General features: G+C 68.8%; 50 protein-coding genes, 3 tRNA genes and 1 pseudogene (2 of these 54 cut by a window edge). 16 read left to right on the plus strand and 38 right to left on the minus strand.

Going from position 1 to position 56,214, the window contains the following annotated elements; all coding sequences use genetic code 11:
* The 3 genes in view from K8940_RS15655 to K8940_RS15665 are tightly spaced (at most 5 nt apart) and all read left to right on the plus strand, a layout consistent with a single transcriptional unit that may run on beyond the window.
* On the plus strand, window positions 1-749 hold the 3' portion of the coding sequence (locus tag K8940_RS15655) for an ABC transporter ATP-binding protein (RefSeq protein ID WP_223390951.1). It extends 91 nt beyond the left edge of the window; the window shows 749 of its 840 coding nt (coding positions 92-840); its start codon lies beyond the left edge, outside the window; it ends in the stop codon at window positions 747-749.
* A complete protein-coding gene (locus K8940_RS15660) occupies window positions 749-1,687 on the plus strand; it encodes an MlaD family protein (RefSeq protein WP_223390952.1) in 939 nt (312 codons plus the stop codon). Before K8940_RS15655 ends, K8940_RS15660 begins: the two co-directional genes overlap by 1 nt.
* A gap of 5 nt (window positions 1,688-1,692) precedes the next feature.
* On the plus strand, window positions 1,693-2,334 hold the full coding sequence (locus tag K8940_RS15665; protein WP_223395875.1) for an ABC-type transport auxiliary lipoprotein family protein: 642 nt from the start codon (window positions 1,693-1,695) through the stop codon (window positions 2,332-2,334).
* On the opposite strand, the gene K8940_RS15670 is transcribed toward K8940_RS15665, so the two are convergent.
* Window positions 2,331-3,095, minus strand: coding sequence for an NUDIX hydrolase (locus K8940_RS15670; protein WP_223390953.1), 765 nt, complete (start codon window positions 3,093-3,095; stop codon window positions 2,331-2,333). The genes K8940_RS15665 and K8940_RS15670 overlap by 4 nt on opposite strands.
* Window positions 3,096-3,163: 68 nt before the next feature.
* Window positions 3,164-4,312 carry a pole-localized protein SpbR gene (spbR, locus tag K8940_RS15675; protein ID WP_223390955.1) on the minus strand — a complete coding sequence of 383 codons (1,149 nt, stop codon included), beginning with the start codon at window positions 4,310-4,312 and terminating at the stop codon, window positions 3,164-3,166.
* Window positions 4,313-4,465: 153 nt separating this feature from the next.
* On the opposite strand from spbR, the gene K8940_RS15680 reads away from it, so the two are divergent.
* The 3 genes from K8940_RS15680 to K8940_RS15690 all read left to right on the plus strand — a co-directional run bounded on the left by K8940_RS15680 (window position 4,466) and on the right by K8940_RS15690 (window position 8,203).
* Window positions 4,466-6,259 (plus strand): hybrid sensor histidine kinase/response regulator, encoded by a 1,794-nt coding sequence (locus K8940_RS15680; protein ID WP_223390957.1) that lies wholly within the window; start codon window positions 4,466-4,468, stop codon window positions 6,257-6,259.
* A gap of 237 nt (window positions 6,260-6,496) precedes the next feature.
* Window positions 6,497-6,916, plus strand: a complete 420-nt coding sequence (rnk, locus tag K8940_RS15685; RefSeq protein ID WP_223390959.1) for a nucleoside diphosphate kinase regulator — start codon at window positions 6,497-6,499, stop codon at window positions 6,914-6,916.
* 102 nt (window positions 6,917-7,018) lie between these two features.
* The gene (locus K8940_RS15690) at window positions 7,019-8,203 is read left to right on the plus strand and encodes a CaiB/BaiF CoA transferase family protein (RefSeq protein WP_223390960.1); all 1,185 of its coding nucleotides are present in this window, start codon (window positions 7,019-7,021) and stop codon (window positions 8,201-8,203) included.
* On the opposite strand, the gene K8940_RS15695 is transcribed toward K8940_RS15690, so the two are convergent.
* Window positions 8,190-9,053, minus strand: coding sequence for a transglycosylase SLT domain-containing protein (locus K8940_RS15695; protein WP_223390961.1), 864 nt, complete (start codon window positions 9,051-9,053; stop codon window positions 8,190-8,192). The two genes, K8940_RS15690 and K8940_RS15695, sit on opposite strands and share 14 nt — an antisense overlap.
* 192 nt (window positions 9,054-9,245) lie before the next feature.
* Between K8940_RS15695 and K8940_RS15700 the strand changes: the two genes are divergently transcribed.
* Complete coding sequence (locus tag K8940_RS15700; RefSeq protein WP_223390962.1) at window positions 9,246-9,965, plus strand: TonB family protein; 720 nt, start codon at window positions 9,246-9,248, stop codon at window positions 9,963-9,965.
* Between the two features lie 63 nt (window positions 9,966-10,028).
* Here K8940_RS15700 and K8940_RS15705 read toward each other — a convergent pair whose 3' ends face one another.
* Window positions 10,029-11,192, minus strand: a complete 1,164-nt coding sequence (locus tag K8940_RS15705) for an acyl-CoA dehydrogenase family protein (protein WP_223390963.1) — start codon at window positions 11,190-11,192, stop codon at window positions 10,029-10,031.
* 6 nt (window positions 11,193-11,198) lie between these two features.
* Window positions 11,199-12,236, minus strand: coding sequence for an FAD-dependent oxidoreductase (locus K8940_RS15710; RefSeq protein ID WP_223390964.1), 1,038 nt, complete (start codon window positions 12,234-12,236; stop codon window positions 11,199-11,201).
* Between the two features lie 218 nt (window positions 12,237-12,454).
* Here K8940_RS15710 and K8940_RS15715 point away from each other — a divergent pair, with 218 nt between their 5' ends.
* From K8940_RS15715 to K8940_RS15730, 4 genes are all read left to right on the plus strand, one after another.
* On the plus strand, window positions 12,455-12,862 hold the full coding sequence (locus tag K8940_RS15715; protein ID WP_223390965.1) for a helix-turn-helix domain-containing protein: 408 nt from the start codon (window positions 12,455-12,457) through the stop codon (window positions 12,860-12,862).
* A gap of 307 nt (window positions 12,863-13,169) precedes the next feature.
* Window positions 13,170-16,535, plus strand: a complete 3,366-nt coding sequence (locus tag K8940_RS15720; RefSeq protein WP_223390968.1) for a TonB-dependent receptor domain-containing protein — start codon at window positions 13,170-13,172, stop codon at window positions 16,533-16,535.
* Window positions 16,536-16,658: 123 nt separating this feature from the next.
* The gene (locus K8940_RS15725) at window positions 16,659-17,690 is read left to right on the plus strand and encodes a DNA topoisomerase IB (RefSeq protein WP_223390969.1); all 1,032 of its coding nucleotides are present in this window, start codon (window positions 16,659-16,661) and stop codon (window positions 17,688-17,690) included.
* 15 nt (window positions 17,691-17,705) lie between these two features.
* Window positions 17,706-18,533: a Ku protein gene (locus K8940_RS15730; RefSeq protein ID WP_223390970.1), complete on the plus strand. Its 828-nt coding sequence runs from the start codon at window positions 17,706-17,708 to the stop codon at window positions 18,531-18,533.
* A 52-nt stretch (window positions 18,534-18,585) separates the two neighbouring features.
* Here K8940_RS15730 and ligD read toward each other — a convergent pair whose 3' ends face one another.
* Window positions 18,586-21,258, minus strand: coding sequence for a DNA ligase D (ligD, locus tag K8940_RS15735; protein WP_223390972.1), 2,673 nt, complete (start codon window positions 21,256-21,258; stop codon window positions 18,586-18,588).
* A gap of 5 nt (window positions 21,259-21,263) precedes the next feature.
* Window positions 21,264-21,521: a hypothetical protein gene (locus tag K8940_RS15740; RefSeq protein WP_223390973.1), complete on the minus strand. Its 258-nt coding sequence runs from the start codon at window positions 21,519-21,521 to the stop codon at window positions 21,264-21,266.
* Between the two features lie 483 nt (window positions 21,522-22,004).
* Here K8940_RS15740 and K8940_RS15745 point away from each other — a divergent pair, with 483 nt between their 5' ends.
* The 3 genes from K8940_RS15745 (at window position 22,005) to K8940_RS15755 (ending at window position 25,069) form a co-directional block, all read left to right on the plus strand.
* Window positions 22,005-22,286: an HU family DNA-binding protein gene (locus K8940_RS15745; RefSeq protein ID WP_066682603.1), complete on the plus strand. Its 282-nt coding sequence runs from the start codon at window positions 22,005-22,007 to the stop codon at window positions 22,284-22,286.
* Between the two features lie 123 nt (window positions 22,287-22,409).
* Window positions 22,410-23,639 carry a putative DNA modification/repair radical SAM protein gene (locus tag K8940_RS15750; protein WP_223390975.1) on the plus strand — a complete coding sequence of 410 codons (1,230 nt, stop codon included), beginning with the start codon at window positions 22,410-22,412 and terminating at the stop codon, window positions 23,637-23,639.
* Window positions 23,639-25,069 carry a UdgX family uracil-DNA binding protein gene (locus K8940_RS15755; RefSeq protein ID WP_223390977.1) on the plus strand — a complete coding sequence of 477 codons (1,431 nt, stop codon included), beginning with the start codon at window positions 23,639-23,641 and terminating at the stop codon, window positions 25,067-25,069. Before K8940_RS15750 ends, K8940_RS15755 begins: the two co-directional genes overlap by 1 nt.
* 43 nt (window positions 25,070-25,112) lie before the next feature.
* Here K8940_RS15755 and K8940_RS15760 read toward each other — a convergent pair whose 3' ends face one another.
* From K8940_RS15760 to K8940_RS15860, 21 genes are all read right to left on the minus strand, one after another.
* Window positions 25,113-25,646: a hemerythrin domain-containing protein gene (locus K8940_RS15760; protein ID WP_223390979.1), complete on the minus strand. Its 534-nt coding sequence runs from the start codon at window positions 25,644-25,646 to the stop codon at window positions 25,113-25,115.
* Window positions 25,647-25,774: 128 nt separating this feature from the next.
* Window positions 25,775-25,972: a hypothetical protein gene (locus K8940_RS15765; RefSeq protein ID WP_223390981.1), complete on the minus strand. Its 198-nt coding sequence runs from the start codon at window positions 25,970-25,972 to the stop codon at window positions 25,775-25,777.
* Window positions 25,973-26,024: 52 nt separating this feature from the next.
* Window positions 26,025-27,755, minus strand: a complete 1,731-nt coding sequence (locus K8940_RS15770; protein ID WP_223390984.1) for an ATP-binding protein — start codon at window positions 27,753-27,755, stop codon at window positions 26,025-26,027.
* On the minus strand, window positions 27,752-28,252 hold the full coding sequence (locus K8940_RS15775; RefSeq protein WP_223390985.1) for a YfiR family protein: 501 nt from the start codon (window positions 28,250-28,252) through the stop codon (window positions 27,752-27,754). Before K8940_RS15775 ends, K8940_RS15770 begins: the two co-directional genes overlap by 4 nt.
* 233 nt (window positions 28,253-28,485) lie before the next feature.
* A tRNA-His gene (locus K8940_RS15780) sits at window positions 28,486-28,562 on the minus strand.
* A 162-nt stretch (window positions 28,563-28,724) separates the two neighbouring features.
* The gene (locus K8940_RS15785) at window positions 28,725-29,456 is read right to left on the minus strand and encodes an energy transducer TonB (protein ID WP_223390987.1); all 732 of its coding nucleotides are present in this window, start codon (window positions 29,454-29,456) and stop codon (window positions 28,725-28,727) included.
* A gap of 13 nt (window positions 29,457-29,469) precedes the next feature.
* Complete coding sequence (locus K8940_RS15790; RefSeq protein WP_223390990.1) at window positions 29,470-29,901, minus strand: biopolymer transporter ExbD; 432 nt, start codon at window positions 29,899-29,901, stop codon at window positions 29,470-29,472.
* 5 nt (window positions 29,902-29,906) lie between these two features.
* Complete coding sequence (locus K8940_RS15795; protein WP_223395876.1) at window positions 29,907-30,806, minus strand: MotA/TolQ/ExbB proton channel family protein; 900 nt, start codon at window positions 30,804-30,806, stop codon at window positions 29,907-29,909.
* A gap of 579 nt (window positions 30,807-31,385) precedes the next feature.
* Window positions 31,386-31,461, minus strand: a tRNA-Phe gene (locus K8940_RS15800).
* 98 nt (window positions 31,462-31,559) lie between these two features.
* Complete coding sequence (locus tag K8940_RS15805) at window positions 31,560-31,733, minus strand: DNA gyrase inhibitor YacG (RefSeq protein WP_223390992.1); 174 nt, start codon at window positions 31,731-31,733, stop codon at window positions 31,560-31,562.
* Window positions 31,730-32,776, minus strand: coding sequence for a ribonuclease E/G (locus K8940_RS15810; RefSeq protein WP_223390994.1), 1,047 nt, complete (start codon window positions 32,774-32,776; stop codon window positions 31,730-31,732). The genes K8940_RS15805 and K8940_RS15810 overlap by 4 nt, the downstream gene beginning before the upstream one ends.
* A gap of 10 nt (window positions 32,777-32,786) precedes the next feature.
* Entirely contained in the window at window positions 32,787-33,368 is a 582-nt protein-coding gene (locus K8940_RS15815) for a Maf family protein (RefSeq protein ID WP_223390996.1), read from the minus strand.
* Window positions 33,369-33,375: 7 nt separating this feature from the next.
* Window positions 33,376-33,594 (minus strand): translation initiation factor IF-1, encoded by a 219-nt coding sequence (gene infA / locus K8940_RS15820; RefSeq protein ID WP_004617696.1) that lies wholly within the window; start codon window positions 33,592-33,594, stop codon window positions 33,376-33,378.
* Window positions 33,595-33,690: 96 nt separating this feature from the next.
* Window positions 33,691-34,149, minus strand: coding sequence for an arsenate reductase ArsC (locus K8940_RS15825; RefSeq protein ID WP_223390998.1), 459 nt, complete (start codon window positions 34,147-34,149; stop codon window positions 33,691-33,693).
* A gap of 2 nt (window positions 34,150-34,151) precedes the next feature.
* Window positions 34,152-34,646 (minus strand): UPF0262 family protein, encoded by a 495-nt coding sequence (locus K8940_RS15830; RefSeq protein ID WP_223390999.1) that lies wholly within the window; start codon window positions 34,644-34,646, stop codon window positions 34,152-34,154.
* A 21-nt stretch (window positions 34,647-34,667) separates the two neighbouring features.
* Window positions 34,668-35,954: a histidinol dehydrogenase gene (gene hisD, locus K8940_RS15835; RefSeq protein WP_223391000.1), complete on the minus strand. Its 1,287-nt coding sequence runs from the start codon at window positions 35,952-35,954 to the stop codon at window positions 34,668-34,670.
* A 164-nt stretch (window positions 35,955-36,118) separates the two neighbouring features.
* The gene (locus tag K8940_RS15840; protein ID WP_223391001.1) at window positions 36,119-37,561 is read right to left on the minus strand and encodes an NCS1 family nucleobase:cation symporter-1; all 1,443 of its coding nucleotides are present in this window, start codon (window positions 37,559-37,561) and stop codon (window positions 36,119-36,121) included.
* 224 nt (window positions 37,562-37,785) lie between these two features.
* Complete coding sequence (locus K8940_RS15845) at window positions 37,786-37,959, minus strand: hypothetical protein (RefSeq protein WP_223391003.1); 174 nt, start codon at window positions 37,957-37,959, stop codon at window positions 37,786-37,788.
* 195 nt (window positions 37,960-38,154) lie between these two features.
* Window positions 38,155-38,604 carry a DUF2948 family protein gene (locus K8940_RS15850; protein ID WP_223391004.1) on the minus strand — a complete coding sequence of 150 codons (450 nt, stop codon included), beginning with the start codon at window positions 38,602-38,604 and terminating at the stop codon, window positions 38,155-38,157.
* 2 nt (window positions 38,605-38,606) lie between these two features.
* Window positions 38,607-39,896: a UDP-N-acetylglucosamine 1-carboxyvinyltransferase gene (gene murA, locus K8940_RS15855; protein WP_223391005.1), complete on the minus strand. Its 1,290-nt coding sequence runs from the start codon at window positions 39,894-39,896 to the stop codon at window positions 38,607-38,609.
* 111 nt (window positions 39,897-40,007) lie between these two features.
* Complete coding sequence (locus K8940_RS15860) at window positions 40,008-40,472, minus strand: hypothetical protein (protein ID WP_223391006.1); 465 nt, start codon at window positions 40,470-40,472, stop codon at window positions 40,008-40,010.
* Between the two features lie 90 nt (window positions 40,473-40,562).
* Here K8940_RS15860 and K8940_RS15865 point away from each other — a divergent pair.
* Window positions 40,563-40,637: transfer RNA gene (locus K8940_RS15865), tRNA-Thr, on the plus strand.
* Between the two features lie 196 nt (window positions 40,638-40,833).
* On the opposite strand, the gene K8940_RS15870 is transcribed toward K8940_RS15865, so the two are convergent.
* The 5 genes from K8940_RS15870 to K8940_RS15890 form a co-directional block, all read right to left on the minus strand.
* A complete protein-coding gene (locus tag K8940_RS15870; protein ID WP_223391008.1) occupies window positions 40,834-41,310 on the minus strand; it encodes a hypothetical protein in 477 nt (158 codons plus the stop codon).
* An 18-nt stretch (window positions 41,311-41,328) separates the two neighbouring features.
* Window positions 41,329-43,431, minus strand: a complete 2,103-nt coding sequence (locus K8940_RS15875) for a penicillin acylase family protein (protein WP_223391010.1) — start codon at window positions 43,429-43,431, stop codon at window positions 41,329-41,331.
* A gap of 2 nt (window positions 43,432-43,433) precedes the next feature.
* On the minus strand, window positions 43,434-46,199 hold the full coding sequence (locus K8940_RS15880; protein WP_223391012.1) for a TonB-dependent receptor plug domain-containing protein: 2,766 nt from the start codon (window positions 46,197-46,199) through the stop codon (window positions 43,434-43,436).
* A gap of 88 nt (window positions 46,200-46,287) precedes the next feature.
* Complete coding sequence (locus tag K8940_RS15885) at window positions 46,288-47,286, minus strand: FecR family protein (protein WP_223391014.1); 999 nt, start codon at window positions 47,284-47,286, stop codon at window positions 46,288-46,290.
* Entirely contained in the window at window positions 47,216-47,806 is a 591-nt protein-coding gene (locus tag K8940_RS15890) for an RNA polymerase sigma factor (protein WP_223391017.1), read from the minus strand. The genes K8940_RS15885 and K8940_RS15890 overlap by 71 nt, the downstream gene beginning before the upstream one ends.
* 290 nt (window positions 47,807-48,096) lie before the next feature.
* Between K8940_RS15890 and K8940_RS15895 the strand changes: the two genes are divergently transcribed.
* The gene (locus tag K8940_RS15895) at window positions 48,097-49,392 is read left to right on the plus strand and encodes an MFS transporter (RefSeq protein WP_223391018.1); all 1,296 of its coding nucleotides are present in this window, start codon (window positions 48,097-48,099) and stop codon (window positions 49,390-49,392) included.
* A 170-nt stretch (window positions 49,393-49,562) separates the two neighbouring features.
* Here K8940_RS15895 and K8940_RS15900 read toward each other — a convergent pair.
* The 5 genes and pseudogenes from K8940_RS15900 to K8940_RS15920 form a co-directional block, all read right to left on the minus strand.
* Window positions 49,563-50,446, minus strand: a pseudogene (locus K8940_RS15900) (SDR family NAD(P)-dependent oxidoreductase).
* A gap of 23 nt (window positions 50,447-50,469) precedes the next feature.
* Window positions 50,470-52,104, minus strand: a complete 1,635-nt coding sequence (locus K8940_RS15905; RefSeq protein ID WP_223391020.1) for a carboxylesterase/lipase family protein — start codon at window positions 52,102-52,104, stop codon at window positions 50,470-50,472.
* Window positions 52,101-53,429, minus strand: a complete 1,329-nt coding sequence (locus tag K8940_RS15910; protein WP_411675559.1) for a spinster family MFS transporter — start codon at window positions 53,427-53,429, stop codon at window positions 52,101-52,103. Before K8940_RS15910 ends, K8940_RS15905 begins: the two co-directional genes overlap by 4 nt.
* Window positions 53,429-54,712, minus strand: a complete 1,284-nt coding sequence (locus tag K8940_RS15915) for a serine hydrolase domain-containing protein (RefSeq protein ID WP_223391022.1) — start codon at window positions 54,710-54,712, stop codon at window positions 53,429-53,431. Before K8940_RS15915 ends, K8940_RS15910 begins: the two co-directional genes overlap by 1 nt.
* A 116-nt stretch (window positions 54,713-54,828) precedes the next feature.
* Window positions 54,829-56,214, minus strand: partial view of a TonB-dependent receptor plug domain-containing protein gene (locus tag K8940_RS15920; RefSeq protein ID WP_223391024.1) — the 3' portion only. Its footprint extends 1,224 nt past the window's final position; 1,386 of the gene's 2,610 nt are visible here — the last part of the coding sequence; its start codon lies beyond the right edge, outside the window — the gene reads right to left on this strand; the stop codon is at window positions 54,829-54,831.

Here is a 56,214-nt window from a genome sequence, read left to right on the forward strand (position 1 = left end):
TCGGCGACAACGTCGTGCACGACGGCCTGGACCTGAAGGTCGAGCGCGGCGAGGTGCTGGGCGTGGTCGGCGGCTCGGGCACTGGCAAGTCGGTGCTGCTGAACACCATCATCGGCCTGAAGGCCCCCGACGGCGGCACGGTGCGGCTGTTCGGCGGCGACATGCGCACGGCGTCGCGCCGGCGCTGGTCGTCGGTCGAGCGGCGCTGGGGCGTGCTGTTCCAACAGGGCGCGCTGTTCTCGAACCTGACGGTGCGCGAGAACGTCTCCGCCCCGCTCCACGAGCATACCCGCCTGCCCCGGCGCGAGATCGAGGAGATCGCCGACCTGAAGATCGCCATGGTCGGCCTGCCCGCCCGCGCCGCGACGCTGAAGCCCGCCGAGCTGTCGGGCGGCATGCGCAAGCGCGCCGGCCTGGCCCGGGCCCTGGCGATGGACCCCGAGCTGCTGTTCCTGGACGAGCCGACCGCCGGCCTCGACCCGATCGCGGCCCAGGCCTTCGACGCCCTGATCAAGGACCTGTCCGACAGCCTGGACCTGACCGTCTTCATGATCACCCACGATCTGGACAGCCTCTACGCCATCACCGACCGCGTCGCCGTACTGGCCGACAAGAAGGTCGTGGCCGTGGCGCCCGTGCGCGAGCTCGAGCGTTCCGATCATCCCTGGATCAAACAGTACTTCCTGGGCCCACGAGGACGCGCCGCCGCGACCTCCGAGGATCCGGCCGAGGCGAGGAACGACGACTGATGGAAAGAAACGCCAACTACGCCCTGGTCGGCGCGATCACCTTGGCCCTGTTCATGGGCCTGATCATCTTCGCGGTCTGGCTGGCCAAGATCAGCTTCACGCGCGACTACGACCTCTACGACATCCTGTTCATCGGTCCGGTTCGCGGCCTGTCTCAGGGCGGCGAGGTGCACTTCAACGGCATCAAGGTCGGCGAAGTCACCCGCATCGAGCTGGACAAGAGCGACCCCAACCGCGTGATCGCCCGGGTGCGCGTCACCTCGGACGTGCCGATCAAGGTCGACAGCTACGCCACGCTGGAGCCGCAGGGCATCACCGGCGTCAACTACGTCCAGATCACCGCCGGCTCGCCGAACAAGGAGTTGCTGAAGGACACCGTCAAGAACGGCAAGGTGCCCGTCCTGCGTAGCCAGCGCAGCACCCTCTCCGACCTGCTGGAGGGCGGCGGCACGGTGCTGACACGCACCATCGAGGCCCTGGACCGAGTCAACCGGGTGCTGTCCGACAAGAACATCAAGACCTTCAGCGCCTCGCTCAGCGACGTCCAGGCGGTCACCGCCGAGCTGCGCGAGCGCAAGGAGATCATCGCCGACGCCCAGAAGGCGCTGCAGAGCATCGACCAGACCGCCCAGTCGATCACCGAGCTCTCCAAGAGCGCCAACGGCCTGGTCGACGGCGACGCCAAGCGCACCCTGAAGGAACTGGGCGACGCCGCCGCCGAGCTGAAGGCCGCCGCCAAGGATGCGCGCGGCATGGTCTCCAAGCTGGAAGGCCCGACCACGGACTTCGCCAGCACCGGCCTGCCCCAGCTGTCGTCGGCCATCGTCACCCTGCAGTCGGCCGCCGAGTCCCTGGATCGCCTGGTCGGCGACGTCGAACAGAACCCTCGAGGCTTGGTCGGCAAGGCGCCCGCCAAGGAAGTGGAGGTCAAGCCGTGAGCTCGATGATGAAGACCCTTGGCAAGGCCGCTGGCCGCCTCCTGATCGTCACGGCGCTGGCCGCCAGCCTGTCCGGCTGCATCAGCGTCTTCCCGAAGACCAAGCCTTCGACGCTGTATCGCTTCGGCGAGAGCGACGTGAGCGTGCCCAAGGGTCCGCCGGGGGCGATGTTCGGCGTCCTGAAGGCGCCCTCGGCCTTCACCCGGGCCGCCGCCGGCGACCGGATCATGACCAGCAGCAACGGCGAGGTCGCCTATGTCGCCAGCGCGCGTTGGGTCTCGCCCGCGTTCGTGCTGTTCGAGGAGGCCGTAGCCCGCGCCTTCCAGAACGACCCAGGCCGCGCCCGCCTGATCGCGCGCGGCGAGGTGGCCAAGGCCGATCTCGTGCTGCGCCTGGAGGTGCGGACCTTTGAGGCCGACTACGTCAACGGGCCCAAGGCCGCGCCTGAGATCGTCGTGCGGGTCCGTGGGGTCCTGAACCGCAGCAGCGACCGCGCCCTGGTCGGCGACCAGGTGTTCGAGGCCCGCGTGAAGGCTGTTGACAACCGTGTCTCGGCTATCGTTCCGGCCTTCGACCAGGCCGTGGCCAAGGTGCTGGGCGACATCGTCGCCTGGACCAACGCGGCCGGGCCAGGCCTGAAGAGCTAGAGCGCGTCCAGGGGCTCGGTCACCGGGCCATAGCCCGCGTTCTCCTGGATCCGCAGGATGGGACCGTCGACCCAAGGCTCGACGGTCACCAGTTCGCGCGCCGCCGCGCGCGCCACCGCGTCGCCGGGATCGGCGCTCTCGGCCAGCAGCTGCAGATTCATGCGTGTGGGGAAGATCACCTTGCGCTCGCCCGACGAGGCCAGCGCCAGCGCCCTGTCCGGCGCGATCCACTCGGCGTCGACCGCCTCGTGGCCGTCGCAGATGGCCTGCTGGGCCAGAGGCGCATGGGCGACGTAGAACCAGGTGTCGAACCGCTTGGGCATCAGCCTGGGCGTGATCCAGCGGGCGAAGATGGTCAGGGCCGAGAGATCCAGCTTCAGCCCCAGGTCCTCGACCACGTCGATGAAGGCGACTTTGTCCTCGGCTACCGCCGCCCGGACGTCCTTGGCCGCCTCGCCCGCGTAGAAGGCGCCGTCGCGGTCCCGAGCCAGCAGCACCCCGGCTTCCTCATAGGCCTCGCGGATGGCGGCGATGCGCAAGGCCGCATCGTCCGGGCTGGTGTCGTCGAAGCCTAGCGCCAGTTCCCGCCAACGCGGATGGCTGTCGCCCTGGTGGCTCTTGCCGCCCGGAAACACCAGGGCCCCGGCCGCGAAGTCGATCTGATGATGCCGCTTGACCATCAGCACCTCGAACGAGGGCGCGTCCCGAAGCAGCAGTATGGTGGCGGCGAGGCGGACCCCACCCGGCGTCGAGTCAGACATGCCGCAAGTCTGGCGCCGCTCCGCGCGCTTGCACAGACATCTTTCGAACGCCCGTTTGGTCTTGGAGCCTAGGCCGCCCCCTGCCCCTTGCGGTCGCCGCGGCGCTTGTTGCTGCTGCGGTCCATCCGCTCCATCAGGTACTCGCTGTCCTCGCGCGAGACCGCATGCGACGAGGTCAGGAAGCGCTGGATCATGCGTTCCTGGAAACGTTCGCGATCATGCGCGCCGCCGTCGAACTCGAGCCCGTGGAAGGCGTCGACGCCCGCGCGGAAGGCCGAATGGAGACGCGGCGGCAGGCCCGCGCGCTCGCAGATCGCCTTCAGGCCCAATGGACCCGCGTCATGGATCATCAGCCAGGTGCGATGGTGCGGTACGCCGGCCAGCTCGGCCACGGCCCACTCGAAGAAGTTCATGTGACCATGGGCCAGGGCCCGCAGGATCAGCGAGGGCGACAGGCGGCCCGCCCGTTGCAGGTGCGCGACGAAGGCCCGAGGGTCGGCGGCTCGGCCGGCCTGGTCCACCAGGTCGATCGTGGCCCGCTCCTTGGCGCCGAGGATCAGCTCCAGGGTCCGTTCGGCCGAAAGGTTGTGATTGACCAGGATGTGGTCGCGCAGCTGCTCGCCGACCATTTCGATCAGGCGCTCGCTGACGGCCATCGGCAGGATCGCGCGATAGGCGACGGCCTGCAGCACCTGTTCCGACTTGGAGAAGCGGTCCAGGGCCTTCTGCAGCGTCACTTCCGAGAAGCGGGCGTTGTCGTTGGCGCAGGCCGTGGCGACCACGTCCTCGCCCCCCTGCTCGACCAGCATCGAGGTGACGCGGGTCGACAGCTTCGGGCGCTTGGCCACCGCCATCTGGCGCACCGGACCGCCGACACGGACGATCTCCATCAGGTCGTTGTCGCTGAAGACCGGCGAGAAGCTGATGATCGGCAGGCAGACGCTCTCGACGTCACGCGCCAGACGATTGGCGACATCGGCCGGCAGGGCCATCGAGTTCTTCAGCGTGACCGCCAGGGCGCGGCGCACCAGCTCGGCGGCGTCGGCCGCCATCACCCGCAGGATGTCGTGCGCGACCTGGCGCTCCTCCTCGCTGAGGGCGGCGCGGTCGATGTTCCGGCAAAGCTTGTGGGCGGCCAGCGCGCGCTCGTCAGGCGTCGCGCCCTTCACGAGCATGCGGATGTCGGATTCGGTCAGTGCAGCGCGTGTGGTGGCCATGGTTCGCCCGCCCGAAGCTATGCGTGGAGTCGCATGGTCGGCCGTTAGGCTTAATGATTGTTTGCGCCAGGAAGCTGTGGATTAACGATAGCCCGTAACCGGGATCCAACCACGCTCCCCTAAGGTGCGCTCTCAATCGAAAGGAGCGCGACCTTGCTCGCCGAGCGCCGCCTGAAAGCAAGCCCCACGGACGGCGCTCAACTCGCCAAGGCGCTGGACGCCCAGGCCGCGCTTTTGCCTTACGCGCTGGGGGTTTTCGCGGTCAGCCTGCCCCTGTTCGTGTGGGTCGGATCCTTCGCGGCGAACCGTCTTTGGATGAGCGCCAGCTTCGCGGTCTTCGCCATCAACTGGGGCGCCTTCTACGCCGTGGTGAACTGGCTGCGCGACGAAGCGTCGCAAGAGCTTAACCGGCGAGCCCGGATCCAGGTTCTCGGCGGCTTGATGTGGGCGATGAGCGTCGTGCAGATCTCGATCCTGGCCCAGGGCGCGGGTCCCGCGCGCGAAACCCTGCTGATGCTGGCCACGGCCGGCGCGGTGGTCTGCGCGTTCTTCGCCGCGCCCTACCTGCCTGCCCTGTTGACCATCGCGCCGTTGGCGGCGGCCGGTCCGGTAATCGCTCAGTTCTCGCATCCGAAAGGCCATCAGGCTGGCGTGATGACTTGGGGAGCGTCGGCCCTGGCCTTGACGCTGGGCATGATCCTCAACCGCATGTTCCGCCGTCAGCACGACCTGGCCGTCGCCCATGAACGGCTGGTCGAGGAGCGCCTGAGCGTCCTGGAAACGGCCGAGCGCACCGCCCGCTCCAAGTCCGACATCGTCGCCACCCTCAGCCACGAGATCCGCAACGGCCTGACCGGCGTCACCCACGTCCTGGCCGCCGCCGCCGGCCGGGGCGGGCGCGCCCTGCCCTCGCGCGAGCAGTTGAACGCCGCGCTGGACGCCGCCCAGGACCTGATGTCGGTCCTGAACGCTACGCTCGACTCCGAGACCGCCGAATCCGGCCGCCTCAGCGTCGAGACCCGCCCGTTCGATCCCGTCCGCCTGGTCCAGGACCTGGTGCTGCTGGACAAGCCGCACGCGGCGACCAAGGGGCTTGAGCTGGCGATCCATGTCGATCCCCTGCTGCGCGGGCGCGACAGGGGCGCGACAGTCGCCGACGTCATGCGCACCCGCCAGATCATCACCAATCTGCTGGGCAACGCGGTCAAGTACACCGTGCGCGGCCGGGTCGAGGTGCGCCTGGAGCTGCGCGACAACCAGGTCGCCATCGAGATCGCCGACACCGGCCCCGGCCTCTCGGCCGAGGAGATGGAGCAGGCCTTCGAGCCCTTCCGCCGCATCGAACGCACCGGCGCCGGCGTCAATGGCGCGGGCCTGGGCCTGTCGCTGTCGCGTCAGCTGGCCCGCCTGATGGGCGGCGCGCTGGAGGCCCGCAGCGCCGTGGGCGTCGGCAGTTGCTTCACCCTCTCCCTGCCGTTCGATCCCGCCGCCGAGTGCGATCTCACGCAAGAGCTCGAGGCCGTGACCACCGAGGCGCCGGGCGCGCAGCGCTACTTGCGCATCCTGATCGCCGAGGACGACGCCCTGAACGCGGCCATGCTGCGCGCCATTCTCGAGCAGCTGGGCCACCAGGTCGTCCACGCCCAGAACGGCCGCCGCGCCGCCGACCTGGCCAGGATCGCCGAGTTCGACCTCCTGATGCTGGACCACCGCATGCCGGTGCTGGACGGTCCCGGCGCCGCCGCCTCGCTGCGCGAGGCCGAGGGCCCCAACCGCGCCGCGCCCATCGTGGCGATCATCGACGGCGATGGCGAGGAAGCCTCCGAATTCCTGAACGCTGGCGCCGACATCGTCCTGCGCAAGCCGGTCAGCGTGGCCGCCGTCGCGCGCGCCCTGGCCGACGCCGCCGCCCTGAACCGGAGCGAGGCCAAGCCCGAGGCTGCCTGACCGGTCCGCTCCGACCAAGTTTGACAAGTCGGGTCGCGGGTGGAGAATGGCCCATGTTCTCGCGCCCGACCTTCCGGCGTTTTCGCCATCACGGCGGTAGCCTGCTCGCAGGCTCCTAGCCCCGAACCGTCCGCGCGCCCGTCGCGGGCGTTCGGGGCGAACATCACTCATCCCGCCATCCGACGGTCGCCGCTGGCGCGCCGTCGCGCCTGAACATCCTTATGCCTGGAGCTTCCCATGCTCGCGCAAGCGGACGCCATCGCACGTCCACACCTCATCATGGCCGAGACCGAGGTCGAACGCCTGTCCACCCTGGCCCTGCAGATGGAGCAGGCCGCGCCACTGGCGGCCGACATGCTGCTGCGGGAGATCGACCGCGCCGAGGTCCGCCCGGACGCCGAGATGCCCGACCATGTCGTCCGCATGCGCTCGACCGTGCGGTTCGAGGACGACGCCCATGGCGCGGCCCGCTCGGTGCTGCTGGTCTATCCCAAGGAGGCCGACATCGCGGCCGGCAAGATCTCGGTCCTTTCCCTGGTGGGCGCGGGCCTGATCGGGCTTTCGGTCGGCCAGTCGATCCAGTGGCCCGATCGAGACGGCCACGAGCGGCTGCTGCGCATCCTCAAGGTCGAGCCGCCCGGTCGCGTCGTCTTCTAGGTTTCCTGGCGTCCTGGTTGAAAGGCTTGCCGCTGGGTAAGCCTTTCCAATCCTCGTCCCGATCCGCACACTCTCCGCAACGAGAAAAGATGGGAGGATGCGATGCTGGAGGGACTGCGTGTCGTCGAGCTGGCGACCTACATCGCCGCTCCTGGCGCGGCGGGGATCATGGCCGACTGGGGCGCCGAGGTGATCAAGGTCGAGTCGCCCGAGGGCGACCCGATGCGGCGTTTCTTCGACACCATCGGCTCGGACCAGGACGCGAACCCGATCTTCGAGCTGGACAACCGCGGCAAGCGGGCCGTCGTGCTGGATATCCGCGCCGACCTGGGCCGCGAGGCGCTGAAGGCCCTGGCGGCGACCGCCGACATCTTCCTGACCAATGTCCGTCCCGCCGCCCTGGCCCGCGCGGGCCTCGACTACGAGGCGCTGAAGGCGGTCAATGCGCGCCTGATCTATTGCAGCCTGACGGGCTACGGCCTGACCGGTCCCGACCGCGACAAGCCGGGTATGGACGTGGCCGCCTTCTGGTCGCGAGCCGGCGTTGGATCGATCACCGCGCCGAAGGGGGCTGAGCCCTTCCCGATCCGCACGGGCATGGGCGACCACGTCACCTCGCTGGCCACCGTCTCGGCGATCCTGGCGGCGGTGCACGAACGGACGCGGACGGGCGTCGGGCGGCTCGTCGAGACCTCGCTGCTGCGCACCGGCGTCTACGCGATCGGCTCGGACATGGCGATCCAGCTGCGCTTTGGAAAGCTGGCCTCCACGCGCGGCCGGCGCGAGGCGGTGCAGCCACTGGCCAACTTCTACAAGACCGCCGACGGTCGCTGGATCTGTCTTCTGCCACGTCAGGGCTCGGTCGACTGGCCGCGCATCGCCGCCGCCGCCGGGCGCCCCGAACTGGTCGACGATCCACGCTTCGCCTCGGCCAAGGCCCGTCGCGAGCACGGCCAGGTCCTGGTCGACATCCTGGACGAGGCCTTCGGAGCCATGGCCTACGAAGACGCCGCCACCGCCCTGGACGCCGGCGACATCACCTGGGCGCCCTACCAGACCCCGCGCGAGCTGGCGGTCGACGCCCAGGCCGAGGCGGCTGGCTGCTTCGTCGACACGCCCGACGGCGCGGGCGGAACGTTCAAGGCCCCGGCCGCACCCGCGCGTTTCCCGGGGGCCGAGGACGGTCCGCGCGGTCCTGCACCGAAGCTGGGCGCGGACACGGCGGCGGTGTTCAGGGAACTGGGTTGGTCGGAAGAGCAAGTCGCGGCGCTGACTAGCGCTGCTTGACCTTGTCGTTGGCGTCGGCCAGCACGCGCAGCATCTCGGCCGAGAACATCGAGCTGGCCAGGCGCTGACCGCCGCCCATGCTGCTGGTGTCCCCGAACGGATTGCCGACATCCTGCGAGCCGCGCAGGATCAGGTCGACCACCGCCTCCTGTTGGCGGATGTGCTCCAGGCGCCGACCGGTCGCGTACTGCAGGAAGCCCTGGTCGGGCTCGACGATCGGCGCGGAGGGACCTGGATCGACGCGCGTGGCGCCGCCGGTCTTGGTCAGGTTGGCGTAGACCTCGCCCACCGTGGCGGCGCGGCCGTCCTTGTAGAAGATCGAGCGGTTGGCCTGGGCGGCGTCCGGGAACATGGCCGCGGCGTTGGCGCCGGGCGAGGCGGTCGCCGCCTCGATCAGCCGGGCCGAACCCGACGGACCTAGGAAGTGCGCGGCGTAGAGCTCGCCGGCCGTCGGAGAGCGCCCCACCCGTCCCCGCAGGTACGAGGCGTGGTCCGAGGCCAACTCGCCGGCCATCAGCGAAGCGGCGTGCGGGTCGGTCTTCAGGCTCAGCACGGCCTTGCGGGCCTCGTCGCCGTCGACGCGGTAACGGCCGTCCGCCCCTTGGGTGATCAGGTCGGCGTAGCGGGCGTAGCCGTACTTGGACCCATGTTTCTTCAGCGTGGAGAGCCAGGTCTGGTCGACGAACTGGAAAAGGCCCGAGGCCGACGAGGTCCGCGCCTTGGCGGCCGGATTGAAGCCGCTTTCGCGCTTGGCCGTGCCCATCAGGAACGTGAAGTCGACTCCGGTCGCGCTGGAGGCGCGCTGGATCGCCGACTCGACGACGCTGCGAATGGAACCGACCGCGGGCATGGGTCTCAGGAGTCAGCGATCATGGTTAATGCAGGATTAACCACGTTCTCGCGGCTCTATCCGGGGACGAGATGCCGCACCCGATCTTACGGGCGTAACAAAATCGCCAAGTAGATTACGATTGTCAATTTACAGCGGAAGCCATCCATGCTGACCTGATTTCACAGATGTAGTTTCATCTAGGAGGTCCGCATGGCCCTGGCTCTCAACCCCAACGGCTCCGGCATTCCCGGCCTGGACGACGCGCCGCGCAAAAGCTCGAAAGCGCTGCTGATCGGCCTGGGCGTCTCGGGCGCGCTGCATATCGGGCTGATCGGTTACCTGGCGTATCAGAAGTGGGTCAATCCGCTGCCGCCGATGGTGGAGGATCCGGGTATCATTATCGAGCCCACTCCGTTGGCGCCGAAACCACCGCCGCCTCCGCCGCCGAGCAATGAACGTCCGCCGCCTTCGAATCCGATCAAGGTCCACCCGCCGGTCACCACGCCGATCAGCCCGCCGGAAGTCCTGCCGGTAAAGACCCTGGATGTGCCGGATGGTCCTGCTGTCAGCGGCCCACCGACATTCACGGCCGACCCGCCCGCGCCCCCGGCTCCGCCCGCGCCGCAGCCCAAGGTCATCACCCGCGCCAACTGGCTGAAGATGCCGTCGGCCGACGACATGGCTCGCTACTATCCGGACGGCGCGGTCCGCGGCGGGGTCTCGGGCCTGGCGACACTGAGTTGCGCGGTGACCGTCAACGGCTCGGTGCGTGACTGCGCCGTGGTCTCGGAGACTCCGGCCGGCCAGGGCTTCGGCGGTGCGGCGCTGAAGCTGTCGCGCTTCTTCAAGATGAAGCCGCAGATGGAGAACGGCGAACCGGTCGATGGGGCGACCGTGCGCATCCCGATCCGGTTCAACGCGGGCGCCTAAGCCCTCCTCCGGCGTTGAAACGGCGGCCGGGTCGCGCCTTCCGCGACCCGGCCAAACTTGTCCTCAGTAGCTCTTGGGCAGGCCCAGCACGCGCTCGGCGATGAAGTTCAGGATCATCTCGCGGCTGACCGGCGCGATGCGGGCGATCATCGCCTCGCGGAAGTAGCGCTCGACGTCGTACTCCTTGGCGTAGCCCATGCCGCCGTGCGCCAGGACCGCGTTCTCGCAGGCATGGAAGCCCGCCTCAGCGCCCAGGTACTTGGCGGCGTTGGCCTCGGCCCCGCAGTCCTTGCCCTGGTCGTAGAGCGCGGCCGCCTTGAAGGCGAGCAGGTTAGCGGCCTCGAGCTCGGCCCAAGATTTGGCCAGCGGATGGGCCACGCCCTGGTTCTTGCCGATCGGCCGACCGAACACGACGCGCTCGTTGGCGTAGGTGGTCGCCTTGGCCAGCGCCGCGCGGCCCAGGCCGATGGCCTCGACGGCGAACAGCACCCGCTCGGGATTGAGGCCGTGCAGCAGGTACGAGAAGCCCTTGCCCTCCTCGCCGACCAGATCCTCGGCCGGGACGAACAGGTCCTCGATGAAGAGCATGTTACACTCGACGGCCTTGCGGCCCATCTTCGGGATCGGCTTGGCCTCGATCTTCTCGCGGTCGGTGTAGAACAGCGACAGGCCCTGGGTCGGCTTGGCGCACTGGTCCTTGGGCGTGGTGCGGGCGATGATCAGGATCTTGTTGGCGCGCTGGGCTCCGGTGGTCCAGATCTTCCGACCGTTCAGACGATAGCCGCCGTCGACCTTCTCGGCCCGGGTCTCCAGGCTGGAGGTGTCCAGGCCCGAGTTCGGTTCGGTCACGGCGAAGCACATCTTGTCCTCGCCCGAGATCAGCCGGGGCAACAGGCGCTCGCGCTGCGCGTCCGTGCCGAACTTCACCAGCGGCATCGGCCCGAAGATGTTGAGGTGGATGGCCGAGGCGCCCGAGAAGCCCGCCCCCGACTGGGCCACGGTCTGCATCATCACGGCGGCCTCGGTGAGGCCCAGGCCAGCCCCGCCCACGCTCTCCGGCATGGCCACGCCCAGCCACCCCCCTTGAGCGATGGCGGCGACGAAGTCCTCGGGGAAGTTTCCGGTCTCGTCGGTGCGGCGCCAGTATTCGTCATCGAAGGCGGCGCACACCTTGGCCACGCCCTCGCGGATGGCTTCCTGCTCTTCGGTCAACCAGAATCCGGACATCCGGCGCTACTCCCCTGCGCGATCTGCTTCTTGGCTCTCGGGCTCCTCGAAGCGGCGCGCGTCCATGGCGGCGGCGTCGGGGCCCGGGTTATCGCCATTCAGATACGCCGCGACCATTTCGGCCACAAGCGGCGCGAGCAGCCAGCCGTTGCGCCGCGCGCCGACGGCCAGCAGCACGCCGGGTGCGGCGCTCCACCCCACCAGCGGCAGGCCATCGGGCGTGGTGACGCGCACGCCGACCTCGACCTCGGCCTGGTCCAGGTCGAGGTCCGGACGCAGGGCCCAGGCGGCCGCGCGCAAAGCCTTAGTCGCCGAGGCGTCGGGCGAAAGGTCGTCTCGGCCGGCCTCCATGGTGGCGCCGACGGCCAGCATCTCGCCCGGCGCCAGATAGACCCCCTCGCCCCGCACCACCGCCGCGTCGCCGGCCGTCGCGTCGGTCCGCAGGATCTGGCCCTTGATCGGGGTCAGGGCGGTGGTCTCCGGGGCTAGGCGCCCGTCGCGCGCGCCCGGGCCGGTGGCCAGCAGCAGCACGTCGAAAACTTCAACAGCGCCGTCGACCAGGCGCAGGGCGCCAGGCGCGAACGACTCGACCGCGCGCGCTTCGAAGCGAGCGCCGGCGGCCTCGGCGGCGGCGCGCAAGGTCTCAAGCGCCGGCCGCGCCTCGATGCGCCAGTCTTCTCGAATCGTCTCGTCGGCCGGCAGACCCAGGTCGCGCAGGCGCTGACCGACTTGGCCCCGCCAGGCCTCGGAGCCCTCGATTCGGACGCCGGCCCGGACGATCTCAATTCCCAGGCTCTCGGCGAAGGCAGGCCACAGGTCGCGGGCGCGGCGCATCAGGTCCAGGTGATCGCGCGAAGCCGGATCGAACAGGGCCTCGCTGACCGGCGCCAGCATGCCGGCGGCCACGCCCGAGGCGTTGTCGCCCGCCGGCGCCGGATCGAAGACGGTGACGGAAAAGCCCGCCCGCGCCAGACGCAGCGCCGCGGCTGATCCCAAAGCCCCGGCCCCGGCCACGGCGATACGCGCGCCTGTTTGAACTTTCATGGCGCGCAGACACCTTCCGGGAACGCGGACGTCAAGTCCGGAACGACCACGTCGGGCGCGACGGCCAATCATCGTTAACGGTAGTAAATCGAGCGCGACACTTTGGCGCGAAGACCCGTTCCGTGCACGCCCGGACGTGACGACGCGGCCAAGCTCGGTCTATATCCGTTAATATTGGCGCGAGGCCGCTTGCGCGGCGTTGGAGGGAATTGAGGCGGATGAACGATCGACCCGCAGCCGAACCGGCCCACCCCGTTGATCTGTATGTGGGCGCTCGACTGAGAATCCGCCGCAAGATGATGGGCCTGAGCCAGACCCAGGTCGCCGACGCCCTCGGCATCACCTTCCAGCAGATCCAGAAGTACGAGCGCGGCGCCAATCGCATCAGCGCCAGCAAGCTGTACGACGCGGCCAAGCTGCTGCAGGCCCCGGTGTCCTACTTCTTCGAAGGCCTGGACGAGACCGACGGCGGCATCGACGACGGCTTCGCCCAGCGCATGACCGAGTTCGTGTCCACGCCGGAAGGCCTGGAACTGGCCAGCCTGTTCCCGCGCCTGGCCGATCGTCGCTTGCGCCGGCGGGTCGTCGACCTGGTCCGCGCCATGGTGGACGACGAGGCCCCGTAGCCACGAACTCGCCTCTGAAAGTGAGCAAAGAAAGCCCGCGCACCGGTTCGGTGACGCGGGCTTTCCTTTGGGCGAAACGACCGCCGCGACTCGACTCGTCGCTCCGCACACGAAGTAAATTCTTACTTTGAAGCCACGCCTGGCGCCGCCGCCCGCCTAGCGAACGAACGTTCATCGCCGAGCGTCGTTCAATTCGCAGGCAAGCCGCTCGCGGGCGCCCTTCCCCGTATCGGCTTGTGTCCGTACCGACACGAAAAATCGTCATGGTGCTCTCGAGCGGTTTCGTAACCGCGACGAGGGGACACACATGGTTTCGATGAAGCGATTGGCGGCGGGGGCCGCCCTTGGCGCAATGGCGCTGGCGATGGGAAGCGCGGTCTATGCTCAGGAGACCACCGCCTCCCTTCACGGGCAGGTAAACAACAATGGCGTGGCGGTGCCGAACGCCAGCGTCACCGTGCTGCACACGCCTTCGGGCACCCGCAGCGCCACCATGACCGGGGCCAGCGGCGCGTTCGACGCGCGCGGCCTGCGGGTGGGCGGCCCGTACACGGTGACGGTCACCACGCCGGATGGCGGGACCAAGACCTACACCGACCTCTTCCTCAGCCTGGGCAAGACCACCGACCTGGCCGTCGAACTGGGCGACAGCGCCGAGGTCGAGGCCGTGGTGGTGTCGGCCGCCAGCCGCGCCAACAACGACCAGGGACCCAAGACCGTCCTGAACCGCGACGATCTGAACTCGGTCGTGGCCGTGACCCGCGACCCGCGCGACTTCGCCCGGCGCGACATCCTGGTCGCCCAGGATCTGGCCGGCTCCCGCGCCGGCACCAACGGCGGCGGCATCTCGATCGCCGGCTCGAACCCACGCTTCAATCGCTTGGCGGTCGACGGCGTGTCGGCCCAGGACAATTTCGGCCTGGCCCAGGGCGGCATGAGCACGGCGCGTGGTCCGGTCACCCTGGACGCCGTCGAGCAGTTCTCCGTCGCGGCCGTGCCGACTGACGTCGAGAACGGCGACTTCGTCGGCGGCGCCCTGAACCTGGTGCTGCGTTCGGGCGGCAACAGCTTCCACGGCGTCGGGTTCGTCAACTACCTGAACGAGGGCATGGTCGGCCGTCACTACAGCAAGACCCGCGTGCCTCAGACCATCAGCCAGAAGAACTACGGCGGGTTCCTGTCGGGCCCGATCATCAAGGACAAGCTGTTCTTCGCGGTCAGCTACGAGACCTACAAGACCCTGGACACGACCCAGTTCGGCGCGCCGGGTTCGGGCGCGGTCAACACCTTCTCGAACGGTCTGACCCAGGCGACGATCGACTCGATCGTCAGCACCTACAACAACAACTACGCCAGCGACTACGCCCTGGGCTCGATCCCGCTGACCCAGCCGGTCATGGACAAGAAGTACTCGGCCAAGATCGACTGGAACATCAGCGACAAGCACCGCGCCAGCCTGACCTATCGCTACGCCGAGAGCAGCTCGTTCCAGCGCACCGACCTAGCCGCCGGCGTCGCCGCCCTGTCGTCGCACTGGTACCAGCAGGAAAACAGCGACGAGGCCACGACGCTGGAAGTCCACTCCAACTGGACCGACAACCTGTCGACCACGCTGAAGGCCACCTATCGCGACTATCGCAACGGTCAGAACCCGCCCGGCGGCCAGAACTTCTCGGACGTGCGCATCTGCGCCGCCCCGACCTCGGACGCCACCCTGACCAGCTGCGCGGCCGGCTTCTCGCAGGTCTATTTCGGCCCTGACCAATTCCGCCACGCCAACGCCCTGGACGAGCAGGAGACCCGCTACCAGGCGGTGGCCGAGTACAGCTGGCGTGAGAACCGCTTCAAGTTCGGCGCCCAGGCCCGCAAGGCCGACGTGTTCGACGTCTTCGTGCCCAACGCCCGCGGCCAGTACTATTTCGACTCGATCGCCGACTACCAGGCCGGCAAGGCCAGCCAGCTGATCTACGCCAACTCGGTGACGGGCAACCCGAACGCCGCGGCGTTCGACAGCACCTACTGGACCTATTCGACCTTCGCCCAGGACACCCTGGACATCACCGACGACCTGCAGGTCTCGGCGGGCGTCCGCTTCGACTGGTACGACGAGCCGGACCGTCCGATCCTGAACCCGAACTTCACCAGCCGGAACGGCTTCACCAACCAGAAGACCATCGACGGCCTGCATGTCTTCATGCCGCGCGTCTCGGCCGACTGGAAGGCGACCGACAACCTGCGCTTCACCGGCGGCTTCGGCCTGTTCGCGGGTGGCTCGCCAGACGTGCTGACGGGCATTTCGTTCTACAATACCGGCTACGCCACCAGCCAGGTGACCATCCAGCGCAACAGCAACGGCACCTTCACCGAGACCGGCGGCACGCCCGGCTTCACCCAGGCCATCGGCTCGACGGCGCTGGACGGCCTGAACACCGACAGCAAGTTCGGCCTGGCCGTGCCGGCCGTCGTCCAGCAGCTGCAACAGGGCACGCTGACCGGCTCGCCGACCATCCCGCCGCTCAGCGAGGTGATCGCCCTGTCGCCCAGCTTCGAAATGCCGGGCCAGTGGAAGCTGTACCTGTCGGGCGAATGGCGCGGTTCGGGCAAGTGGACCGAAGGCTGGACCGCCACGGTCAACTACATCGCCACCCAGGCCAAGAACGAGATCACCTATTACGACAGCCGCGCCCAGCCGCTGGTGATCAACGGCGTCCAGCAGTTCCTCCCAGACGGCCGCATCCGCTATGACGGCCTGGCCGCCACCACGCCGGGCAAGGCCTCGACCAACCTCGGCTCGAACCGCGACGTCATCGTCACCAACGCCGACAAGGGCGACAGTTGGACGGCCAGCGCCCAGATCTCAAAGCGCTTCGACTGGGGCGGCGACTTCTCGCTGGGCTACGCCCGCCAGAACATGAACGACATCAACGCCGGTCTGTTCTTCGGCACCACGGCGGGCTCGCTGTATGGCGGCGTCGCCGCCGGCATGGACCCGAACCGCGACTACCTGGGCCGCTCGGTCTACGAGATCAAGAACCGCTACAAGGCCGAGTTCAGCTATCGCAAGAAGTTCTTCGGCGACAACGAGACCCGCGTGACGCTCTTCGCCGAGCGCCAGGACGGCCGTCCGTTCGGCTTCTACATGCAGGACCGCCAGTCGGGCCGCAGCCAGGTGTTCGGCGTCAACCGCACCGCCCAGATGCTGTACGTCCCGGATCTCAGCGGCAACGGCGGCGCCTCGGGCCTAGACTTCGGCCTGGTGCGCTTCGCCACGACGAACGACCTGGCGCTGTTCAAGAAGTACGTCACGCAGTTCAACCTGCCGACCGGCCTGGTCGGGAAGAACTCGAACACCAACGCCCCGGTAAACCGCCTGGACGCCCAGTTCAGCCAGGAGCTGCCGACCCTGATCGACGGCCACAAGCTGAAGGTCCAGGTCGACATCCGCAATGTGCTGAACCTGATCAACCGCGACTGGGGCCTGGTGTCGGAATATGGCGACATCAACACCCTGGCTCGGGTCGACTGCGCCGACGACGCGGGCAATGCGGTGGCGACGAACGTCTCCACCTGCACCCGCTATCGCTACTCTAGCGTCCCGACCTCGGTGACCAAGACCCGCAATACGGGCCTGTCGCTGTGGTATATGCAGGTCTCGCTGCGCTACGAGTTCTAGGCGTCGCGACAGCAGCGAAATCCCGGCCCGCGGCGTTCGCGCCGCGGGCCTTTTTCGTGGCCGGAACCACGCCCTCCCCCGCTCCGTTGATCCGCCGACGAAGTGGTGACGAGGGCTGTCCGGATGCCGCGCGACACGATCGACTTTCCGCCGGTCCAGGCCGGCCTTCTCTATGTCAACGACGACGATCCCGGGCTGCGCCGGGTCAGGGCGGGCGGTGGCTTCGACTACCGCGACGCGGATGGCGACCGGCTGCGTGACGCGGCCACGCTGGAGCGCATCCGCTTGCTGGCCATTCCGCCAGCCTGGACCGACGTCTGGATCTGTCCCTCGCCGCGCGGCCACATCCAGGCGACCGGCCGCGACCAGAAGGGCCGCAAGCAATACCGCTATCACGAGGCTTGGCGGCGCGACCGCGACGGGCTGAAGTTCGGGCGCATGATCGCCTTCGGTCGCGCGCTTCCCAAGTTGAGGGCAAGGGTCGAGAAGGACCTCGTCCGCCGGGGCCTGCCGCGCGACAAGGTCATCGCCGCCGTCGTGCGCCTGATGGAGCTGACCCTGATCCGGGTCGGCAACGAAGAGTACGCCCAGGCTAACAAGAGTTTCGGCCTGACCACCCTACGCGACCGCCACGCCAGGCTGTCCAGCGTCGGCGGGACGTTCCAGTTCAAGGGCAAGAGCGGCAAGGTCCACACCACCGGCTTCCGCGACCGGCGGCTGGCCCGCATCGTCAAGGCCTGCCAGGACGTGCCCGGCCAGCGGCTGTTCCAATACCTCGACGACGACGGCCAGCGGCGTTCGGTCGAGAGCGCCGACGTCAACGCCTATATCCGCGAGACCATCGGCGAGGACTTCTCGGCCAAGGACTTCCGCACCTGGGCCGGCACACTGGCCGCGGCGCGGGCCCTGTGCCTGGTCCCCAAAGCCGGCAGCGCCACCGAGGCCAGACGCAACGTCAACACCTGCGTGAAGGCGGTCGCAGGCTTGCTGGGTAACACCGCCGCCGTCTGCCGGGGATCGTACATCCACCCGCTGGTGCTGGAGGCCTACCAGCAGGGCGTGCTGCCGCTGAAGGCCGGCCGCTCGGAACGGGCCTTCGAACTGGCCGTGATCCGGTTCCTCGAGGCCGCCCAGGCCTCGTGCGCCGAAACCTGATCGAGGAGAAACGCCATGGCCGCCGGCCGTCCCACCTGGCAGGGCCACCTGCGCCTGTCGCTCGTGACCTGCCCCGTCGCGATGTACACCGCCACCGACGCAGGTAGCGACGTGCGCTTCAACATGCTGCACAAGAAGACGCACAACCGGATCCGTATGGTCCCGACCGATCCGGATCTCGGCCCCATCGAGCGCTCCGACATCGTCAAGGGCTACGAAGTCGAGAAGGGCGAGTACATCGTCGTCACCCAGGACGAGATCGATGGCGTCCGCCTGGAAAGCACCCGGACCATCGATATCGAACGCTTCGTGCCCGCCGCCGAGATCGACCGGCTGTACTGGGACAATCCTTATTTCCTGGTCCCCGACGGCAAGCTGGCGGCCGAGGCCTATGGCGTGATCCGCGAGGCCATGACCAAGGAGGGCCAGGTCGCCCTGGGCCGCGTGGTCATGCACCAGCGCGAGCGCCTGCTGGCGATCGAGCCGCGCGACAACGGCATGGTCGCCTGGAGCCTGCGCAGCCACGACGAGGTCCGCGCCGCAGCCGACTATTTCGACGCCATTCCCGACCAGAAGCCCGACGCGGCGATGATCCAGATCGCTCAGAAGATCATCGAGCAGAAGGAAGGCCCGTTCGATCCCGAGCAATTCACCGACCGCTACGAAGACGCCCTGCGCGCCCTGATCAAGGAGAAGCGCAAGGGCAAGGGCCGCAAGGTCGTGGCCCCGGAGCCCGAGGACACCAACGTCGTCGACCTGATGGAGGCCTTGCGCGCCAGCCTGGGCAAGGCGCCGGCCAAGACGGCGGCGAAGAAGGCGCCAGCGCGGAAGAAGGCCAGCTGATCCTCCCCTTCGTGTCATCCCGGAAGCGCGCAGCGCTATCCGGGATGACATCCTATTTGATGCTGGACCTCGCGCTCCCCAGCTTCTTGATCGCCGCCGCCAGGTCGCGCTCACCGTCCGCATAGGCGTCCCAGGCGTCGAGATCCTTCACCAGGCCCGGAACAGTCCGGATGTTGAAGCGCGCCGGATCCAGCCCCTTGCGCACCTGGGTCCAGGCCACCGGCCAGGAGACCGGCGCGCCCGGCCGGCCGCGCGGCGACAGGGGGGCCACCGCCGTGCTCATGCGGTCGTTGCGCAGGTAGTCGAGGAAGATCCGCCCGCCCCGCTCCTTCTTGGCCATGGTGATCAGGTACTGGTCGGGGCTGTCGGCGGCCATGCGGGCGCAGACCTCGCGGGCGAAGGCCTTGGCGGCGTCCCAGTCCACGCCTTTTCCCTTCTCGGAAGGTTTCAGGGGCGTCACGACATGCAGCCCCTTGCCGCCGGTGGTCTTGCAGAACGGGACCAGGCCCAGCGCCTCCAGCCGATCGCGGATCTCCCGCGCGCCCTCGACCACGGCGTCGAACGGCACGTCGGGCGCGGGGTCCAGGTCGAAGACCAGGCGTCCCGGCGCCTCGGGTTCGCCCGGCCGGCAGTTCCAGGGATGCAGCTCGGGCGCCCCCCACTGGGCGGCGGCGACCAGACTCTCGACCGTATTGAACACCAGGTATGGTTTGCGGTCGCCGCTGACCGTCACCTCGTCGATCAGCGCCGAGACACCCTTGCCCGAATGGCGCTGGAAGAAGGTCTCGCCGTCGATGCCGTCGGGCATGCGGATCACCGAGCAGGGCCGGCCCTTGACGTGCTCCAGCATCCAGGGCCCGACCGCCTCGAAATACTCGGCCAGGTCCAGTTTGGTCCCTGGGGTCCCGTCGCCGGCGTCGGGCCACAGCGGCTTGTCGGGGTTGGAGATGGCCACGCCCAACACCGAGGCCTTGCCGCCGGCGCGCTTGGGCCTCGCCGCCGTCGGCTGGGCCAGTTCGACGGCCTCGGCCGGCGCCGGCGTCTCGGCCTCGACCGCCTTGGCGGGCTTGTCCTCGCGCAGTCCCTTGAACGACGCCTGACGCACCGAACCGTCTCCCGTGAAGCCGGCGAACTCTATCTCGGCGACCAGCACCGGATCCACCCAGTGGATATTGGCGCCGCCGCGCGGCGCTCCCTGGCCGGCGAACGGCGAGGTCTTTCGGGCGTGGGCCTTCAGCTTCGGCAGCAGCTTGGCGACCTTGTCGCGGCCATAGCCTGTCCCGACCCGGCCGACATGGACGAGGTCGTCGTCCTTGTAGACGCCGACGATCAGCGAGCGGAACGCCTCGCCCGTCGTGGTCCAGCCGCCGATCACCACCTCGTGGCCGGCCCGGCACTTGGCCTTGGTCCAGGTCCCCGGTTTGCCCGAGCGATACGGGGCGTCCAGCCTCTTGGAGACCACGCCCTCCAGCGACATGCGGCAGGCCGATTGCAGCACCGCCTCGCCGCCGCTCTTGAAGTGCTCGACATAGCGGATGCGATCGCCATCTTCGGGCAGCAGCGCCTTCAGCCGGGCCTTGCGCTCGGACAGCGGCTGGCCGGTCAGGTCTTCGCCTCCGACGTGCAACAGATCGAAGGCGAAGAAGATCAGGTCGTCGGTTTTCTCCTCCGCCAGGGCCGCCTGCAGCCCCGCGAAGGTCGGCGAGCCGGCCTCGTCCAGGGCCACGACCTCGCCGTCGATCAGGGCGTCAGACAGGTCCGTGGCGTCGGCGATCAGCTGGGGGAAGCGCGCGCTCCAGTCCAGGCCGGCGCGGGTGCGCAAGGCCGCCTCGCCGCCCTCGATGCGCAGCTGCATGCGGTAGCCGTCGAACTTGATCTCGTGGACCCAGTCGCCGCCGGACGGCGGGCGGTCGACCAGCTTGCACAGCTGCGGCGGGACGAAGTCCGGCATCGCCGTCTTCTTCGTCGCCTTCGGGGCCGGCCTGGACTTCGTCTTCGCCGCCTTCGCCTCGCGGCCTTTCGGCGCGTTCGCCGCCTCGGCGGCCTTCTCGGCGCTGGCCTCGGGCGAGCCCTTGCTGTGCCAGACCGCGTCGGAGGCCGGGGCCTTTCCCGTCATGAACGGCGTCGGCGCCTTGCCCTTGCCGGCAGCGATCTGCTCCATCGTCCGTCCCGAGGCGATCGAGAAGGCGGTGTCGTCCAGGAAGTCCAGGTCGCCCTCGATGGCGAATTCGTCGCGATGCTTGATCAGCAGCCAGTTCTCGCGCTTGCCGCCGAACTTGTCGTTGTTGATCCGAACGAGGACCCAGCCGCCCTTCATCCGCTCGCCGGCGAAGACCAGCTTGATCTCGCCCTTCTTGAGGCCCTTCGCGAGATCGAAGCCCGGCTCGGGAGCCCACCAGCCGCGATCCCACAGCATCACCGTGCCGCCGCCGTACTGGCCCGCCGGGATCGTGCCCTCGAAGTCGCCATAGGCCAGCGGGTGGTCCTCGACATGGACGGCCAGGCGCTTGTCGTGGGGATCGCGCGACGGGCCACGCGTCACCGCCCATGAGAGGAACACGCCGTCGTGCTCCAGCCGCAGGTCGTAATGCAGCCGGGTGGCGTCGTGCTTCTGGATGATGAAACGCGCCCGCTCGGACGCGGCCACCTCGACCTCGCCCGACGGCTCGGCCGTTTTCTCGAAGTCGCGCTTGGCCGCATAGGCCGCGAGCTTGCGCGCCGCCATGGCCGCTATTCGCCGTCGAAGACTTCGGGACGGTCTTCGTCCGGATCGCCGTCCTCGTCCTGTTCCAGGGCGATGATCTCGTCGTCGTCCAGCTCCTCGGCGATCAGGGCGTCGTCATCGTCCTCATCGCCCTCGGCCTGGGTGACGTCCAGCACGTCGGGCAGCTCCTCGAAGGTTCGGAACTCGCCGTCCTTGCCGATGACGTCGTCGTCCATCGCCTCGGCGCCGTCCTGCTCGTCCCATCCGGTGTCGATATCGGTCATGAAGGGTCTCCTCGCGGGGTTCGCAGGAGGAATGACTGGGCGCGGGGGGCGTTCCGGAAATCCTCCCCCAAGCACCACGATGGTCGCTGGCCACGCGCCCTTTCCTCGCGACCAGGTGTCTTGAGGATAAACGAGGTTTGGCGCGGGGACGGAAGGCGCTGAACGCTCGCGCCTTACATCGTCCCTTTCTCTTTGAGAAAAGGGTTTAACGCTCGTGCTCCGATGAGCGTTGGAGCGTCTCGCAACGCGATTCCCACTCAGAATCACCCATCCCGCGAGTCGCCCGATAGTCCACCTTCGAGACCATCATTAACGCTTTTGCCCCGAACTTGGCCGTTCCGGAGACGACGATTTCGAAAAAATCCCCGCCCCACGGGCGTTTTGCCCCCATGAATCGGCTTTTTAACCTTCCCTAACGGGTGACAAACGCGAACGGCCTCGGCAGGCTCGCAATTCCCTGATTCACAGGACATGAGCTAAGAGATGACGAACGTTTCCGATCTGGTCGACGCCGCTGTCGCCGCTGACGACAAGCTGACCAAGACCCAAGCCAAGGCCATCATCGACGGCGTCTTCAAGTCGATCTCCGACGCCGCCGTGAAGGGCGAAGAAGTCTCGATCCCGGGCTTCGGCAAGTTCAAGGTCCAGGCCAAGCCGGCCCGCACCGGCCGCAACCCGGCCACGGGCGCGACCATCGAAATCGCCGCCAGCAAGAAGGTCGCCTTCACGCCGGCCAAGCAACTGAAGGACGCCGTCAACGGCTAATCCCTCAGCGCGGGAGCGGACGCCGCAAGTGTCCGCTCCCCGACGCTTCCCTTCACGCGCGACAATCCGCTCCATGCGCTTGTCGCGCGTGAAGACTTTCAAGAACAAATCAAGAACGATAGCATGCCTCGCATGGCCGTTCTCGATCTCAGGCGCAAGCTCGCCATCCTCGCCGACGCCGCCAAGTACGATGCGTCCTGCGCCTCCTCGGGGGCCGAGAAGCGGACCTCCGTCGGCGGCCAGGGCGTGGGCTCGACCGAGGGCATGGGCATCTGCCACGCCTACGCCCCCGACGGTCGCTGCATCAGCCTGCTGAAGATCCTGCTGACCAACTTCTGCATCTACGACTGCGCCTACTGCATCAACCGCGTGTCCTCGAACACGCCCCGGGCGCGGTTCACGGTCAAGGAGGTCGTCGACCTCACCCTGAACTTCTACAAGCGCAACTATATCGAGGGCCTGTTCCTGTCCTCCGGCGTCATCCGCACCGGCGACTACACGATGGAGGAAATGGTCCGGGTGGCGAAGTCGCTGCGGCTGGACCACGACTTCCGGGGCTATATCCACTTGAAGCTGATCCCCGAGGCCTCCCCTGAACTGGCGGCGCAGGCCGGGCTCTACGCCGACCGGGTGTCGATCAATATCGAGCTGCCGCGCGACGACAGCCTGGCGGCCCTGGCCCCGGAAAAGAGCCCGACCGACATCAAGCGCGCCATGGGCCGCATGCGCCTGGCCATCGACGACCACGCCGAGCCAGCGCGGAAGACCGGCAAGCGATCCTTCGCCCGCAGCCAGTCGACCCAGCTGATCGTCGGCGCCGACGAAGCCCGCGACGGCGACATCCTGGCCCGCAGCGCCAACCTCTACGGCGCCTACCGCCTGAGGCGGGTCTACTATTCAGCGTTCAGTCCGATCCCCGACGCCAGCCATCGCCTGCCGCTGGCCCGACCGCCGCTGCTGCGCGAGCACCGCCTGTACCAAGCCGACTGGCTGATGCGGTTCTACGGTTTCGAGCGCCCCGAGATCGTCGCCGAGGGCGAGGACCTGGATCTCACCGTCGATCCCAAGACCGGCTGGGCGCTGAAGAACCGGGCGCGGTTCCCGGTCGATGTCCAGACCGCCGACCGCGAGACGCTGCTGCGCGTGCCCGGCCTGGGCGCCAAGGCCGTGGAACGTATCCTGGCGGCCCGGAGGGTGGCCCGCCTGACCCTTGCCGACCTAAAGCGCGTTGGGGCCGTCCTGAAGCGGGCCAAGGCCTTCGTGGTCACCGCCGACTGGACGCCGGGGGCCCTGACCGACCGCGACAGCCTGAAGGCGGCCCTGGTCCAGCCCCAGCAGTTGAGCCTGTTCTGATGAGGGTCGCCCGACTGGCTTCCGAGATCGACTTCGCCGGCTGGCGCGCGACCGCGCGGGCGCTGCGGGCCGAGGGCGTGGCGCCCGAGGCGGTGATGTGGACGGTGGAACGGGAGCTGTTCGACTTCGACGCCTCACCCTCCCCAACCGCCGCGCCCGCTAATTTCACCGTCCCCGCCGCCTTTCTCGAGCTCGCCGAGCAGGTCATCCTGCACCGTGGGCCCGACCGTCTGGCCCTGCTCTATCGCATCCTGTGGCGGATGGAGCGCGAGCCTCGGCTGATCGACAATCCAGCCGATCCCGACATGGCCCGGGCCCGCGACATGGCCAAGGCCGTCAGCCGCGCCGCCCACAAGATGAAGGCCTTCGTCCGCTTTCGGCTGGTCGAGGATGCGGCGACCGAGACCTACGCCGCCTGGTTCGAGCCCGCTCACCGGGTCACCGAGGCGACCGCCCTGTTCTTCGTGCGCCGCTTCACCAACATGGACTGGACGATCCTGACGCCCGATGCCTGCATTGCCTGGGATGGCGAGCGGCTGATGGTGTCCGAGGGGGCCGATCCGGCCGACGCGCCGTCGCAGGACGCCCAGGAGTCGCTCTGGCGCACCTACTACGCCTCGATCTTCAACCCGGCCCGCCTGAACCCGAAGCAGATGCGCCAGGAGATGCCCAAGCGCTATTGGCGGAACCTGCCCGAGGCGGCGCTCATTCCGGAACTGATCGAAACCGCCCAGGAGCGCGCCGCCGCCATGGTCGCCGCCCGTCCGCGCCAACCCTCCGACCGCGTGCTGAAGGCCGCCCTGCGTCATTCGCGCGACGCCTCTTACGGCGGCGGCGCGCCCATGAGCCTGGAGGAGGTCGAGGCCGGGGTTCAGGTCTGTCGCCGCTGCGATCTCTGGCGCGACGCCACGCAAGGCGTTCCGGGCGAAGGCGTCTCACGCGCGCCGCTGATGTTCGTGGGCGAGCAGCCGGGCGACCAGGAGGATCTGGCCGGGCGTCCGTTCGTCGGTCCGGCGGGGCGGATGTTCGACAAGGCCCTGGCCGAGGCCGGCGTGTCGCGCGACCGGACCTTCGTCACCAACGCGGTGAAGCATTTCAAGCACGAGCCGCGCGGCAAGCGGCGTCTCCACAAGACGCCGGACCAGGGCGAGGTCACCGCCTGTCGCTGGTGGCTGGACGCCGAGCGACGCCTGGTGAAGCCTCGGGTGATCGTGATGCTGGGCGCCACGGCGGCGCTGGGCGTGATGGGCAAGCCCACGCCGATCGGCGCGAACCGCGGCAAGGCGCTGCCGCTGCCAGACCAGGCCCAGGGCGTGGTCACCTATCACCCCTCATTCCTGCTGCGCGTCCCGGACGAGGACGCGAGGGCGCGGGCCTATGCCGAGTTTGTGGAGGACCTGCGGATGGCGGGGGAACTGGCGGGGGTGTAGCCAGACAGACGCCTCCCCCGCATCGCGGGGGAGGATCTCTGCCCTAGTTGACGGCCTTGCCGGCCATCTTGGTCATCAGCTCTTCCTTGCGGGCCTTCAGGCGTTCGCCCATGGCTTCGAGGTCCTCGTCGCCCTTCTTGGCCTGGGAGAACAGTCCGCCGGGCTGCTCCTCTTCCTTGACGTGGTGCTTGATGTACTCGCTGAGCACCTTGACCTTGGCGTCGTAGAATTCCTCGCTGGGCTTCATCGCCTCGATCTCGGCGATCAGCTTCTTGGCCCCGTCGTGCTCGACATAGGCTTCGTCCAGCAGGTCGTCGTCGACCTCGCCGCGCTCCTCCGGATAGAGGATCTCTTCCTCGATCTGGGTGTGAACCTTGAGGGCCAGCGCGATCTTGTTGAACAGGGCCTGTTTTTCAGCGTCGCTCTCGAGCTGCTCGTACTCGTCGAACATGCCCTCGACCTCGCGGTGGTCCTTCTTGAGCAGCGTGATCGCCAGCGGATCACGCCGGGCGGTGCGACGGGTGCGACGGGGCTTGGCGGACTTGGTCTTGGCGGTGGTCTTGGCGGCGGTGGCCATGGTCGTTCTCCTGAGCTGTCCGCCAACCAACACGCGGGAAGACCACACGTTCCGTCGCCCTCAAACTCTTGAATGAGAAGCGTTTTCAATGTCGAGCGACCGACAGTCGGCCGCTCGACACAAGTCGCTCAACGATCCTGCACATTGCCAGAATGGCTGGTGTTCTGGCGCAGGTTGCCGTGGCGGCCCTGCTCGTCGAGATTCACGTCGGCGTTGCCCGCCTCGGTGCTCTGCAGGTCGTCGTGGCGACCGCCCTTGCCCTCGATGTCGGGCTTCTGGCCCTTGAACGCGCGCTGTTCGGGCGGGATGGGGGGCGCTTTGGACATGGCTTCCTCCTTGCGGTGATCGACTTCAACCGATCCCCGGGGAGGCGGGTTCCTACGTCCGAGCTGGCCGCGCCGGACCCGACAGGGCCGTATCCAGCTCGGCGGCCAGGGCCTCGATGCGGTAAGGCTTGATCAGCACCCGCCGGCCCTCGTTGGTGGCCGCCGCCGCCGCGGCGCTGTAGCCGGTGGTCAGGATCACCGGCAGGCTGGGCCGCAGGCGCGAGATGTCGCGGGCCAGGTCCAGGCCGCCGATGTCGCCCGGCATGACCATGTCGCTGAACACTAGGTCGAAGGCCCCGTCGCGGCGCAGCACGTCCAGGGCGGCCAGGGCGTCGCCGGTCCGGGCCACGTCGTAGCCCAGCTCGCGCAGCATCTCCTCGACCAGTTGGGCGACGCTGTCGTCGTCCTCGACCAGCAGGACGCGGTGGCGGCCGATCGGCTCGAGCTTGCGGGGCGCGATCACGGTCGGCTCGGCGACCAGGGCCTTGGTCGAGCGCGGGATGCGCAGCCAGATGGTGGTGCCCTCGCCCAGCTTGCTGTCGACGCCCGCCTCGCCGCCCGAGGCCCGGGCGAAGCCGTAGACCTGCGACAGGCCAAGGCCCGTCCCCTTGCCCACCGCCTTGGTGGTGAAGAACGGCTCGAACAGCCGGGTCAGCATCTCGGGCGCGACACCGACGCCGGTGTCGCGGATCGCCAGGCGCACGATGTCCCCTGCCCCGTCAGGGCGGCCGGAGGGTTCGTTGCGAGCCTCGATGGTGATCGTCCCGCCGTCGGGCATGGCGTCGCGGGCGTTGATGGCGATGTTCAGCACCGCCACCTCCAGCTGGGAGGCGTCGACCTCGACCCGCCACAGGTCGGGCGGCAGCTTGATCTCGACCTTGACGTCCTCGCGCAGGGAACGGTCCAGCAGGGCGTGCATGCCGGCCAGGCGGGCGGCGATGTCGACGACCTCGGGCTTCAGCGGCGTGCGGCGCGAGAAGGCCAGCAGCTGCTGGGTCAGGCTGGCCCCGCGATCGATGGCCTGGCGCACGCCCTGGCGCAGGCGCTCGCGCCGCGCGGGGTCGGTCGTGCGGTCCAGCAGGTCGATGCCGCTGGACGCGACCATCAGCAGGTTGTTGAAGTCGTGGGCCACGCCGCCGGTCAGCTGACCCATGGCCTCCATCTTCTGGGACTGGCGCAGGGCCTCCTCGGCCTTCTCGCGCTCGCGGATCTCGGCGCGCAGCTTGCGGTAGGCCTCGGCCTCGCGGGCGTTGGCCGCGCCCAGCACGGCCACCAGCAGCGCCGCCATGACGATCAGCAGCGCGAAGCCGGCATAGCGCATGGCCCGCCGCGTCGGCGATTCCAGCACGGTGCGCAGATAGACTGAGCCCAGCACGGTGTCGCCCTCGGTCACCGGCGAGGTCAGCACCAGGCGCGGGCCTTCCAGGCGCGGCGAACCCAGGACGTTGCGGGCCGGCGGCGGCGGCGTTCCCGGACGGGTGTAGCTGGCCGCTAGCCCGCCCTGCATGTCGTAGGCGGCGACGGCCTCGACATCCGGATTGGAGCTCTGCGCCCCGACATATTCGCGCGCGGCCGAGCGGTCGTCGAAGGCCAGCGGCGCGGCCATGCTGCCGGCCAGGATGCGCAGCTGCACCTCGGCCTGACGGAAGCGCTCCTGCTGGCCCAGATGCTCGTTATAGGCGGCCATGGCGAAGGCGGCCGCGACGATGGCGACGGCCACGCCGATCGCCATCGACACCGTGAAGGCGGGCCGCCATCGGGATCGGGGCGCGGGCGAGGTCATCTGCCGCCGTCCCGCGGCTGGGCCGACAGCGCCAGCAGCTTCGAGCTCAGGGTCAGGCCGGCCACCTGGGCCATGTCCGCGCGGATGGTGAAGCGCAGCCGGCTCTCCAGCGTCACGAACTGGACCACGGCCCCGGGCGCGTCCAGCGTCTCGTCGGCCACGGTCAGGACGGGCCGCCCGGCGACGGCGGCCAGCATCTGCTGGGGCGTCTGCCGGCGCGAGGCGCTCAGGAACAGCAGGTGGCAGTCGGCGCCCTTGGCGACGGGCGACAGGCGGATCACCACCACCGGGTGCTCGCCGACGCGCAGGCCGCCGGCCACGCGGTCGATGGCGCCGCCGAACGGATCGTGGCCGCCGATGCACAGATGGAACGGACTGGTGGGGCCTTCGAAGGCCGCGTCGGGCCAGTCGACGAACGGGGTGAACTTGGCCAGGTAGCCGGCCTTCAGGGCGTAGCCGGGCTCATGCTCGCCGGCCTGGGCCGCGCTGGCCTGCACGCATGCCGCCAGAGCCGTCGCGACAACGCACGACGACCACTTACGCCAACCGGGCCTAGACCCCAGGGCGCTCGGCGGGAAACCCAAAACCATACGCCTGTCCCCATCGGAATTCTCAACGCGAAGCAGAGCTGTTCGATCCCACACCAATGACATTTTGGAGGCAAGGGTCGAGAAGACGACGGAAAAGCAAAAAGCCCGGGGCGAACCCCGGGCTTTTCAAAGTCTTGCGATGGTACCAGCTCTCGGGCTCGAACCGAGGACCTCTAGATCCACAATCTAGCGCTCTAACCAACTGAGCTAAGCCGGCTCATCGCGAGGCGTCGTCTTTAGTCGGATCGGCCCCCGGGATCAAGCGCCGATCCGGACGATTTTAACAGGAAAACGCCCCCTGCCGGAATCGCTTCCGGACAAAAAACGCCCCGGAGCCGAAACTCCGGGGCGCTTCTTGGTATTCGCCTTGGTCCAAGCCCTATTGCGGGACTTGGAACACCAGCGGGACGGTCACCTGACCACCGTCGACGGGCGCGCCGTCGAGGGTCTTAGGCTTCATCCGGAACAGGCGCGACAGACGCAGGGCAGCGTCGCCGAAGCCCATGTCCGCGGGGTTCTCGGAGACCACGGAGCAGCCTTCCAGAGTACCCTTGGCCGTCACGGTGCACGAGATCGTCGCGCGACCGGAGACTTCCATCCGCTGGGCACGGTCCGGATAGTACCGGGCCATGTCGTCGCCGGAGGGCTTACGGGCCCAGTCCGGACGGGTGATCACCGAGGCGCGGGCCGGCGGGTTCGTCGGCACGGGCGGCACGGAAGAGATCACCGGCGGAGCCGTCGTCTCGACCCGCTTTTCAACGGGCGGGATCGGCAGCGGCGGCGGCGGCGTCACATCCGGGGGCGGAGCCACCGGAGGACGGGGCTGCACCACGGCCGGAGGCGGCGGCGGCTCGTTGGTCGGCGGCGGCGGCGGCGGCGGCGGCGGAGGCGGCGGCGGCGGCGGAGGAAGCTCCACATCCACAGCGTCGTCCGAGTACTGCTGCATCACCGCTTCGAACTTCTGCTTCGCCAGGTAGGCGAAGAGCAATCCGTGCAGACCCAGCACCACCGCGAGAGCGATGGTGAAGGGTCCAGCGCCTTTTTTGCGCCGGGGACCATCCGAAGTGAGCGGATCGTAGTGGCGATGCTCGGGCGTTTGTTGTTCAGCCATGCAGCACCCCTACTTAGCTATCATCCCGTCCAACGAGAGCCACGCTGTAGAAGCCGTTATCCTGGAGAGTGTTCATCACCTCCATGAAAGCCCCGTAGCGAACCTTTTCGTCGGCCCGGATGAAAATGCGCTCTTTGGTCGGGTCGCGACGGCCCATGTTCTTCACAAGGTCCTGTCCCAACTCGTCCACGGAGGTCTCGTTATCACCGATATAGACCTGTCCCGACTGTTTGATCGAGATGTAGACCGGCTTCGGCGGGTTGGGAGTTGCTTTCGCCACCGCCGCGGGCAGGTTCACTTCGACCGACACGGAGGCGAGCGGAGCCGCCACCATGAAGATGATCAGGAGAACCAGCATGACGTCCACGAAGGGCGTGACGTTGATCTCACTGTTCTGTTCGACGTTGAACCTGTCGCCCCCACCGCCTGAGAGTTTGGCGGCCATGGGTGTTACGCCCCCTTGTCGAGCTGACGCGAGATGGCGTTCATCAGTTCAGCAACGAAGCCTTCCGAGCGAGTGCCGTAACCCGAGATGCGGGTCTGGAAGTAGTTGTAGAAGATAACGGCCGGGATAGCGGCGAAGAGGCCGATACCGGTGGCCAGCAGGGCTTCAGCGATACCCGGCGCCACGACGGCGAGGTTGGTCGTGTTGGTGTTCGCGATGCCGATGAACGACGTCATGATGCCGTAAACCGTACCGAACAGACCGATGAACGGACCGGCCGAACCGACCGAGGCCAGGAACACCATGCCACCCGACAGGCGCTTGGCCAGCGAGGCTTGCACCGCGTTGATGGCGTAGGTGGCGCGAGCCAGCGTCGAGTCGCGGTGCTCGCCGGCGACGGCCAGACCAGCTTGACGCGACAGTTCGACTTCCTGCGAGGCGGCGGCGGCCATGTCGGCCATCGGGTTGCCTTCGAATTCTTCCGACGAGCTGATGCGCGCGATGTCGGCGATCGAGCGAGCGCCGCGGAAGGCTTCCAGGAACTTGTCCGATTGCTTGTTCAGACCAGCGAACTCGAAAATCTTGGTGAGCAGCAGCACCCACGAGAAGACCGAGGCCAGCAGCAGGCCGATCATGACGACCTTAACGACGGCGCCGGCGGCGAGGAACATGCCGACGGGCGTCAGCGAGTGGCTGCCCTTCTTCTCGCCGCCTTCTTCGGCGGGAGCGGCTTCCGGAGCCGGGGTCGCGGCGGCGGCGTCAGCGGCCGGAGCGGCGGGGGCGGCGGCTTCCGAAGTCGCGGGGGCCGGAGCCGCGGCGTCTTGGGCAAAAGCCGGGGCGCTCGCCATCAGCGCCACGGCGCCGACGAGAGCGATGAGGGGGGTCTTCCGTTTAATGTCGAGCATCTGTCGCCAGTTCCTGATTGGTCTAGCACGTTTGGACCGAGGGTCGTCGCGCGAGAGCGTCTCCACCCTAACTCTGAATAGCCCGTCCGAAGGCTCGATTTCTCTCGCCCCCGGGCGGACCCGCTTCGCTGCGCTCGACCCGTTACGCCCCTCACGAGGACTAGCCTCCAGAAGGATCGTTTCGAAGCGCGTGCGACCGAGGCCCTGGTGAGGGGCTCCGGTCTTACCGCAATGTTAGAATTGCGGCTGTGGTCCTTTGGCAACCCCTTTTCGCACCGTCAAGGGGATCATTTGGGCACAAAATCGTCGTAGACGCCCCGGCGCACCGGGCTTTACCGCGCTGCACAAAAGGGTTTTCGGGAAAAAGGGGGGTTTTACCCTGATAACGGGATCTGCCATGCTGCACTGCAGCAAGGCAACAAAACACCGATCGATGAAGAAGGCGCCCGTCCGCTCGGCAGATGGGCGCCCGAGCCCGGCGGATCAACGACCCGCATGACGGAAAAACGACAAGCCGGACGACCCGCCCGCGGGCGTCCGCTCGAAAACGTCAAAACCATGCGCCGGAGAGGGAGAAGATGGTGCCTGGGGCCGGAATCGAACCAGCGACACGCGGATTTTCAATCCGCTGCTCTACCAACTGAGCTACCCAGGCATCTTCGGCTTTGGCGGTGGAAACCGCCTCGGCGACCCGCCGTGAAGCGAGGAGCCGGGTCTATAAGTGAGGCCGAACGGGAAGTCCAGCGCCCTTTTTCATTCTCTGTGGATGTCTTCCGAGAGGGGATTTTCCTCGTCGTCATCGCCCCCTTCGACGACATAGCGACCACTCAGCCAGCGCTGCAGATCGACGTCCGCGCAGCGCTTGGAGCAGAAGGGACGGAAAGCCGTTTCGACCGGCTTGCCGCAGATGGGGCAGCCCGTGCTCATGTGGCGGACACCTCGATATGATCGACCGGCAGGTCGGATCGGGATTCGACGACGAAGCGGCGACCCAGGCGCTCGGCGACGCCGGCGTCCAGTTCGGCCGCGAAGGCCTCGGCGACGGCGGGCGCGCAGCAGGCCGTCAGGCGACCACCGGGATCGGCCCTGCCCTCGCGCTCCAGGGCCCGCGCCAGGCGGCGGGCCACGTGGCGGGGATTCGGCGCCCCGCGCTCGGTCAGCAGCCGGTCGAGAACCGGCGGCGCGCGGCGCGGCACGATCATCTCCAGCGTGCCGAACTTGCTGATCGCCCCGATTCCCACGCCGGGATTGTCCGGCGAGAAGGCGTTGCGGGCGGCCGTGGTCAGGGCCTGGCCGTCATGGCCGCGACCGACCAAGTCGAAGACGACGATTCCGCCCAGACCTTTCAGGCGCAGCACCCGCGCGGCGACGCTCAGGGCCGCCATGTTGGCCTGGCGCGCGGCGCGCTTCGAATCGCTGGCCTCGCGCGCGCCCAGGTCGACGTCGATGGCGGTCAGGGCGCGAGTGGTCTCCACGGCGATGTCGCCGCCGCCCGGTAGGGCGAAGATCGTGGCCAGGGCGTCGGCCTCGGCTTCCTCGACGGCGGCCAGGGCCTTCTCGCCCGTCGTGGGCGATCCGGCCTTCACATGATGGCGCAGGCGCTCCTCGAGCGTCGGGGCGGACGCCAGCACGCGCGGCTCGCCCTGCCCTTCGGCGACGAAGCGGGCCACGGCGGCCTTGCCGGCCCGCGAGGCGGTCTTGATCTCGATCTCGACCACGCCCCCCTCGACCAGCGCGGGCATGTCGGGCCTCAGCGGCAGGATCACGTCCTGGCCGCCGGGCAGCTGGACGAAGGCCGAGGCGAAGGCCTTCTCGATCTTCCTGACGCGGGCGACGCCGCGCACGCCCTCCGCGTCCAGCGGATCGTCCGAGGGCCAGGCGACGAACAGCCGCTCGGGCCGGCCGTCCAAGGTCACGACCCCGACGGTCTCGCCGACCCCCTTGTAGAGATATGCGCGACGTTCGCTCATGGTCTGGCGCTCATGGCCGGTAGCCCAGGCCCGAGAGCAGGTTCAGCGTCTCGTACAGCGGCAGGCCCACGACGCTGGGATACGAGCCCTGCAGGTCGGTGATGAAGCCGCCCGCCAGGCCCTGGACGCCATAGCCGCCGGCCTTGCCGCGCCACTGGCCGCTTTCGATGTAACCGTTACGCTCGGCGTCGGAGAGGCGCTTGAAGCCGACCTTGGTCTCGACGAGACGCGAGGCTTCACGACCGTCCGGGGCGATCAGGGCCACGCCGGTCAGCACCTTGTGGTTCCGGCCGGACAGCAGCTTCAGGCAGTAGAGGACGTCGGCCTCGGTCTCGGCCTTGGGCAGGATGCGGCGGCCGACGGCCACCACGGTGTCGGCGGCCAGCACGAATTCGCCCGGCGCGCGGGCGGCGACCACGCGCGCCTTCTCCAGCGCCAGGCGCAGGGCGTGGCGGCGCGGGGTCTCGTCGCGCAACGGAGATTCGTCGATGTCGGCGGGGTCGACCCGGTCGGGCGTTACGCCGACCTGGGCCAGCAGGTCGAGGCGCCGGGGGCTCGCGCTGGCCAGCACCAGCGCCGGCTGGGGAGCCATCGGCGTCCTACTTGAAGCGGTAGGTGATACGGCCCTTGGTCAGGTCGTAGGGGGTCATCTCGACCAGGACCTTGTCGCCCGCCAGCACGCGGATGCGGTTTTTGCGCATCTTGCCGGCCGTGTGGGCGATGATCTCGTGATCGTTTTCCAGCTTCACGCGAAACGTGGCGTTCGGCAGCAGTTCGCTGACCGTACCGGGAAACTCGAGCAGTTCTTCCTTAGCCATCAGGCCTCTCAGTGGGACGAATCGGACAGCCGCGAGCCCCCGTCTGACATCGAGTCAGGACGAGGCCCTTCGCGGCGAGGCGCCTCTATAGCGCATTCACCCCCCGAACGTCGATGGCGCGCCGAAACGTTGCTTGATCTGCGCGGCCAGGGCGTCGCGAACCTCGCGATAGGCCTCCAGGCGCGCCTCGCGCGAGCCGTCGACCAGGGTCGGATCGTGGGTCGGCCAGTACTCGATCGCGACGGAGCGGTCGCGCGACAGCTCCACCGCCCGATGCTGGGCCTCTGGGGTCAGGGAGACGACGACATCGAAGCTGTCGTCCTCCAGTTCGGCGAAGGTCTTGGGCTTGTGGTCCGAGACGTCCAGGCCCAGTTCGTCCATCACCGCCACGACGAAGGGGTCGACCCCCTCCCCTGCCGGGTCGGGCTTCAGGCCGCACGAATCCACGAACGCCCGCTTGCCGTAGAAGCGCTTGAACAACCCCTCGGCCATCGGCGAGCGCACGCGGTTGTAGTTGCAACTGAACAGCACCGCGTCGGGCAGCAGGTCCGACACGCCTATCCCCGCCAGTGCAGCGCGCAGATCAGGGTGAACAGGCGGCGGGCGGTGTCGAGGTCGGTCTTGACCTTGCCCTCCAGCCGTTCGCGCAGAAGGTTGGAGCCCTCGTTGTGCAGGCCGCGACGGCCCATGTCCAAGGCCTCGATCTGCTGCGGCGTGGCGCTGCGGATCGCGGAGTAGTAGCTGTCGCAGATCATGAAGTAGTCCTTGATCACGCCCCGGAACGGCGACAGCGAGAGCAAGTGGCGGCGTTCCCACCTTTCATTTTCGGGGCCCTGCCCCCGGATGTCGAAGGCCAGCCGGTTCTCGATCAGCGACAGGCGGATGTCGTAGGGCCCGCCCGGCGCGTCGGTCGGCTCGAAATAGTTGCCTTCCAGCAGGTCGAAGATCGCGACCTGGCGCTCCTGCTCCTGGTCGCGCGAGGCGGCCGCGAGGCTGTCCTCGTCGATCTCGATCGACTTGATCCGGTGCGTGGCGCGGGCGTCGGTGCTCATCTGGCGCGGGAGGTTCGCGCGTCAGTCGCCGGAAGGCAACCTCACCGAGGCCGACAAGGCGTGGGCGGGCAGCCCTTCCGCCGTCGCCAGCGCCACGGTGTGCGGCCCCAGGATCCCGAACGAGGCCGCATCGCACTTCACGATCGAGGTGCGCTTGATGAAGTCGTAGATCGACAGGCCCGACTGGAAGCGCGCCGCGCGGCTGGTCGGCAGCACGTGGTTCGAGCCGGCCACGTAGTCGCCGATGGCTTCCGGCGTCACCCGGCCCAGGAAGATCGCGCCGGCGTGCCGCACGCGGTCGGAGAGCCGTTCGGGATTGTCCAGGGCGAACTCGACGTGCTCGGGGGCGATGGCGTCGACCAGGGCCGGGCTCTCGTGCAGCGGGGCGATGATCACCGCGCCGTGGTCGCGCCACGAGGCGGCGGCGTCCTCGCCGGTCGCCAGGGTCTTCAGGCGCGCGTCCACGGCGGCCTCGACGGCGGCGGCGAAGGCCTCGTCGTCGGTGATCAGGATCGACTGGGCGGCCGGGTCGTGCTCGGCCTGGCTCAGCAGGTCGACGGCGATCCAGTCGGGATCATTGTTCCTGTCGGCGACCACGACGATCTCCGACGGGCCGGCCAGGGCGTCGATGCCGACCACGCCATAGAGGCGGCGCTTGGCGGCGGTGACATAGGCGTTGCCGGGGCCGACGATCTTGTCGACCGGCTGGATCGGGCCTGCCCCGTAGGCCAGCGCGGCGACGGCCTGGGCCCCGCCCACGCGCCAGATCTCGGTGACGCCGGCTTCCTTGGCCGCGGCCAGCACGGCCGGCTGCAGCTTGCCGGGCGGGGTGACCATGGCGATGCGGTCGACGCCGGCCACCTGGGCGGGCACGGCGTTCATCAGCACGGTCGAGGGATAGGCCGCGCGGCCGCCGGGGACATAGACGCCCACGGCCTCCAGTGGCGTCCAGCGCCAGCCCAACTCGACGCCGGCCTCGTCGGTCCAGGCCTGGTCGGCCGGGCGCTGGCGGCTGTGATAGGCGCGGATGCGTGCGGCGGCGAAGGCGATGGCCTCGCGCACCTCGGCCGGGGTGTCGGCCGCGCCCTGCTCGATCTCTTCCGCCGTGACGCGGATCGTGTCGGCGGTCAACTCGACCTTGTCGAACTTGCGGCTGTAGTCGAGCACCGCCTCAAGGCCATGGGTCTTCACCGCGTCCAGCACCTGGGCGGCGGCGGCGTCGACATCGGCCGGCGAGCCGCGACGCTCGTCGAGGAAGGCCTTGAAGACGGCCTGGAAGTCGGGGGCGGTGAAGGAGAAGCGGCGCATGGTCGCTTAAATGCGGCTTTTGCGGCGGGAGGCAAGACTCAAATGCCCCTTCCCCCTTGATGGGGGGAAGGGTTGGGGATGGGGTTGATCGCTGAGCCGGCCAAATGCGCGGCATCAACCGCCGCATCACCCCCACCCTACCCCACCCCATCCAGGAGGAGGGGTTATGCCTTCCGCATCAGCGCCCCATACACGGTCGCCGCGATCGCCAGGCCGACGAACCACGCATACGTATAGAGCCCCGTCCAGAACGCGCCGACACCGGCGAACAGGTGCGGCGCTGCGGCCGCCAGGAAGCCCGGCAGGTCGGGCAGCACGCCCAGGACCAGGGCCACGACCGCCGCGACGTTCCAGCCGCCGCGATAGGCGTAGGCGCCGTCCTTGGCGTAGAGGTCGTCCACCACCAGCCGGGCCTTGCGCACCAGCCAGTAGTCGACGATCAGGATCCCAGCGATCGGTCCCAGCAGCGCGCCATAGCCGACCAGCCAGGTGAAGATGTAGCCCTGGGTGGTCTCCAGCAGCTTCCAGGGCATGATCAGCACGCCGATCCCGGCGGTGATCCAGCCGCCGGTGCGATAGCTGATCTTGCTGGGCCGCAGGGCCGAGAAGTCGTAGGCCGGCCCGACCAGGTTGGCGGCGATGTTGCAGCAGACGGTGTCGAGGCTGATGATTAGGAGGCCCACGACGACCGCGATCCCGCCGATGTCGCCGGCCAGTTGCACCGGATCCCAGATCGCCTTGCCGAACACGATCGTCGTGGCCGAGGTCGTCACCACGCTGACCAGGGCCAGCAGGCCCATCGGCGCCGGAAGACCCACGGCCTGGCCGATGATCTGGTCGGACTGCTGGCGCGCGAACCGGGTGAAGTCGGGGATGTTCAAGGCGAGCGTCGCCCAGAAGCCGACCATGGCCGTCAGGGCCGGCGCGAAGACGCTCCAGAACTGGCCGGCCTTGGGACCGCCTTCGACGAAGGCCGAGGGCTGATGCAGGATCGGCCCCAGGCCGCCGGCCTTTGACACCGCCCACCAGACCATCAGGCCGCAGATCAGGATCTTGATCGGCGCGGTCCAGGTCTCAAGCTTGCGCACCGCCGTCAGCCCCTTGGTGACGAACAGCAGTTGGACGCCCCAAAACGCGAAGAAGGCCAGCAGTTGGCCCAGGCCGATGCCCAGCAGCGGCAGCGGCGCGCCTTCCAGCGTCCGGCCAACAATGACGCCCAGCAGGGTCAGCAGCGCGCCGCCGCCGATCCAGGTCTGGATGCCGTACCAGCCGCAGGCGACGATCGCCCGCGCCACGGCCGGAACCCGCGCGCCCTTCCAACCGAACGAGGCCCGCGCCAGCACCGCGTAGGGCACGCCCCAGCGCGCGCCGGCGTGGCCGATCAGCAGCATGGGGACCAGCACGACCAGATTGCCCAGCAGCACGGTCGCCACCGCCTGCCCCGCCGACATGCCCTGCTCGATCAGGCCCGAGGCCAGCATGTAGGCCGGCACGCAGATGACCATGCCCAGCCAAAGGGCCGCGAAGTGCCGCCAGCGCCAGGTGCGCTGCGCCTGGCTGGTCGGGGCCAGGTCCTCGTTCCACAGATCGCTGTCGGGCGCGCGCATCGGCGAAGCTTAGGAGGGGTTAGCCCGTCCTGGCAATCGGCGGAACGCCGTTCGATCACCTTCCGCCAATCCTGCCTTCCTAGGCCCCGCGCCTACGATCCACCGATCCGCTGACACGGCTCCTCCCGAGGGGACACCGCGCGCGGCGGCGTTCTCCCTTCCACTCCGAGCAGCGGAACCATGGATCGTAGGCGCGGGGCCTAGGAAAACGAGTGGGACAAGCTTCAGACCAGCGCCGCGGCCAGCACCGCCATCCCCGCCCAGAACGCAAGGCACAGCACCACCGCCGTGGCCCGGCCCCAGTCGAAGCGGGCCTCGCCATGCGGCGACACCGGCATTGCGGGCTTGGAGATTTCGTATGAACCGAAACCAGTCGAGTAGGCGGACCTTCTGGCCATCGAGGCGTCCCTAACGAGCGCGCCTCTGTCGGGCGCGTGGCGTTAACCTAACACCGCTCGCGCGCCGGGCGAATTGGCCAGCCGATCACTAGAGCGTGGGACAAATCCACGGCATTCGCTCTGCCTACGGAAAGATCAGCAAAACGGCGCAGCTCAACGGATGAGCAGGCGCCCAATTCTTAGCCCGCCCAATTCCTAGTCCGCGTGACCCGGCGTCCGGGGCGTGGCCCACGGGTCGGAGACGTCGGCCAGGGCCACGTCCAGGCAATCGACGCTGACCCGCATGTCGCCGCCGCCCGCGAAGGTCAGGGTGACGACGCCGGCGGGGGCTTCCTCGGCCGCCTCGAAGCTGATCGACAACAGCTCGACGACCGCGCCCTTGGCGTCACGGCGCAGGTTGCGCGCCTGGACGCCCGAGACGTCGCCGAACTGCAGGGCCGAGCGCACGCGTTCCGCCCCCTTGGCGCCCGCCTTCCCCTTGGCCTCCCAGCGGAAGCGGTTGCAGGCGATCGTCAGGGTGCGCCCCTGGGCGTCCCAGCGGATGTCACCGATCTTGGCCACGGCGTCCTGCAGGGCGGCCGACAGCACGGAAAGGTCGTCTGCGTCCTGGGCCAGAAGGCGCAGCGGCTTGCTCGGTTGCGCCATGCCTAGAGCTCCGGCTCGCCGTCGCCGACGATGCGGCGGACCTGGGCCCCGCAGGCGCCCAGCTTCTCTTCCAGGCGCTCGAAGCCGCGGTCCAGGTGATAGATGCGGCTGACCGTGGTCTCGCCGCGCGCGACCAGGCCGGCGATCACCAGGCTGACCGAGGCGCGCAGGTCGGTGGCCATCACCTCGGCGCCTTCCAACTGCTCGACGCCGCGCACGCGGGCCTCGCCGCCCGAGACCGAGATGTCGGCGCCCAGGCGCATCAGCTCGGGGGCGTGCATGAAGCGGTTTTCGAAGATGGTCTCGCGGATGCGGCTCTCGCCGTTCGCGGTCGTCATCAGCGCCATGAACTGCGCCTGCAGGTCGGTGGCGAAGCCCGGGAACGGCGCGGTCTCGATGTCGACGGCGTTCAGGCGCGAACCGTTGCGGCGGATGATGCAGCCGTCGGCGGTCTCCTCGACGCCGGCGCCGGCTTCCTTCAGCTTCTCGAGCAGGGCGTCGATCAGGCCCGGGCGGGCGTTGGTCAGACGGACCTCCCCGCCGGCCATGGCGGCCGCGACGGCGTAGGTGCCCATCTCGATCCGGTCGGGGATCACCGCATGGGTCGCGCCCTTCAGACGGGGAACGCCGGTGATGGTCACGGTCGGCGTGCCGGCCCCCTCGACCTTGGCGCCCATGGCGTTCAGGCACTCCTGCAGGTCGACCAGCTCGGGCTCACAGGCGGCGTTGTGGATGACGGTCACGCCGTCGGCCAGCACGGCGGCCAGCATGGCGTGCTCGGTCGCGCCCACGGACACGAACGGGAAGGTGATCTCGGCGCCCTTCAGGCCGCGCGGGGCCTGGGCGTAGACGTAGCCTTCGTGCAGGTCGATCTTGGCCCCCAGGGCCTCCAGGGCCTGCAGGTGCAGGTCCACGGGGCGGGCGCCGATGGTGCAGCCGCCGGGCAGCGAGACCTTGGCCTGGCCCGAACGGGCGACCAGCGGGCCCAGCACGTTGAACGAGGCCCGCATCTGGCGGACCAGATCGTAAGGCGCGAAGCCGCTGGTGATCTCCGGCGCGTGCAGGATGGTCTGCTGACCGTCCGGACCGTCGCTCTCGGTGACGCTGACGCCCAGGCGCATGAGCAACTTGCCCAGGAACCGGGTGTCGGCCAGGCGCGGCATGTTCGTCAGGCGCAGCGGCTCGTCGGTGAGCAGGCTGGCCGCCATCAGCTTGATGGCCGAGTTCTTGGCGCCGCTGATCGGGATCGATCCGTTCAGCCGCGCGCCGCCGGTGATGGCGATGCGATCCATTCAGGTCCCTCGAACGCGCGGGGTGGGGGACGCCGCGCGGCTCACATGTGAGGAGCGCGTTCTATCCGTTGCAAGGGGGGTTGCAAGGGCTTCCCCCACTAAATCCGCCCGTTAGATCGGCGCCGACAGGTCGTAGGGACGCTCGTCGTCCGGCCAGCGCAGGTCGTGGGTGACGCTGGCCAGGTCCAGGGCGACCTGGGCCAGGTCGATGGCCTTGCGCGTCGCCGCCAGGCCGTCGCGGCCGAAGGCGGCCTTGCCGTGCTCGGTGTCGAACTGGCCGCCGTCGCCGCTCAGCCGCACGGCGACCGCCCAGCCCTCCCCGTCTGGATTCGGGAACGGCGCCGACAGCGCGACCACCAGCGGAACCCGGCTTCCGTCGCGATGACTTATCCCCAGCAAGTTTCGAACGGCGTTATACGGCTTCGGCGCCGCTCGCGCGGCCGCGATCGCCGGGTCGGATTCGGCGGAACTCCCCAGGGAACTGGCGCGCGCCGCGGCTTTTCGCTTGCGCAGGTTGGTTCTGAGGGCCTCGGCCAGCTTGGCCTCGCGGGTCGATTTGTCGTCGCTGATCGGCATGCGCCGGGGGTGCGGCGACAAACTTCCAGGGTCAAGGCGATTTTGGGCTTGGCGTTCGCGATTCTCCTCGCTATACGCCCCCTCCTCGTCGCCGCCGTAGCTCAGTGGTAGAGCGCATCCTTGGTAAGGCTGAGGTCGGCAGTTCAATCCTGCCCGGCGGCACCATGGGGGTCCAAGCACAGCTTGGACCCCCGCCAATACGACGAGATCCACCCTCGAGACGACACGCACGCTGAAGCGGACGCCCATTCGGACGTCCGTCAAATCGTCTTCCGACGCTCTCGCACAGGCGCGCGAAAGGAGGACGTCGTTTCCGACGCCCTCCTCCCACGCAGCAGACGGAATACCGCCCGGATCGTCCTTACTGACGGACGAAGGTCTCCTGGTAGGCCTTGGAGCGGCCCTCGGGCGACTTGCCCACGCCGCGGCGGACCAGGGTCTTGCCATCCGGACGGAAGGTCCAGAACTCGCCGACGATGACGTCGCCATCCTTCATCTTCAGGATCTGGAACTCATCGGGGCCCAGCTGCTTGACCGAGACCTGGTTGAAGCGGGCCTGGTCGTTGAAGATCGCCGGCGTCCCGTCCAGGCTGGTCAGGTAATCGGTCTTGAACTCGCGGCCGCCCGTCGTGTTGACCGAGTGGTACTCCAGCTTGTTGTCGCCGAACTTCAGATTGATGGTCAGCTTGAAGCCCTTGGGCAGGTTGCCGTCGCTCCAGTAGGACTTCTCCTCCACCGAGACCCACGCCCCGTCGTGCGGGTTGGCGGCCAGGGCCTGGCCGGCGGTCATCAGCAGGGTCGCGCCGAGGGCGGCGCTCAGCAGGGATCGTTTCAGCATCTTGGCGTCTCCGAAGGTCTAGAAGGGCGTGCGGGCCTCGAGGTTCTTTTCGACCTCGGCCCGAGTGGTCCACAGGGTGCGCAGGGTGTTTTCCGACAGGTGCTTCAGCTGATCGGCCCGGTGCTTGGAGCCGGGCTGGCTGGCGTTGCCATAGCTCATCAGGCCGACGGCCTTAATGGGCGTGGAGAACTCGACCATCGACACCCAGGTCTCGCCGTGCTGCGGCAGGCGTCGGCCGTCCTTGAGCGGGCCCCAGGTGATGGTCCGGAACAGCCCCGTGTTGCCGAAGCCGCCGTTGCCCGGCAGGTCGACGTCGTCGATGGCGAAGCGCGAGACCTCGCCGAACGGCCGGTCGATGGCGCCGTACTTGGCCTTGGCCTCGACGATCGCCGCCTTGAGGAACTCGACCGCCTTGGCCGGATCGGCGACGCCGCTGGGCGTGCCGATCGGGTCGGCGGGCGACCATTTGACCTTGTAGTTGGCCTGGACCAGGAAATTGTTGGGCGCGAACTTGCCGGCCCAGGTCTCGAACAGCAGGGCCGCGCGGCTGTCGCCGGTGGTCTGGCGATCCCAGCCCTTCAGCAGCGCCACCGCGGCCTGGATCTCGGGATCGGGGTCGTTCTGCGCCGCCGCGATCAGGTCGGGCAGCACGCGGTCGGCCATCAGGGTGTGGTGCGAGTGCTTGCGGGCGACGAAGTCCTCGAACGACAGCTTGGCCTTGTCGGCCAGCAGGTGCGTCGATTGCTGGGCCCGCAGCGACATCGGCCCGTTTGGCGCCACATAGGGCGGGAAGTCCTCGTAGCGGATCGCCTGCGGCCAGGTCGACACCCAGGGCGGGTCGTTGGCGTTCTGGACGAAGCCGCTGGCCGGATCGGTGACCTTGGGCAGGTCGTCATAGGACAGGATGTCGGTCCACAGCGTGGCCGAGGTGTCGCCCGGGACGAAGCCGTTCCAGTAGGCGAGATCTCCCTTGTCGTGCTTGGGCAGGATGCCGTTGTCCAGGAACTGGATGTGGCCTTCCTTGTCGGCGTAGACGATGTTGAACTTGGCCACCTGCAGCTTGCGCAGGATCTTCTCGAACTGAGCGAAGCTCTTGGAGAGGCCCATCTCCCAGTACTGGGAAAGGCCGCCGGGGCGATCCAGGCCGGCCACGCGCAGGGCCACGGTCTTGCCGTCCGGGCGATCGAACACCGGGCCATGCACCGACGAGCGGATGGTCAGGGTCTCGGTGCGCAGGGTCCCGTCCGCGCCCTTGATCTTGAAGCTGGCCTGGCGGGTCTGGAACGGCAGCACCTTGCCGTCGAACACGTAACCGCCGTCGGCCAGCTTGAGCTCGTAATTGGTCGAGCCCAGCAGGGTATTGACCGTGTTGGTGAAGCCCATCCGCTGGTTGAAGGCGAAGCGCAGCACCGGCAGGCCCACCTGGGTGGCGCCGTAGATCTGGTAGCCGGGCCCGTTCAGGTCGGCCTCGAAATAGGTGAAGTAGCTGGTCGGCCAGGGCAGGTGCGGATTGGCCAGCAGCATGGCGTTCCCGCTGGCCGACTTCGACGGGGCCACGGCCCAGGCGTTGGAGCCGGCGTTGGCGGCGGGGTTGCTGCCGCCCAGCGTCTTCTCGCGCGGGGCGATGTAGATGAACTGCATCAACCGGTGGGCGTGGGCCATGACGTCGACGCCGGTGACCGGCAGCACGACCTTGACCGCCGGATCGATCTTGTCCGGATGCGCCTTGGCGTAGGCGTTGATGCCCTCGGCGAAGGCGTCGAGATTGGCCCGGAACTGGGCGCTCTCGGCGCGGTACCAGGACGCGGCCCGCCGCGGGACGTCGTTGGCCAGCAGCCAGCGGTCGGAGTCCGCGAAGCTCTCGCCCCAATACTCGGCCGCCCTGCCCCGCGCCTCGCCGTAGAGGTGGATGACCACGTCGCCGTGGTTCTGGGCCTGGGCCCAGCCGAAGCCGTAGAACACGGCCGCGTCGTCCTTGCCGTAGATGTGCGGGACGCCGTAGCTGTCCCACAGGATCTCGCCCCGCCCCGCGAAGCTCTTCGGCGCGGCCTGCGAGAAGCCGCCCGTCAGACCGCCGACGCCGAGCCCCAGCGAGAGGCCGAGGAAGGTGCGCTTGCGCATGCTCAGAAGTCCCACTGCAGGCGGGCGTAGTACGACCCGCCGGTGAAGCCGAACGGCGAGGTGCCGGGGTACTGACCCGAACCGATCGTGGCGTTGAACACGCCGTTGGCCGACGGGTAGATGTTGAACAGGTTGTTGGCCCCGACCGTCGCCGTCACGGCCTTGGTCACCTGGTAGCTGGCTTCCAGATCGGTGATCCACTTGGCGCCGTAGCTGCGATCGTTGGCGACGGTGTTCTGCTCGATCTTGTAGCTGCCGAACCGCGTCTCGCGCAGGTTCACGTTCAGCTTGTTCCACGACCAGTTGGCGCCCAGGCTGACCTTGTCCTTCGGGAAGGCCTTGGTCAGGTAGCCCTGGCTGAGACGGTCGAACAGCACGTAGCTGGACCCCAACGCCGCCAGCTCCGGCGGGTTGTCGATGATGTGGGTGATCTTCGTCTCGTTGTGGTTATAGCCGAGGTTCACGCGCAGCGCGCCGAACGACCCCAGGTCCTGTCGCCAGCTGGCCACCACGTCGACGCCCTTGGTCCGGGTGTCGATGGCGTTGGTGTAGTACTGGGCGCTCAACGAGCTCGCCAGGCCGTTGGCGGCCAGAATGCCGCTGACCGCCGTGCCCGTCAGGGTGCTGGTGATGGCGATGCGGTCGTCGACATCGATCTGGTAGGCGTCGATGGTCACGCTGAGGCGCGGCAGCGGCTCCAGCGTCACGCCCAGGCTGTAGTTCTTGGACGTCTCCGGCGTCAGCGGCTTGGCGCCCAGCGCGATGGCCTCCTTGGAGCCGACCGGCAGGGTCTTGATCTGCAGCAGGTCCAGCACGCCGTTCACCAGGCGGAACTGGCTGGAGCTGGCGGCGTAGTTTTCCTGGGCCAGGCCCGGGGCGCGGAAGCCGGTGCTGGCCGCGCCGCGCACGGCCAGCCAGTCGGTCAGCTCGTAGCGGCCATTGACCTTGCCCACCACCGTGTCGCCCGAAGCGTCGTCATAGTTCTCGTATCGGACCGCCGCGCCCAGGAAGAGCTTGCCCTGGGTGTAGCCGACCTCGCCGTAGCCGGCATAACTGTCGCGCTTGGACTTGCTGGCGTCGCTGGGCTGGAAGCCCGGCGCCGCCTGGGCCCCGGTGGCCGGGCGCTGGCCGGCGAACGGCTGGCCCGTCGGGATGACGTAGGTCCCGGCCGCGTAGCTCAGCGGCTCGCCCTCGCCGACCTGGTAGGTCTCTTGGCGGTACTGACCGCCGAACGAAACCTGGACGTCGCCGCCGCTGGCCAACACGAAGCCGCGCGTCACGTCGATCGAATTGACCCACTCCGACGACACCAGCTTGCCGACATAGAAGCTGGTCGGGCTGTTCGGGCCGAGGCTGGCGTTGATGCTCTCGGACACCCGCTCCTTGGCCAGATCCTTGCCGAAGGTCGACGAGGCGTCCCACGACCAGCCGTGGAAGGTCCCGCGCGCGCCGACGGCGAGGTCGAAGTCCCGCTCCTTGATCACCAGGTTCGGGCGGAAGCCCTCCGGATAGATCTGCGGCAGGGCGTTGACGCTGTTGGGGGCGCGGAAGGTGAACGGCAGGTCCGAGACCCGCTTGCTGACCGTGCCGAACGAATAGACCTCGACCTGGCCCACCTCGTAGTGGCCGTTGTAGCCCAGGTTCACGCCCCACTGGGGCAGGACGCCGTAGTTGCGGGTGACCAGGCGGTCGACCGTGGCCTCGCGTGGGTCGGCGGCCGTGCCGATCTTGGGATAGATCTGGATCGTCGAGGCGACCGGAATGGCGCGGTTCGACAGGGCCTGGTCCTTGGTCGCCACCGACAGGTTCAGGAAGCCCTTGTCGCCCAGATTGAAGCCGTAGTTGCCGACCACCTGGGTGAACTTGCCGTCGTTGCGGTCGAAGTTCTCGCCGTGGGTGACGCTGACCGAGCCCCCGGGCGTCTCCTTGAGGATGATGTTGATGACGCCGGCGATGGCGTCCGAGCCGTACTGGGCGGCGGCGCCGTCGCGCAGCACCTCGATGCGGCCGATCGCCGAGGTCGGCACCAGGTCCAGGTCGGCCGGCACCGAGCCGTTGTACAGCGACGAGACCGAGTTGATCAGCGCGGTCTTGTGGCGGCGTTTCCCGTTGACCAGCACCAGGGTCTGGTCGGGGTTCAGGCCGCGCAGGCCGCCCGTCGAGATCACCGTCGAGGTGCCGCCCCCGGCGCGGGCCGGTAGGTTGAACGAGGGCACCAGGGTCTGCATCGCCTGGAAGACGCCGGCGCGGCCGGTGCGTTCCAGTTCGGCCGAGCCGATCACGTCAATCGGCGTGGCGCTCTTGATCACCGTGCGGGCCGCGCCCCGGGCGCCGGTCACCACCAATTCCTCGACCTCCTGCGGGGCCTCGGCCGCGACGGGCGCGACGGGATCGGCCTGGACGGCCTCGGCCGCCGAGACCGCGCCGGGCGCGCTGGTGCGGATCAGGGCGGGCGCCGGGGTCGCGGTCAGGGCGATCAGGCCGTCCTGCATGATCGCCACCCGCAGCGATGAGCGTTCGATGATCTTGTCCAGCGCCTCGCGCGTCGACATCCGGCCGGTCACCGCGGGCGAGCGCAGGCCCGCGACCTGGTCGTAGGGGTAGAGCAGCCGCACGCCCGACTGCTGCGACAGCGCGTTAAGCGCATTCTGCATTGGCTGGGCGGCGATGTGGAAGTCGGTGGCCTTCTCGGCGGCCGCCGCCGGAAGCGCGGCCATGGCCACGGTGGCCATCAGGACGCCGCGATACCAGAAAGTGGACTTAGACATAAACAACGCCCCCAAGCGCGGTTGAACCGTATCAACCAAGTCGAACGGGCGGCCAGGGCGAGAACCGCCATCCGGGAAGCGAAAATTTTTAGGAGCGCATCACCAGCAGGATGCTGCCGTCGTTGGCGGTGATCGCCTGGACCGGAAAGCTGCCCTCGACGGCGGTCAGGAACTTGGCGGCCTCGTCGACCTCGAAGCGACCGCCGACGCGCAGATTGGCCAGCCGCGGGTCGCCGACGATGATCGGCCGGTCGCGGTAGCGGTTGAACTCGTCCACGGCCTGAGACAGCGTCTCGCCATCCAGCTCGATCACCCCGTCCTGCCAGGCCACGCGCTGGCGCAGCAGGTTCGGGTTCAGGACGGTGGGGGCCACCGCGCCGCCGCGGATCACCGCCCCGTCCCCGGCCGCCACGCGCTGGGCGTCGACGCGCCGGACCGCCGCCACGTTCTCGGCCACCGCCACCACGCCCTCGGTCACGGTCAGCTCGACCACCGCCTCGCGGATGCGGACGTTGAAGGCGGTGCCAACCGCGCGCAGCTTGGCGGCCCCGGCGTCGACCAGGAACGGCCGGTTGGGATCATGCGCCACCTCGAACAGGGCCTCGCCCTTGACCAGGCGCACGCGCCGGCTGTCCTCGCGCAGCGAGACCTCGACCGTCGAGGCGGTGTTCAGGTGGATGCGCGAGCCGTCCGCCAGGCGCACCTCGCGCCGCTCGCCCAGACGAGTGCGATAGAGCTCGACATCCTGGGCGTAGCGCCAGATCGCCGTTCCGACCGCCGCCACCAGCGTGGCCGCCGCCGAGCCGATCAGGATGTTCCGACGGGTCAGGAAGGGATGCGGCGCCGCGGCCGCCTCGGGCTCAGGCTTGGCCTCGACGGGCGGCGGGCAGGCTCGCAGGCGTTCGCCCGCCTCCCAGGCCGCCTCCATGCGCGCGAAGGCGACGGCGTGATGCGGATCGGCCTCGATCCAGTCGTGGATGGCGCGCCGCGCGCGCGCGTCGACGTCGCCTTGCAGCCTAGCGACGAACTCCGACGCCTGCGCCTCGATCGCCTGCCGGCTTTCCGGACCTGCGGGTGATGCGGTCAAAACTGCCTTCCTCGCGCTCGGACATCGCCTTGGCCACGAGCATCACAGCTCTAGCAAGATGCTTCTCGACTGTCGAAACGGATAGCGACATGCGATCCGCTATCTCCTGGAAAGAAACTTCGTGCACCCGGCGCAGGATGAACACTTGGCGGCACTGCGGCGGCAGGGTCTCGATGATCGCCTGCAATTTGCGCAGTTCATCGCGGGCGGTCAGCGAGGCCTCCAGGGAATCATCGACGCGCAAGGCGTCCAGGTCCGCCATGAAGTCCAGCGACACGACCGTGTCCTTGCGGATCGCGTCGATTAGCAGGTTGCGAGCGATGGTATGCAGGTAGCCGCGCCCGGCCGCGCCGATGCGGCCGATATCCTTGGCCGCGTAGGCCCGGGCCAGGCTCTCGGCCACCAGGTTGTCGACGTCGAAGCCCGGCGGGCACAGCCGACGCAGGCGCGAGCGCAGTCCCGCCTCGTGCGGCAGGATCACGGTCTTGAACCAGTTCAGGCGCTCAGTCAGACCGTCCATGCGGGGGCCCCTCCGGCTTGGGGGCGGCGCGGAGGCGCGCCCAGGTCAGGAAATCTCCGCCCACCGACGGTGTCGACGACGAAGCGATGTTTGGGCGCGGCCAGACCGCCGATGATCGGCCCGCGACGCATTCGCGGGCGTCGCGCGAGCTTTCTGGGCGCCGAAGCGTCGCGTGACGCCGGAATGATCGCGGCGATGGCGGAAATCCGCGCCCGATCCGTTTGAGCCGGATAAGGGCCGGAGTGCGACGCGCTCCCGCCGAGGGCGACGTGCGCCGGGAGGGAACAATCTTGAGTGAAGCTTCGGATCGTCGTCGACGGATCAAGTCGATCATCGGCGGCTCGGCCGGCAATCTGGTCGAGTGGTACGACTGGTACGTCTACTCGGCCTTCACCCTCTATTTCGCGCCCAGCTTCTTCCCGTCCGACGACCCGACCGCCCAGCTCCTGAGCGCGGCGGCGATCTTCGCGGTCGGCTTCGTCATGCGCCCGGTCGGCGCGTGGATCATGGGCATCTACGCCGACCGCAAGGGCCGCAAGGCGGGTCTGACCTTCTCGGTGACCCTGATGTGCGCCGGCTCGCTGCTGATCGCCGTGACGCCCGGCTACGACCGCATCGGCATCGCCGCCCCGATCATCCTGCTGGTCGCCCGCCTGCTGCAGGGCCTGTCGGTTGGCGGCGAGTACGGAGCTTCGGCTACCTATCTGTCCGAGATGGCCGGCAAGGAGAACCGAGGCTTCTTCTCCAGCTTCCAGTACGTGACCCTGATCTCGGGCCAGTTGATCGCGCTGTGCGTGCTGCTGGGCCTGCAGGCGACCCTGGCGCCGAAGGACCTGGAGGCGTGGGGCTGGCGCATCCCGTTCGCGGCCGGCGGCGTCCTGGCCGTGGCGGTCTACTATATCCGCCGGGGCCTGGCCGAGACCGAGAGCTTCACAAAGGCCCAAGCTGCCAAGCGCGACGCCCAGGCGGTCTCCAGCGGCTGGGCGTTGTTCCGCGACCACCCGCGTCAGGCCCTGACCGTGATCCTGCTGACCGCCGGCGGCACCTTGGCCTTCTACGCCTACTCGACCTACATGCAGAAGTTCCTGGTCAATACCTCGGGCTTCAGCCGCGAGGCGGCCACCGAGATCACGGCCGCGGCCCTCTTCATCTACATGCTGCTGCAGCCCCTGGCCGGGGCGCTGTCCGACCGCATCGGCCGCAAGCCGCTGATGGTCGGCTTCGGCGTGGCGGGGGTGCTGTTCACCTGGCTGATCTTCCGCACGCTGGAGACCACGACCAGCTCGTTCGTCGCCTTCCTGCTGGTGCTGGCCGCCCTCGTGATCGTCACTGGCTACACGGCCATCAACGCCGTGGTGAAGGCCGAGCTGTTCCCCGCCCACATCCGCGCCCTGGGCGTGGCCCTGCCCTACGCCCTGGCCAACACCGTGTTCGGCGGCACGGCCGAGTACGTGGCGCTGTGGTTCAAGAGCCAGCACCTGGAGCGCGGCTTCTATATCTATGTCACCGCCATGATCGCCGTGTCGCTGGTCGTCTATCTGCGCATGCCCGACACCAAGCATCGCAGCCTCATCGAGGAGGACTGACGCGACGGCGAGGGTCGGCGATCGCTGGCGGAGGCGCATCGAAGGTCACGGGCTGGCGGGCCGCCGAGCCCCTCCCGACGACATCGTGACCATGGACCCGACGCGCCCCGGATCGAAATCAGATCGATTTAGTAGATTTTAAGTTCCGCTGATGACCTGAGCGTTCGCTCTCAGGCCAGCCCCACCGCGGCGAGTTCGCGCTCGGACTGGACGAAGGCGTGGGTCGGCGCGATCTCGCCGCGCCGCTCGACCACCTCGGCCCAGCGGGCGGCCACCTGCTGGCCGGCGTCCGCGGCCGCGCCGATCTGGACGCCGTCAGTCAGGGTGACGTGGGCGGCGGCGAAGTGGCCGGCCCCGGCGCAGAGGATGGCGCGGGTCGGCGCGTCCTCGCCCACCAAGGCCAGCAGGCCGGGGCTGACCAGAGCGGGGTCCAGCCGGCTCAGGCTGTCCTCGGATATCACGCCGTGGGTCATCTGGGTGGCCGCCGTCGGGGCCAGGCAGTTGACCCGGATGTCGGTCTTGGCCCCCTCGATCGCCAGGGTCTGCATCAGCCCGACCAGCGCCATCTTGGCCGCGCCGTAGTTGGCCTGGCCGAAGTTGCCGTAGAGCCCGGAGGACGACGTGGTCATGACGATGCGGCCGTAGTTCTGCGCCCGCATGGTGTCCCAGACGGCCTTGCAGACCACCGCCGCGCCGATCAGGTGGACGTCGACCACCACGCGGAAGTCGGCCAAGTCCATCTTGGCGAACGACTTGTCGCGCAGGATGCCGGCGTTGTTGACCACGATGTCGATGCGCCCGAAGGCGGCCAGGGTCCGCGCGATCATGGCCGCGACGGCGGTCTCGTCGGTGACCGAGGCGGCGACGGTCAGGCGCGACCGCCCAGCCCCTCGATCTCCTCGGCCACGCGATCGGCGGCCGCCTGGGCGATGTCGTTGATCACCACGGCGGCGCCCTGGCTGGCCAGGTAGAGGGCGTGGGCGCGCCCGAGCCCGCCGCCCGAGCCGGTGACGATGGCCACGCGCCCGGCCAGGGGCTTGAAAGGTTCGGTCATCTCGTTCGTTTCCGTCGATGGGGTCAGGGGCAGGCCGGCGTCGGGCCGGCCAGGACCGGCGAGACCAGGCCCACATTCCAGTTCCAGGGCTGGTCGCCGCTGGCCTTGCGGCGGCACACCGCGCGTTCGTGCAGCGCGAACATGCCGGGCATCAGGTCCGTCTCGGCCGTCGGCTTGTCGCGGAAGGCCATGTAGGGACCGCGCGGCGCATAGGGTTTCCAGGCCGCCTCGCCCGCCGCATCGGGCCGTCCCGTGCGGGCGAAACTGGTCCAGTAGCCGATCATGGCGTCCGACAGCCGCGCCTCGTCCGCCGTGTCGGGCGCCTTGGGCCAGCGCGGCGGCGTGCGGTCCAGCGTCCCGAACATATAGGGGATCTCACTGGCGTGGAAGGCGTGCAGCCCGGCCTGGTCCATGGCCGGATAGCCGTGGTCGAACAGATAGAGGAATGACGGCTGGCCGGCCTTGGTCTGGGACCGCGCGAGGCGTTCGGAGGTCCAGCCGTAGAGGGCGTCGCGGGTCGTGGCCAGCACGCTCTCTTCCAGGGTCGCGGCCGGATAGAGCGCCAGGAAGTCGCCGGCCAGGTCGCCGTAACGCGCACGGATCGCCTTCTCGTAGTCCTGCGTGGTCTTCGGGGCGGGCGGCGCCAGAAAGCGCAGGGAGCGGATCTCGCCGCTGTTGAAGCCGACGAGGATCGGCGCGCGGGCCTGCTCGCCGCGATCGAACGCGTCGACCAGCTGGCGCGTGAGCACGACGCCGTCGACGACGCCAAACGGCAGGAAGCCGGCCTGGGCGGCCTTGTCCGTCAGGACTTGCGGATCCATCGCCCGCAGCGCCGCCAGGCTGGGCGCCCCCAGCGCGCCCTGCACATAGACGCCGGCCGCCTCGCCTGACGGCGCGCCGTGGCGGGCGGCCTTCAGCTCGGGCGTGGAGATCATGTAGGCGCTCTGGGCGATCGCCTTGGCGAACAGGCCGCGCGCGGGAGGCGAGACCATCAGGTACATGACGCTGAGCGCCCCAGCGGACTCCCCGGCGATGGTGACGTTGTCCGGGTCGCCGCCGAACGCGGCGATGTTGTTCCGAACCCATTGCAGCGCGGCGATCTGGTCGAGGAGGCCGTAGTTGCCGGAGAGGCCGTCCGGCGTCTCCTTGCTCAGGTCCGGATGGGCCAGATAGCCCAGCGCGCCCAGGCGGTAGTTGATCGTGACCAGGACCGTCCCGGCGGCCGCGTACCGCGCGCCGTTCTGCAGGGCCGACCGACCCGAGCCCGAGGTCAGGGAGCCGCCGTGGATCCAGACGATGACCGGCGCCTTGCCCCGGGTCGACGGCGTCCAGAGGTTCAGGGTCAGGCAGTCCTCGCTGGTGGGGCCGACCTCGCCCGAATAGACCGAGGGCGGACCGGGCGTCGGCTGGACGCAGGCCGGGCCGAACTGGCTGGCGTCGCGGGTTCCGTCCCAGCGCGCGGCCGGCGCGGGAGCTCGCCAGCGTCCAGCACCGACGGGCGGCGCGGCGTAGGGCAGGCCCTTGAAGGCCAGGGTCCCAGCGTCGATGACGCCCGCCACCGTCCCGGCCGGCGCGGCGACCACGGGCCGATCCTCGGCGGCGTGGGCGGCGCCGGCGATCAGCAGCGCGGCGGCGAAGGCGGCCTTCAAAAGGGTCATGGAGCGGCTCCGATCTTGGGGGCCTTGCCGAGGGCCCGCGCCAACAGAAGGAAGAGGCCGATGGCCAGGCCATAGAACGGGACCAGGGTGAACAGCGCCACCTGCAGCGAGTTGTCGGGATGGGCGGCGCGGAAGAAGTCGCTGGCCGCGCCGACATAGGTGGGGCCCAGGCCCAGGCCGATGAAGTTCATCACCAGCAGCAGCAGGGCGCCGGACATCACGCGCTGGTTGGGGCGCACCTCGTTCTGGACCAGGGTCACGGCGGACGACAGATAGACGTGGTTCAGGCACATGGCCGGGAGCAGGCAGGCCAGGGCGACCGGCCAGTGCGGGGCGGCCACGAAACCCAGGTAGCAGGGCACGGCCAGCACCAGCGCGATGGCGGGCGCCAGGCCGTAGGCGCGCTTCGAATGGCGGGTGAAGCGATCGATCAGCCAGCCCGAGCCGAAGATGCCCACGCTCATGCCGACGCCGACGACCACCGCGTACCAGACGGCGACCTCGCCCAGGGTCATTCCCTTCTCGCGCATCAGGAACAGGGTGGCGAAGTTGCCGAGGCCATAGGTGACGAACTGGGTCGCGCCGCTGCCCAGCGAGACGAGCAGCAGAAGCGGGTGCGAGAAGAACATTCGCAGGGTGTCGCCGAAGCCCGCCCGGGCCGGCGCGACGCGCGGCGTCGGGTGATGGTCGAGCCCGCCGCGCTCGGGTTCGCGCACCAAGAACTTAAGGACCAGGGCCGCGACGACGCCGACGGCGCCGGTGATCAGGAAGGCGTCGCGCCAGCTGAACGCCGCGGCCATCGAGGCTCCGAAGGCGATGCCCAGCGCCGCGCCGACCGGCGGGCCCAGATTGTAGAGGCCCAGCGCCCTGCCCCGGCGTCCGGGCGGGAAATAGTCGGTGATGATCGCGTAGGACGGCGGCACGCCCCCGGCCTCGCCGAACCCCACTGTCATCCGCGCCACGGCGAACGCGCCATAGGAGCCGGCCACACCGCAGGCCATGGTCGCCGCGCTCCAGATCCCGCAGGCGACGGCCAGGACGGTCACGCGGTTGGTCCGGTCGGCGAGCCAACCCACCGGAATGGCGATGAAGCAGTAGAAGGCCGCGAAATAGAGACCGCCCAGCAAGCCCAGCTGGCTGTCGGTGATGTGCAGCGTGTCCTGGATCGGCTTGGCCAGGATCGACAGCAGTTGCCGGTCCAGGAAGTTCAGGACGTAGATGAACCACAGGCAGGCCAGGGCGACCCAGGCTCGCCGGTCGGGCGTTCGATCCGGGTTCAGCGCCGTCGACGGGGTGATGGTCGAAGCCATGTCCAGTTCGCCCATCATCGTTCCTCGGATCTTTGGCGGAGAGGCTCGCCCTTCAGGGCCGCGTAGACGCCCCGCTGGTAGGCGGGCAGAGCGCGGCGGCCGGCGGCCCCGACGCCCGTCGCGATCGTCGCGCCCGAGCCGGCGGAGACCGGCACCTGGTGCTGGATCAGGTAGATCATGACCAGGTCGTTGACGGGATCGGCCTGCCACCAGGTGCCGAAGATTCCCGGCCAGGTCATCGAGCCCGGCGCCCCGCAGGCGTAGGGGTTGTCGACCGGGTCCTCGGCGATCGAGACCCCCAGGCCGAAGCCGTTGCTCCGCCACAGCGGCATGCCGGCGAACGGGACCTCGCGCTGAACCTCGGTCAGCCTGTTGGTCCGCATCAGCCGGACGGTCTCGGGACGCAGCAGGCGGACCCCGCCCAGGGCGGCGCCGCCCAGCAGCATGCGCGCGAACCGGTGATAGTCCGAGGCGGTCGAGATCAGCCCGCCGCCGCCCGGCGTATAGGCCGGCGGCTCGTCGTACATCTCGGGCTCGACTTTTGCGAGCCGGCCCGCCGCCTCGTCATAGGCGTAGAGGCTGGCCAGACGGCCGCGCTTGTCGCGCGGAAGCCAAAAGTCGGTGTCCCGCATGCCCAGCGGCGCGAAGATCCGCTCGCGCAGGACCTCGGCCAGCGGCTTGCCCTCGACCCGGCCGATCAGGAAGCCCAGTACGTCGGTCGAGTGGCCGTAGTGGAAGCGTTCGCCGGGCTGATAGGCCAGCGGCAGGCCGCCCAGCGCGGCTAGCCACTCGTCGGGCGTCAGGCGGGTCATGGCCGGATCGCCCAGCGCGCGCTCATAGGCCTGCTTGAGCGGACCTTCCGAGAAGAAGGCGTAGGCGAGCCCTGCGCGGTGGGTCAGCAGGTCCTCGACGGTGATCGGACGCCGGGCCGGCGTCGTGTCGCGCAATGGGCCGGCGGCGTCGCGCAGCACGAGCGGATCGGCCAGTTCCGGGATCCAGCGGGCGATCGGATCCTCGAGGGCCAGCCTGCCCTCCTCGATCAGCATCAGGGCCGCCACCGAGGTGATCGGCTTGGTCATCGAAGCGATGCGGAACAGGGTGTCGGGCCGCATCGGGGCCTTGGCCTCGATGTCGCGCCAGCCCAGCGCCTCGGACTGGACGATCTCGCCGCCGCGCGAGGTCAGGGTCACGACGCCCGCCAACTCGCCCCGGTCGACGAACCCCCGCAGCGTGGATCCGACCTCGGCGAGCCTGTCGGGATCGAAACCCTGGGCGCGGCGGACATCGTCGTCGATCATGAAGGAAGGCGCTCCGGCCGGGGTATGCAGAGGGCCGCGGGGGTGGCGGCAAGACCATGCCCCTGCGGCGGGTCGGACGGCCGGGGCAGCGGCCGCCGACAATGAATGCGGACCGGTCAGAAGGTCTTCCGCAGGTTCACGGCCACGAAGCGTCCGATCGGGTTGTAGGTCCCGCCCACGCCGTCGGTGGCCGGGAAGAACGGCGGCGTCTTGTCGAACAGGTCGTTCACCTGCAGCGACAGTTCCGAACCCTTGGTCAGCCCGGTGGCGGGCAGGGTCATCGAGACGCGCAGGTCGACGGTCGTGTAGGCGTCGGCGCTGTACGTGCTCGTGCCCGTCGGCGTGGCGTAGGTGTTGGTGACGCCGTCGCGGTAGTTGACGAAGCCGACCACGGTCACCGAGCCGGCGCTCAGGCCCGCCGTGGTCCGGACCGTCGCCTTGGGCACGCCCAGCTTCAGAGCGTTGGAGACCGGCGCGGTCGGCGAGAGCTGGGTGTCGAACTTGAAGATGTAGTTGCCGGCGACGCCGCCGAACACGCTGCCGAAGCCGGTCGCGCGGCGGTAGCCGACGTCGAAGTCCAGGCCGTTGGTCTTGCGGACGCCGAAGTTGCCGCGCCGTAGGTCCAGGGCGTTGCCGATCGCCGGCAGGGGCGTCGGCAGGTTGACCGGCACCGCCAGCGCCAGGAGGCCCGAGAGCTGGGTCGCCGAAGGATTGCGGTAGACGACCGAGGCGAAGGTCGGGTCGGTGAAGACCAGGCTGGTGGGCGGCGTGCCGATCACGTCGGTGAAGTTGATGTCGTAGAAGGTCACGCTGGCCCGCGCCCCCGGCAGGAAGCGGGGCGTGAAGTCGGCGCCGACCGAATAGGTCCTCGCCTTCTCGGGCTGCAGGCTCTTGTTGCCGCCCAGCAGGTAGACCGTATTGACCTGGGCGCTTCCGCGCGTCGGGTCGCGGGCCGCCACGGCCGCCGTCGCGGCGTCCAGATAGTAGGCCCCGACGGTGGCGCCGACATCGCGCAGGCCGGGCGCCCGGAACGAGCGGCCGTACGTGCCGCGCAGCGTCAGCCCCTCGACCGGATCCCAGTTCACGCCGACCTTCGGATTCTTGGTCGAGCCGAAGTCGCTGTAATGGTCGTAGCGGCCCGACAGCGACAGCGACAGCCGATGCAGGAAGGGCTTCTCGTTGGCTGCGCCGACGATCGGCACGAAGAGTTCGCCGTAGATCGACTTGATGTTGCGCCCCAGGTTCTCGGGAACCGGCGTCGCCCCGACGAAGCCCCGCTGTTGGAAGGTCTCGCGCCGATACTCCGCGCCCGCCGCGATCTTCAGCTCGCCGCCGGGCAAGTCCAGCAGTCCCCCGTCGACCTTGACCGCGCCCAGCTTGGTGCGCTGCTGGATCGTGACGCTGGTCGAATAGTTGGTGATGGCGTTGACCACCGAGGCGCTGGTCCCGGCGCCGAACGGATCCAGGGCCGTCGCGGCCGTAGTTCCGGCCGCCGCCGCGGA

It is taken from the genome of Caulobacter segnis (assembly GCF_019931575.1).
GTDB lineage: Bacteria > Pseudomonadota > Alphaproteobacteria > Caulobacterales > Caulobacteraceae > Caulobacter > Caulobacter segnis_C.

Bases quoted from the DNA above. Each gene is read 5' to 3' on its own strand.
- K8940_RS15700 (WP_223390962.1), top strand. From the start codon at position 9,246: ATGGCCCTGGCTCTCAACCCCAACGGCTCCGGCATTCCCGGCCTGGAC.
- K8940_RS15715 (WP_223390965.1), top strand. From the start codon at position 12,455: ATGAACGATCGACCCGCAGCCGAACCGGCCCACCCCGTTGATCTGTAT.
- K8940_RS15710 (WP_223390964.1), bottom strand. From the start codon at position 12,236: ATGAAAGTTCAAACAGGCGCGCGTATCGCCGTGGCCGGGGCCGGGGCT.
- K8940_RS15755 (WP_223390977.1), top strand. From the start codon at position 23,639: ATGAGGGTCGCCCGACTGGCTTCCGAGATCGACTTCGCCGGCTGGCGC.
- K8940_RS15905 (WP_223391020.1), bottom strand. From the start codon at position 52,104: ATGACCCTTTTGAAGGCCGCCTTCGCCGCCGCGCTGCTGATCGCCGGC.
- K8940_RS15760 (WP_223390979.1), bottom strand. From the start codon at position 25,646: ATGGCCACCGCCGCCAAGACCACCGCCAAGACCAAGTCCGCCAAGCCC.
- K8940_RS15790 (WP_223390990.1), bottom strand. From the start codon at position 29,901: ATGGCCGCCAAACTCTCAGGCGGTGGGGGCGACAGGTTCAACGTCGAA.
- K8940_RS15890 (WP_223391017.1), bottom strand. From the start codon at position 47,806: ATGGACGGTCTGACTGAGCGCCTGAACTGGTTCAAGACCGTGATCCTG.
- K8940_RS15880 (WP_223391012.1), bottom strand. From the start codon at position 46,199: ATGTCTAAGTCCACTTTCTGGTATCGCGGCGTCCTGATGGCCACCGTG.
- K8940_RS15740 (WP_223390973.1), bottom strand. From the start codon at position 21,521: ATGACCGATATCGACACCGGATGGGACGAGCAGGACGGCGCCGAGGCG.
- K8940_RS15850 (WP_223391004.1), bottom strand. From the start codon at position 38,604: ATGGCGCAACCGAGCAAGCCGCTGCGCCTTCTGGCCCAGGACGCAGAC.
- rnk (WP_223390959.1), top strand. From the start codon at position 6,497: ATGCTCGCGCAAGCGGACGCCATCGCACGTCCACACCTCATCATGGCC.
- K8940_RS15860 (WP_223391006.1), bottom strand. From the start codon at position 40,472: ATGCCGATCAGCGACGACAAATCGACCCGCGAGGCCAAGCTGGCCGAG.
- K8940_RS15705 (WP_223390963.1), bottom strand. From the start codon at position 11,192: ATGTCCGGATTCTGGTTGACCGAAGAGCAGGAAGCCATCCGCGAGGGC.
- K8940_RS15830 (WP_223390999.1), bottom strand. From the start codon at position 34,646: ATGAGCACCGACGCCCGCGCCACGCACCGGATCAAGTCGATCGAGATC.
- K8940_RS15915 (WP_223391022.1), bottom strand. From the start codon at position 54,712: ATGATCGACGACGATGTCCGCCGCGCCCAGGGTTTCGATCCCGACAGG.
- K8940_RS15690 (WP_223390960.1), top strand. From the start codon at position 7,019: ATGCTGGAGGGACTGCGTGTCGTCGAGCTGGCGACCTACATCGCCGCT.
- K8940_RS15875 (WP_223391010.1), bottom strand. From the start codon at position 43,431: ATGCGCAAGCGCACCTTCCTCGGCCTCTCGCTGGGGCTCGGCGTCGGC.
- K8940_RS15810 (WP_223390994.1), bottom strand. From the start codon at position 32,776: ATGAGCGAACGTCGCGCATATCTCTACAAGGGGGTCGGCGAGACCGTC.
- K8940_RS15720 (WP_223390968.1), top strand. From the start codon at position 13,170: ATGGTTTCGATGAAGCGATTGGCGGCGGGGGCCGCCCTTGGCGCAATG.
- spbR (WP_223390955.1), bottom strand. From the start codon at position 4,312: ATGGCCACCACACGCGCTGCACTGACCGAATCCGACATCCGCATGCTC.
- K8940_RS15770 (WP_223390984.1), bottom strand. From the start codon at position 27,755: ATGACCTCGCCCGCGCCCCGATCCCGATGGCGGCCCGCCTTCACGGTG.
- K8940_RS15765 (WP_223390981.1), bottom strand. From the start codon at position 25,972: ATGTCCAAAGCGCCCCCCATCCCGCCCGAACAGCGCGCGTTCAAGGGC.
- K8940_RS15870 (WP_223391008.1), bottom strand. From the start codon at position 41,310: ATGCTGAAACGATCCCTGCTGAGCGCCGCCCTCGGCGCGACCCTGCTG.
- K8940_RS15730 (WP_223390970.1), top strand. From the start codon at position 17,706: ATGGCCGCCGGCCGTCCCACCTGGCAGGGCCACCTGCGCCTGTCGCTC.
- K8940_RS15785 (WP_223390987.1), bottom strand. From the start codon at position 29,456: ATGGCTGAACAACAAACGCCCGAGCATCGCCACTACGATCCGCTCACT.
- hisD (WP_223391000.1), bottom strand. From the start codon at position 35,954: ATGCGCCGCTTCTCCTTCACCGCCCCCGACTTCCAGGCCGTCTTCAAG.
- infA (WP_004617696.1), bottom strand. From the start codon at position 33,594: ATGGCTAAGGAAGAACTGCTCGAGTTTCCCGGTACGGTCAGCGAACTG.
- K8940_RS15815 (WP_223390996.1), bottom strand. From the start codon at position 33,368: ATGGCTCCCCAGCCGGCGCTGGTGCTGGCCAGCGCGAGCCCCCGGCGC.
- K8940_RS15695 (WP_223390961.1), bottom strand. From the start codon at position 9,053: ATGCCCGCGGTCGGTTCCATTCGCAGCGTCGTCGAGTCGGCGATCCAG.
- K8940_RS15845 (WP_223391003.1), bottom strand. From the start codon at position 37,959: ATGGCCAGAAGGTCCGCCTACTCGACTGGTTTCGGTTCATACGAAATC.
- K8940_RS15910 (WP_411675559.1), bottom strand. From the start codon at position 53,429: ATGGGCGAACTGGACATGGCTTCGACCATCACCCCGTCGACGGCGCTG.
- K8940_RS15805 (WP_223390992.1), bottom strand. From the start codon at position 31,733: ATGAGCACGGGCTGCCCCATCTGCGGCAAGCCGGTCGAAACGGCTTTC.
- K8940_RS15660 (WP_223390952.1), top strand. From the start codon at position 749: ATGGAAAGAAACGCCAACTACGCCCTGGTCGGCGCGATCACCTTGGCC.
- ligD (WP_223390972.1), bottom strand. From the start codon at position 21,258: ATGGCGGCGCGCAAGCTCGCGGCCTATGCGGCCAAGCGCGACTTCGAG.
- murA (WP_223391005.1), bottom strand. From the start codon at position 39,896: ATGGATCGCATCGCCATCACCGGCGGCGCGCGGCTGAACGGATCGATC.
- K8940_RS15745 (WP_066682603.1), top strand. From the start codon at position 22,005: ATGACGAACGTTTCCGATCTGGTCGACGCCGCTGTCGCCGCTGACGAC.
- K8940_RS15750 (WP_223390975.1), top strand. From the start codon at position 22,410: ATGCCTCGCATGGCCGTTCTCGATCTCAGGCGCAAGCTCGCCATCCTC.
- K8940_RS15840 (WP_223391001.1), bottom strand. From the start codon at position 37,561: ATGCGCGCGCCCGACAGCGATCTGTGGAACGAGGACCTGGCCCCGACC.
- K8940_RS15665 (WP_223395875.1), top strand. From the start codon at position 1,693: ATGATGAAGACCCTTGGCAAGGCCGCTGGCCGCCTCCTGATCGTCACG.
- K8940_RS15795 (WP_223395876.1), bottom strand. From the start codon at position 30,806: ATGCTCGACATTAAACGGAAGACCCCCCTCATCGCTCTCGTCGGCGCC.
- K8940_RS15725 (WP_223390969.1), top strand. From the start codon at position 16,659: ATGCCGCGCGACACGATCGACTTTCCGCCGGTCCAGGCCGGCCTTCTC.
- K8940_RS15670 (WP_223390953.1), bottom strand. From the start codon at position 3,095: ATGTCTGACTCGACGCCGGGTGGGGTCCGCCTCGCCGCCACCATACTG.